We start from the raw sequence: 48,287 nt of genomic DNA, 5'->3' as shown, positions 1-48,287 counted from the left end.
CCGTGTGCTTTGTGGCCGTGTGCTTTGTGGCCGTGTGCTTTGTGGCCGTGTGCTTTGTGGCCGTGTGCTTTGTGGCCGTGTGCTTTGTGGCCGTGTGCTTTGTGGCCGTGTGCCTTGTGGCCGTGCGCCTTGTGGCCGTGCTTCTTGTGGTGCTTCTTCTTCGCGTGCTTGTGGGCGTGGTCGTGGGTGTCCACGTTGATGCACGTGGTGCCGAACGCGGGGTTGAGACCGGAGACGGCGCCGAACGTGTTGCCGCAGACGTTCAGCGGGATGTCCACCGGGATCTGGACCACATTGCCCGAGATGTCGCCCGACGAGCCGATCGCGGCGGCCTTGGCTTCCGAGTCGGCGGAAGCCGATCCGGCGGAACCGGCGAGGACCGCACCCGCCGCAATGGTGACGGCGGCGGCCTTCGTGATGCGCGACATGTAAGTCGTCTCCTTCAGCAATAAGCTCATACCGACCTGATACGGACGGCGACGCCATCGAGAACGCGTCGACTATCAGAGTGGTTACGCACCTTGTACCGAATCGGTGAACCGCCGATAGGAGTGGAATCGGGTCGCTCGCCGACGAGCCGTGCCGGGAGAGCGCGGCTAGCGTGAAGGGCATGCAACCGCCCCTGCGTACGGAACGCCTCGAGGTGCGCGACTGGGCTGTCTCCGATGCCGAGGCGGCGTTCCGGATCTACGGCGCCGAGGAAGTCGCGCACTGGCTCACCCCCGCCATGCTCCGCGTGGAGGATGTCGGCGCGATGCGCGCCGTGCTCCAGGCATGGGAGGAGGCCCAGCACAACCTGGTCGTTCCGTCCGGCCGGTGGGCCATGGAGCGTTTGGAGGACGGCAGGGTGGTGGGCGGTCTGGTGATCCGCATGCTGCCGCCGTTCGAGGAGGATCTGGAGATCGGCTTCCAGCTCAGCCCCGACGCCTGGGGGAACGGCTACGCGACCGAGGCCGGGATCGCCCTCGCCGGCTGGGCGTTCCGGCAGGGCGTGGACGAACTCTTCGCGGTCGCCCGCCCCAACAACCGCAAGGCCGCCGCGACGGCACGCCGCATGGGCATGGAGTGGGTCGGCGAGACCGCGAAGTACTACGACATGCGGCTGAACGTGTACCGCATCCGTCCCTCGGATCTGCGGGCGGCGCCACTGGCATGAGTCCGCATCCCAAGGCCGGCCCCCCACGGGCGGTCACCGGACCTCTCGGTGCGTCCGGCCTACGGCTCGACCACGATCTTGCGGCCCTGTCCCGCCCGGAACCGGTCGAGCGCTTGCGGGTACTCCTCCAGCGGCAGCCGGTCGCTGATGAACAGCCCCGGATCGAGGACCCCGTTCGCGAACAGGTCGGCAGCCCGCTCGAAGCTGTGCAGAACGGCCATGGATCCGGTGATGGTGATCTCCTGGTTGTAGATCTTGTAGGGCTCGATGGCGGCCGTCGTCGCGTAGTCCGAGACACCGAACTGCAGGAAAGTGCCCGCCTTCGCCACCCGGCCCAGGCCGTCCTGGATGGCCGCCGCATTGCCCGTGGCGTCGACGACGACGTCCCAGCCCCGCGGCCGGCCGAATTCGTCGGCCGACGAGGCGGCCGAGGACACGCCCAGCTTGCGCGCGGTGGCGAGCCGTTCGGCATTGATGTCGACGACGTCGACGCGGGCCGCGCCCGTGCGCTTGGCCAGCTCCAGCATCATCAGGCCCATCGTTCCCGAGCCGTAGATCAGCACTTCGGCGCCCAGACGTGAGCCCAGGACGTCGTAGCCGCGGACCGCGCAGGAGAGCGGTTCGATGAGTGCGGCGTCCCGTACGTCCACGTGGTCCGGGAGCCGCACGCAATTGGCCGCGGGCACGACGGCGTACTCCGCGGCGCCACCGGCCACCGTCACCCCGATCGCCGCCCATCGGTCGCAGAGGTTGTTGTGGCCCGTACGGCAGTAGCGGCACGCGTAGCAGTACAGCGACGGGTCCACCGCCACGCGGTCGCCGACGGCCGGCTCCGTGACCTCCGCGCCCACGCCCACGATCTCGCCGGCGAACTCGTGTCCGGGCACGACCGGCAGTGTCGGGGCGAACTCGCCCTGAAGGATGTGCAGATCTGTGCCGCACAGCCCGCAGGACGCCACGTCCACGACGACCTCCCGCGGCCCCGGAGCGGGGTCGGGCACGGTGGTGACGGTGACCTTGCCGGGGGCTTCGATGAGCGCGGCCCTCATTTCACGGCTCCTAGCGACAGGCCCTGGACCAGCTTGTCCTGGGCGGCGAATCCGGCGGCGAGCACCGGCAGGGAAATGACGACCGACGCCGCGCACAGCTGGGCCAGGAACAGGCCCTGGCTGGTGACGAAGCCGGTCAGGAACACCGGAGCGGTCTGCGCGGTGACGCCCGTGAGCACCCGCGCGAACAGCATCTCGTTCCAGCTGAAGATGAAGCAGATCAGTGCAGTGGCAGCGATACCGGGCCCCGCCACGGGAGCCACGACCCGGGCGAGGACGGTCGGCAGCCGGGCGCCGTCCATCTGCGCGGCCTCGATGATGGAGACGGGCACGTCCGCGAGGAACGACTGCATCATCCACACCGCGATCGGCAGATTCATCGAAGTGTAGAGGATGACGAGCAGCCAGATGTTGTCCAGCACGCCGGTGTTCTTCGCGAACAGGTAAACGGGCAGCAGGCCCGCCACCACCGGCAGCATCTTGGTGGACAGGAAGAAGAACAGCACGTCCGTCCATTTGCGGACGCGCCGGATGGACAGCGCGTACGCCGCGGGGAAGGCCAGCAGCAGCACAAGGATCGTCGAGAACACGCTCGCCGAAACCGAGTTGATCAGCGACGGCCAGGGACTCGCTCCCCCTGTCGTCCCGAAGAACTCCCGGTAGCCGTCGAGTGTGAGCGAGGCGTCGAGCGACGGCGGGTTGGTCGCGGCGTCCGCCTCCGAGTGCAGTGAGGTGAGCACCATCCACAGCACCGGCAGGCAGAACGCGATGCCCACCATCCAGGCCAGCAGGCCCAGGGCGGCCGAGCGGCGTCGTGCGCGGCGCGCGGCAGGGGGAAGTGACGGGGCCGGTACGGTCGTCGCGGTCATGCGCGGGACACCTCCTCGCGGAAGAGGGAGGAGACCACCCGGAGGGTGAAGGTCGCGATCACGATGGTGCCGATCACGACGACGACTCCGGCGGCCGAGGCCAGCCCGTACTCATGGGCCTGGTAGAAGGTCTGGTAGATGGTGTAGGGCAGGTTGGCGGTGCCCAGGCCGCCGCTGGTGATCGTGAAGACGGCGTCGAAGTTCTGCACGATGTGGATCGAGCCGAGCAGAACGCCGAGTTCGAGATACCGGCGCAGATGAGGCAGCGTCAGATAAAGGAAGATCTGCCGGCTTCCCGCCCCGTCGAGGCGGGCCGCCTCCACCGTCTCCGTGGGCCGGCTCTGCAGCCCGGCCAGCAGGATCAGCATCATGAACGGCGTCCACTGCCAGACGAGTGACGCCTCCACGGCCAGCAGTGGCATCTCCGAGATCCAGTCCGACTGTCCGAGGCCCAGCCAGTTGAGGACGCCGTTCAGCAGCCCGTACTCCGGGTTGTAGAGCGCGTGCTTCCACAGCAGGGCCGAGGCGACCGGCACCAGCAGGAAGGGTGCGATGAGGAGGGTGCGCACCACACCGCGGCCGAAGAACGCACGGTCCAGCAGCAGCGCGAGCGCAAGGCCGATCACCACGCTCGTCACCACCACGGCCGCGGTCAGCAGCATCGTCGTGAGAACGGAGTCCCGCAGCTCCGCGTCGGTCACCACGCTCGTGTAGTTCCCCAGCCCCGCGAAGTGACGATCGCCGGGGGACAGGGAGTTCCAGTCGAAGAGCGAGATCACCAGCGTGGCCGCGAAGGGCAGTTGGGTGACGACGATCAGGAACACCAGCGCGGGCAGCAGCGGGGCCCGCGTCGCCCACGCCCCCCGGCCCGGGGGCCTGCGACGCGACGGGGCGGCGGCGGAGGCCCCCGGGCCGCTCCGGGAGCGGCGTACGGGGAGGGTCGTCGTCATCGGTTCCGGTACTCCTCGGCGACCTTCTCAGCCATCGCCTGCGACTTCTTCAGGGCGCTCTCGACCGTCTGCTTGCCGGCGATCGCCGCGCTGACCTCCTGGGAGACTCTGGTGCCCAGATCCGTGAACTCCGGGATGTCGACGAACTGGATGCCGATCGTCGGCCGTGGCTGAGTGCCGGGGTGACGCGGGTCCGCGCTGGAAATGGCCTGCTGGGTGACCGACTGGAAGGCGGAAGCCGCCTTCTTGTACGCGGGGTTGGCGTATGTGGAGGCGCGCTTGCCCGCGGGGACGTTCTGCCAGCCGATCTCCCTGCCGACCAGTTCCTCGTACTTTTTGCCCGAAGCCCAGGAGATGAACTTCCAGGCGTTGTCCGGGTTCTTGGACGCCTTCTGGATGCCCCATGCCCAGGTGTAGAGCCAGCCGGAGCTCTCCGTCTTCTCCACCGGGGCCGGGACGTAACCGATCTTGCCCTTCACCGGGGAGTCGGAGGCTTCGAGGGAGCCGGCGGCGGCGGTGGCGTCGTACCACATCGCTGCCTTGCTCTGGGTGAGGTTGTTCAGGCACTCGGCGTACCCGGCCTGGGCCGCGCCGGACTCGCCGTGCTTGCGCACCAGGTCGACATAGAACTTCGTCGCCCTGAAGAACTCGGGCGCGGTGAGCTTCGCCTGCCAGTCCTTGGTGAACCAGGTGCCGCCGAAGGTGTTGACGACCGTGGTGAGCGGGGCGATCACCTCGCCCCAGCCGGGCTGTCCGCGCAGACAGATGCCCTTCATGCCAGGCTTGGCGCCGTCGGCCTTGGCGGCGAGGGAGGCCACCTGCTTCCAGGTCGGCTTCTCCGGCATCTTCAGGCCCTTCGCCGCGAAGACGTCCTTGCGGTACATGAGGAATGAGGACTCGCCGTAGAAGGGCTGGGCGTAGACTTTGCCGTCGTCGGCGGTCAGGGACTCGCGGACCGGCTTCAGAATGTCGTTCTGGTCGAAGTCCTTGTCGCCCGCGATGTGTTCGTCCAGCGGGTGCAGCCACTGGTTCCCGGCGTAGAAGGGCACCTCGAAGTTGCTGATGGTGGCAACGTCGTACTGCCCGGCCTGGTTGGAGAAGTCCTGGCTGATCTTGTCCCGGACGTCGTTCTCCGGCAGCACCGTGAAGCGGACCTTGATGCCGGTCTTCTTCGTGAAGTGCCGGGCCGTGAGCTTCTGCAACTCGACCATCTGCGGGTTGTTCACCATGAGCACCGTGAGGGTGTCACCGCCGGACGAGCCGGAGCCGCCGGCTCCGGCGCACGCCGCGAGGAGCGCCCCCGCTGCGGCGACCGCGAGGGTCGCGCGTCTGCCGTTTCGTCGGTGGATCGGCATGAGATTCTCCGTACAGTTGTATAGGGATCGGATGGCCGGGTCACGGGGTCGTGGCGCCGGGTCGGTACGAACTGCCGGGTGAGGGCGGTCCGTTGAGCCTCTGACGGTGCGGGGCGCCGGGTTTGTCGGGCGTACGGCACCATGCCACCGGTGCGTCGTGGCGGGTCGAGGGGGATGGTGGAGTTGTCAGGCGCGGGTGCTCACACCCGTAGGACCTGGGGGCCGAGGAGCGAATAGCGGCCGGCCTCGGACGAGGGGAGGCCGGTGTCGGTGACGATCGCCTCGAGGTCGCCCACTTCGCCGAACCGGCAGAAGCTGACGGCCCCGAACTTGGTGTGGACGCCCGCCAGGACCCGGCGCCGCGACACCTTCATCACCTGGGACTTCACATCGCTGACGGCCGGGTCGGGGGTGGTCAGGCCGTAGGTGCGGGAGATGCCGTTGGCGCCGACGTACGCGAGGTCGATCACGAATCCGGACAGCATCCGTACGGTCCAGTGGTCGACGGTCGCCATGGTGCCGCCGCGCACCCGCCCGCCGAGCAGCAGCACCGTGATCTTCTCGCTGGTGGCGAGCGTGGCGGCCACGGTCAGGGACGCCGTCACCACGGTCAGCGGCCGGTCCCTGGGCAGTGCCTCCGCGATGAGCTGGGGGGTGAACCCCTCGTCGACGAAGACGGTTTCGGCGTCGCCGAGCAGGTCCGCGGCGGCCGAGGCGATCCGGGACTTCTGCGGGACGTGCATGGTGGTGCGGAAGGCCAGGGTCGTCTCGAATCCGGCGCTCTCCACGGGATAGGCGCCCCCGTGCGTACGCCGGACCAGCCCGTGGTCCTCCAGCACACCGAGGTCCCGGCGGACGGTCTCCTTGGAGACGCCGAGGTCCGCGGCGAGCTTGGCGACGTCGACAGAACCCGTGCGGCGGGCCAGCTCGAGTACGGCCCTTCTGCGCTCCTCGGCGTCCACTGCGTATCTCCCTGGCTGAGGGGTCCCGCTCCGGTGAGGAGCGATGACCGTTCGGGCTTGAGTGTCGATTTAACAAGCCCGAATCTGCTGTGACCAGGTTCGTCACATCAAAGATCGTGACTGTTTGCGCCCGTTTCAGAATGGAGAACGCCGCAGATCAGTGGCGTGGGAAGCGCTTGCCGTGAGGTCGGTCGCTGACCGCACGAGGGTTGAGCGGGCCCGTTTCGTGCCCGGTCCGGACCCCGGACGCCGGGGCGATCCGGGCACGAGGGCCGTCCGACCGATCCGGTCATGGGGGCGGGTGCGGTGTGATCGGCTGCGCGCTCCCGGCGCAGCGCAGCGCTCGGCCGTCAGCCCGCCGTCAGCAGGGGTCCGTCCACGCGCCGCGGCTCCTGTGCGGTGATCACCGAGGACCGCCGGCCCGGGAGGGGCACGTCGGCGGAGGCCATGGCCGGAGCCGGGACGCGGACCACCGGTTCCGCGTCGACCACCGGTTCCGCGTCGACCACCGGTTCCGCGTCGCCCACCGGTTCCCCGTCCGCCTCAATGGGTGGGCGCGGCGCAGCGCCCACCTCCACCGGCGGGGGCGGCGCAGCATCCACCTCTACGGGTGCGGGCGGCGCAGCGTCCACCTCTACTGCCGGGCGCGCAGCGTCCACCGCGGTCCGCTCGCGCGCCGCTCCGTCTGCCGTCAGGACCACCAGGCCCCAGGCTGTGAGGGCGCCCGCCGCGAGGGTCACCGGCACCCCGGCCGCGCCGAACCGTATGCCCTCGTCCAGCAGCACGCTGCCGATGGTGGCGGCCACTACCGGATTGACGACCGTGACGGTGGCCAGCGGCGCGGTCAGCCCGGCCCCGCGGTACGAGGCCTGTGACGCTGCGAGCCCCGCCGTCGCGAGCACGGCGATCATGCCGAGGCCCGGCAGCGTGTCGGTGAACGAGGCCATCGACCAGGCCACCGCGACCGTCTTCACGAACACCGACGAGACACCGAACGACACCCCGGCGGCAGCGGCCAGCGCCAGGCCGCGCACAGCGGGCCGCCGCGCCCGCCAGCCGGCCACGACCAGGGCGGCGATCGCACACGCCGTGGCCACCGCGAGGGCCGGCTGCTCGGACCCGGACAGCGCACGCGAGCGCGAAGCGCCGGTGAGCAGGAGCAGACCGGCCAGCCCCGCCGCAACCATCAGGGATCCGCGCCGCCCCTCCGGCGTCACCTTGCGGCCGACGCACAGGGCGGCCATCGGCAGTACGAAGACGATGGTCAGCACCCCCAAGGGCTGGACGATCGCCAGCGGCCCCGCCCCCAACGCCAGTACGTGCAGACCCGCACCGGCCCCGCTCAGCGCCACCGCCGCCCACCAGGCACCCCGCCGGAGCAGTCCGAGGCGCTGCGGCGGGCCGGTGGCGGCGACGCGCTCCTGGACGATGGCGGTGGCGGCGTAGCAGACCGCCGACACCAGGGACAGCAGCACCGACAGCGTCAGGGGGCTCATCGCCCGGCCGGCCGGTGTGCGCGGGTACGGATCGTCATGGCCCAACGATCTCCAAGGGGCAGGGGAGTTGTCGTCGTCTCCCGGTGCTCACCCCGCGTACCACGTCCGGAGTACGCCCGGGCGCCATGTCAGTCCCCTGGGGGAGATCACCGTGCCACTTTTTGGCGGTGCGGGTGCGGCGGAGCGGGTCTGAAGCGACGGCCACGGGGTACTCGGCGAGCCGTGCGGGGAACCGCCGCACGCCGTTTTCACATGCCCGGGAGGTTCACCATGACCACACCCCGTCCCGATCCTGTACCCCCGGCGCCGACGCCTCCGCCGGGACCCGGGCCCGGTCCGGGACCCGGTCCTGGGCCAGGTCCCGGTCCCATGCCCGTCCCCGAGCCGGACCCGATCCCGCCGGTCCCTCCGGGACCGACCTCACCGGAACCGCCGGCCCCCGGGCCCGACCCACAGCCCGAGCCGGCTCCGCCCCCCGCAGGAAGCAGGTGACCTCCATGGAACTGTTGGACGCGTTCGACACCGGGCTGGAGGAGTTCGGCCGGCGGGTGCACCGTGTGAGGGACGACCAGTGGCAGTCCGGTACGCCGTGCACCGAGTGGTCGGTGCGCGACCTGGTGAACCACCTCGTCGGCGAACACCTCTGGGCACCGTGGCTGCTGCGCGGCGCGACGCTGGCCGAGGTCGGCGACCGGTTCAGCGGCGATGTGGTCGGCGACGACCCCGCCGCGGCGTGGGACGCCGCGGCGGTGGAGTCGAAGTCCGCGTTCCACCGGCCGGGCGCCCTGGACATCGAGGTGCACACCAGTAGCGGGCCGACCCCCGCGGCCGAGTACACCTGGCAGATGGTCACGGATCTGGCCGTGCACGCCTGGGATCTGGCACGCGGCATCGGAGACGACGCGACGCTGGACGAGGAACTCGCCGCGGAGGTCTATGCGTACATCGAGCCGCAGGCGGACACGTGGCGGGGTTACGGCGTCTTCGGCCCCGCCGTGAAGGTGCAGGACTCCGTGCCCGTACAGGACCGGCTGGTCGCGCTCCTCGGCCGCGAACCCTGAGCCCGCGCGCGGGCGGTGCCGGTCAGCACGGCGTTAGGAGATGCGACCCCGCGCCCGTCCCGGCACCGGAGCACGTCCGCGATCAGCCGCGGCACGGCGCGCGTGCGGCCAGCCCCGGGCCCTCGTCCGGCACTTGTGCCCGGCGGGGGCCCTTGGCGTGGATGCGCTCCGGCCTCCCGCCACGAGGCCCCCGGCCGGCCGCGGCTCGAAGGCCAACCGCTCCGCGGCGCAGGGCTGTTGAACGGCACGGCAGCGGCGACCGGCTCGGTCCGGTCGTGCCCGCAGGTCCCGTGAGACGGTCACGGTGCGTACCGCCGCGGAATTTTATTTGCTGCGCCTTTGAACACGCCGTGCTCTCCCGTCCGTACATAGCGCTGTCAGAGGCGCATACCCGCGCCGGACGGGAAGCCGATTGCAGGAGTGGACGATGAGGAAGTGGCAGAGCGCCTCGATCGCGGTGGCCGCGGTGGCGGTCATGCTGACGGCGGGTTGCGGCTCCCAGCAGCAGCAGACGCAGCCGACTGCGGCGCAGCCGGCGGGTCAGGCCGACGCCGCTTACGGCGGTCAGGACAAGGCCAACGGGGGCGGGTACGGCGGTAAGGATCCCCAGGGTGAGAAGTCCAAGCCGGCAGGACAGCTCATGATCGGCGACGACAAGAAGCTCGGCTCCGTCCTCACCGACAGCGAGGGCTTCACCCTCTACCGCTTCGAGAAGGACACCGCCAAGCCGCCGAAGACCAACTGCGACGGCGACTGCGCGACCGCCTGGCCTCCCGTCCCCGCCTCCGACGTCTCCTCCGCCGCCGGCATCGACCCCTCCCTGCTCGGCGAGGTCACCCGCGCCGACGGCACCCAGCAACTGACGGTCGCAGGCTGGCCGATGTACCGGTACGCCAAGGACACCAAGCCGTGGCAGATCAAGGGCGAGGGCGTGGGCGGCACGTGGTACGCCGCGGCGCCCGACGGCAAGAAGGCGTCCGCCGACGGGGCCGACCAGGGCGGCGGCGGAGGCGGGGAAGTCGGCACCGGTGTCTCGAAGGCGGCGCTGTCCACCTTCAAGGACCCCGAGCTCGGCGAGATCCTCCGGGACGGCAAGGGCCGTACGCTCTACCGCTTCAACAAGGACTCGGCCTGGCCCATGAAGTCCAACTGCACCGGCTCGTGCCTCGATACATGGAAGCCCGCCAAGCCGGTCGCCAAGGATGACGTCGAGGGCGTGAACCCCAAGCTGCTCTCGAAGTTCACCCGTCCCGACGGCGACGAGCAACTCGCGATCGACTGCTGGCTCCTGTATTGGTACACGGGCGACGAGAAGCCCGGCGACACCAACGGCCAGGGCGTGGGCGGCGCTTGGTTCGCCGTCTCCCCGGACGGCAAGAAGGTCGGCGCGGAGAAGTAGGCACCCCGTAGGGACCGGATGTCACCACCGGAGACCGGAAGCTCCGTGGGGGTCGGAAGGGCGGCGGAGGGGTCGGCAACGCAGAGTTGCCGACCCCTCCGCCGCTGCACATCGGGACCGGCCGGTTCGGGTAACCGCCCGATTCACGGACCGGCATGGTCCCTTTCCGACTGCCTGTTTCGCGCTTCGCCCGTACCTTTCGAAAAATCGCACAAAGAGTGACAGAGTTGCGCTGAGTGGCAGAGCGAAGTACGCCGGTGCACCACCCAGGGCGGTGCGCCGTACCGGGAGGGCGACATGGTTGATCGGGGAACCACCCCGGCCCCCGCCGCCCCGCTGCCCGCCGACTGGCCCGTACGCGCGGAGGTCAGCCTCGCGCTCAACCGGATGGGCAGCTTCGACTGGGACCTCGACAGCGGCCTGATGCACATGGACGCCCCGGCCCTCGAGGTCTTCGAGATGGCCCCGGACGAGTACGACGGCTCTCCCGCGACCCTGGCCGAGCGCGTGCCGCCCGCGGAGGCCGAGCGCCTCGACGCCGTCGTCAGGCACGCGATCGAGGGCGGCAGCAGCACGTACGGCGCGTACTTCCGCATCCGCTGCCGTGACGGATCCCTGCGCTGGACCCACACCCAGGGCCACATCCGGCGCGGCGACGACGGCCGCGCGGTGCGCGTGCTCGGGATCATCCGGGACGCCACGCAGGAACTGGCCCACTCCGCAGAGCGCATCGCCCTCAACGAGGAGCGAAGACGCCAGACGAGCGTGATTGACGAAACCACCGCAGCCCTGGCCCATGCGATCACCGTCCAGGACGTGATCGATGTGCTCGGCGGTGGCCAGGGCCTGGGGCGCCTCGGTGCCGTCAGCCTGGTGATGGGGCTGATGGACAACGGCCGGATCCATGTCGTGGCCGAGGGTCAGGCCGGGAGCTGGGTGCCGGAACTCGAGTACACCCGGGTCGACGAGCAGTACCCGATGAGCGAGGTGGTGCGCACGCTCACCCCGCGTTTGATCACCTCGCCCGAGGAGTTCTCCCGCCGCTATCCGCGGCTGTGGCCGTACATCGAGCCGCTGGACGTCTCCGCCGCCGCCTATCTCCCGCTGATCGCCCAGGCGCGCCCGCTCGGCGCGATCGGCCTGCTCTACCGGGGCAAGCACGACTTCACCCCGGAGGAGCGCAACCTCCTGGTCGCCCTCAGCAGCAGCATCGCCCAGGGACTCCAGCGGGCCATGCTCTTCGACCAGGAGCACGACATCGCCGAGGGCCTGCAGACGGCGATGCTGCCGCGCAGTATCGCCACCTTCCCCGGCGCCCGCATCGCCGTCCGCTACCGCTCGGCCCGCTTCGGCCGCGAGGTGGGCGGCGACTGGTACGACGTGATCCCCGTGCCGGGCGGCCGGGTCGGCGCCGTCATCGGCGACGTCCAGGGCCACGACACGCACGCCGCCGCGGTCATGGGCCAGCTCCGCATAGCCCTGCGTGCGTACGCCTCCGAGGGCCACGCCCCGGCCACCGTCATGGCCCGCGCCTCGGTCTTTCTGCACGAGCTGGACACCGACCGCTTCGCCACCTGCCTGTACGCCGAGGTGGACCCGGTGGACGGAGCGGTGCAGCTGGTCAGGGCGGGACACATCGAGCCGATGATCCGGCACCCCGTCAGCGGCTGCCGTCCCCTCACGGTGGCAGGCGGCATGCCGCTCGGCGTATCGGCGGCGTTCGGGCAGACCGACTACCCGGTGACCCGGGTGGTCCTGGACGCGGGCGAAACGTTGATGCTCTTCACCGACGGGCTCGTCGAGCAGCCGGGGAAGGACCTCGACGAGGGGCTGCGGATGCTGTCCACCGCAGCGGCAGGCGGCCCGCATCTGGTCGAGGAGCTGGCGGACCACCTGAGCGCGGCGATGGGGGAGCGGACCGGCGGCGACGACATGGCGATGCTGCTGTTCCGCAGGGAGGGCGAGCCCATCCCCGAGATCGGCCGCCGGGTCCACCAGCACGTCGGCCAGGGCGACCCGGAGGCCCTCAGCCTGGCCCGGCGCATGATCATCGAGGCCGTACGGGACTGGGGTGCCGGAGGCCGCGCCGACGAGGTGGAGCTCGTCGCCGACGAACTGATCACCAACGCCCTGATGCACACCGACGGCGGAGCCGTGGTGACCGCCCGTATGCCCGGCGGCGCGGAGCGGCGGCTCCGGGTCGAGGTGCAGGACTCCTCCAGCACTTGGCCCCGGCGCCGGGAGCCGGGCGAGACGGGCGTCTCCGGGCGCGGGCTGCTGCTGGTGGACCGGCTGGCGGATGTCTGGGGCGTGGAGTCCCGCGGGAGCGGCAAGAGCGTGTGGTGCGAATTCGTTCTCCATGACTGGCCCGTGGGGTGACGATCCCGCTCGGGCGGGCGTGAGACGGATCGGCGGGTCGGGCACGAGGGTCGGGGCGGCACTAGGCTCATCGGGAGGAAGCTTCACGGAACGAGGGGAGCCCATGCGCACGGGACTGGCCGAGCAACTGCGTCGCCTGGACGGTGCGTCCTACGGCAGGTACAAGTCGCTCGGCGGCGCCTGGCGGATGGCGGGCTTCACCCTCGAGGTGGTCCGCGGCCAGGCCGACCCGTACGCGCCACCCGCTCGCCTCGCCCTGCGCGTACCCGCTGAACACGCCGGGTTTCCCGAGGAGTTGAGGAACACCGCGGCGCGCCGCCGCGGCCTCGCCGGGTATCTGGCGCGGCAGGCCGCCGCCGTGGCCGGCTCGGGCCCGGTGCACATCGACCGCGGCGGCCAGGAGGTGCTCGACCGCTCCTCGTGCCGGATCGGCGACGGCAGCGGAGACGAAGCGGGAGCGGTGACGGTCCGTCTGGGCGTCGAACTCCCGGGCCGCGGGCGGCGGATCGACGGCCGTGCCGCCGAGGAGATCCTGTGCCGGGTGCTGCCGCGGGTCGTCGAGCGCACGCTGCGTTACGCCTCGCTGGACGCGGCCGAGGTGCGCCGCTTCGTCGACACCGTGGAGGATGCCGACGCGCTGCGGCGGTCGCTGGAGCCGCGCGGGCTGGTGGCGTTCGTCGCGGACGGCGCCGTGCTGCCGCGCCGCAGCGGTGTGGACGACCGGCCGCTGACCGGGCCGGGGGTGGTGCCGTTCCTGTCACCGGACGCGTTCCGGGTGGAGGTCGAACTGCCGAACGCGGGGCGGGTCGAGGGCATGGGCGTGCCCGAGGGAGTCACGCTGATCGTCGGCGGTGGGTTCCACGGCAAGTCCACCCTGCTGCGGGCGGTGGAGGCGGGCGTATTCGACCATGTGCCGGGCGACGGGCGGGAGTTGGTGGTCTCCCGTGACGACACCGTCAAGATCCGCGCCGAGGACGGCCGTCGTGTCGCGCGGGTCGATGTGCACGCCTTCGTCAGCCATCTGCCCAGTGGCGCCGACACCGCCGATTTCTCCACGGACAACGCCTCCGGATCCACCTCGCAGGCCGCCTCACTGGTGGAGGCGGTCGAAGCGGGCGCCGGAACGCTGCTGATCGACGAGGACACCGCCGCCACGAATCTGATGATCCGTGACGCGCGGATGCAGGCGCTGGTCGCCAAGGACCGCGAGCCGCTGACCCCGTTCGTCGACCTCGTCCGCTCCCTGCACCGCGACCACGGGGTCTCCACGGTCCTCGTCATGGGCGGTTCGGGCGACTACATGGACGTCGCCGACCAAGTGATCATGATGGACGCCTACCAAGCCTCCGATGTCACCGAAAAGGCGCGCGAGCTGGCCCGCGTCCCGACGGGCCGTCACGCCGAGGCCGACGTTTTCCCGCCCGTCACCCACCGAACCCCCGATCCCGCCTCCGTCGACTCCCGGGCCCGCGGCCGCTCGCGCGTCCGGGCCCGGGGTACCGACGCACTCGCCTTCGGAGAGGAGCACTTGGACGTCACCGCGGTGGAACAGATGCCCGACCGCGGGTACGTCACGGGCACCGGCTTCGCCATGGAGCTCCTGGTGCGCCGCGGCCACCTGGACGGCGGCCGGACGCTCGCCGAGGCGCTGGACCTGCTGGACCGTGAACTCGCGTCCGGCGCGGGCGAGTTGCTCACAGTCCATGAGGACGACTGCGCGGTACCGCGCCGCCACGAGGTCGCCGCCGCGCTCAACCGGCTGCGGAGCCTGCGGATCAAGCGCTGACATCCGGCGCCCGGGGTTCGCGCACTGCCGTCGCGCACGCCATCGCGCGCGGACCGCCGACCGGACCCGTCCCCGATGGTTGACGGGTGGTCAGGAGCCCTGTGGGTCCTCAGAGTTTGCGGTAGGTGCGGGCGTCGTCGGTGGCGGCCAGGACGGCATCGAGGTCCGCTCCGGTCGAAGCGGTGACGAGTGCCGCGACCGCGCCCTCGACGAACGGGGCGTCCGCGATCCGTACTTCCTTGGGAAGCGCGCCCTCCCCGGTCTCCGCGAGCAACGCCTTCATCGTCAGCACCGCACTGCCCATGTCGCACAGAACGACGACGCCGCGCCCGCCGTCCACCCCCTTGACCGCATCCCGGACCAGCGTCGCACTGGTGCCGATGCCGCCGCCCTCGACTCCGCCCGCGGCGGCGATCGGCGCCGGATCGCCCGAACCCACCAGAGCCTTGGCCAGATCGGCGGCGGCGACGGCCAGTTCTCGGCTGTGCGAGACGAGGACGACGCCCACGCGTGGGCCGGGCCCGCCTCCACCGATTGCGTTCTTCCGCTCGGCCTCCTCGTCCTGCTCCTCGTCGCCCTCCGGATCGGACGCCTCGGCACGCCCGCCGGCCGCCTGGTCGGACGCGTCGGAGGCCGTTTCGGCAGCCGCCTCCGTCCCTGCGGCATGCCCGGTGGCCGCCTCGTACAGTGCCGTGATCAGCAGGGCGGACGACGTGGCGCCCGGGTCCTGGTGACCGATGCTCCGCGCGCCGAGGTAGCTGGCCCTGCCCCGGCGGGCCTGCATCGGGATCGTCGCCTCGGCGCCTTCCCGGGCCGCCTGTGCCGCCGCCGCAAGGGCGTCCCGGAGCTGCCCGCCGCTCCCCAGCGCGGTCGAGTAGGCCTCGGCGGCCGGGGCCAGCGCGTCCACCATCGTCTTGTCCCCGGGCCCCGAGTCGCCCAGGCGCTGCACCCCGGCGACGGCCTGGGCGAGGGCTTCACCGAGGGCCTCCGGGCTCACCGCCGGATGGTCGCCCAGCGCGCGCCCGGCCCGCCGCAGCACGGTCCCGTACAGCGGCCCCGAGGCGCCGCCGACCGTACGGGTGAGGTGGGTCCCGAAGGCCTTGAGCAGTGCGCCCGGTGTGTCCGGGGGCGCCGCGATCACGGCCGCCGAGGCCGAGGTGAAGCCGCGCCGCAGATTGATGCCGTGGTCCGCGTCCCCGATGGCGGAGTCGAGCTCGGTGAGACGCTTGGCTTCCTGAGTGATCACCTGCGTGGCCCCCTCGAGCCAGCGCATGAAGAATGCGGTGTCGAGGGCGGCGGGAGATCCCGGAGACACGGTCATGGGCGGGTGACACTCCTCGGCTCGTATCGGATGCGTGCGCGCGGCCGGAAGGCCGTGACGCGTGCTGTACGTCAGGGTGTACGTCACCAGTCTCCTCCCACCAGTGCCGAGCGGCCCAGGCGCAACCGTACGGATCGCGGAGTCTCGCCATCCGGGGGAAGCGATGATCACGGGCCCATGCGAACATGCCCGTGGGTGCCGGCGAGCGTCTTCTCCAAGAGTGGCGGGACAGGGCCGGTGGGCGGCTATGACCGACGTGTCCGCCGTGGTGAACCGGCACGTCGAGGCCCTCGGCGTGGACGGCGCCGGCGTCCGTCCGGTCGATCTCACAGCTCTTTCCGCTGGACGGCGAGAAGTCCGTGGGCGCCGACTCCGGCCTCGCCGGATGACGAAATCGGCGACGACGTCACGATTCTGATGGTCGAGTGGCGCCCGACCGCAGGCCGAGACCGGAGTGCGGGCCGCTGCCCAGCATGCGGCCCCGCGTACCGGGAAGGCACGCGGGGCCGGGCGGGCTGGGCGGGGCGGTGCCCCCGCCGGGCTCAGTCGATCGCCTTGATCAGCTCGCCGTCGGCGGTGTCACCGCTCAGTTCCCAGAAGAAGGTGCCGCCGAGGCTCCGCCGGTTCTTGTAGTCCATCTTCCCGGCGATGGTGGCGGGGGTGTCGTAGCTCCACCACTGGTTGCCGCAGTGGGCGTAAGCGGTGCCCGCGACCGTACCGTTGGCCGGGCACGTGGACTTCAGCTCCTTGTAGTCGCTGATGCCCTGCTCGTACTTGCCGGGTGCCGGGCCCGTCGCGGTGCCGCCCGGCTCCTTCTGCGTGACGCCGGTCCAGCCGCGGCCGTAGAAGCCGATGCCCAGCAGGAGCTTCTCGGAGGGGATGCCCAGGGACGTGAGCTTCCGGATGGCGTCGTCGGTGGTGAAGCCCTGCTGCGGGATGCCGTCGTAGGAGGTGAGGGGGGAGTGCGGGGCGGTGGGGCCCTGTGTGGCCCATGCCCCGAAGAAGTCGTACGTCATCGGGTTGTACCAGTCGACGTGCTGGGCAGCTCCGGCGTAGTCGGTGGCGTCGATCTTGCCGCCGGACGAGGCGTCGGCGGTGATGGCGGCTGTGACGAGGTTGTCGTCGCCGAATTCGGCCCGCAGCGCCCGCATGAGCTTCCCGAACGCGTCCCGGCCGCTGCTGTCACAGCCGTTGCCGCAGGCGTTGGGGTACTCCCAGTCGATATCGATGCCGTCGAAGACATCGGCCCAGCGCGGGTCCTCGACGAGGTCGTGGCAGGACCGGGCAAAGGCGTCGGGGTTCTGGGCGGCCTGACCGAAGCCTCCGGACCAGGTCCAGCCGCCGAAGGACCACAGCACCTTGAGACCGGGGTGGAGCTTCTTGAGCTTGCGGAGCTGGTTGAAGTTGCCGCGCAGCGGCTGGTCCCAGGTGTCGGCGACGCCGTCGACGCTCTGGTCCGCCGTGTAGGCCTTCTCGTACGCGGGGAAGGCCTCGCCGACCGTGCACTTCCCGCCCTGGACGTTGCCGAACGCGTAGTTGATGTGTGTCAGCTTGTCGGCCGAGCCCGAGGTCTCGACGTTCTTGACGTGGTAGTTGCGGTCGTAGACGCCCCACTCGGTGAAGTAGCCGAGCACCTTGTCACCGGCTGCCGCGGGGCTGCCGGTCCTGCTGCCGGGGTTCGGCTTCCGGGCCGGTTCGCCGGCCGAGGCGGGGCCGGCGGGCAGAGTGGTGGCGAGCGCGGTCACGCACACGGCGCCGAGCACGACGATGAGTGCTCGTATGCGAGCGGGGGGACGGTCCGGTCCGGGCATGGGGTCTCCTCGGTGGGGGAGCGAATGGGAACCACTTGGCATGCACGCGATGAACGGGTTGCCCGGAACCGTAGAAGGACTAGACCACCGCGGTCAATGGTTCGGACCAATTGACCTGCTCCCGTCTTCCCGCCGTACGGTCACCGAGTCCGCCGAACGGGCATACTCGCTGCGCCACAGCCACTGGTCGGACCCTTCCGCGCCCCGGAACGGCAGCATCGGCTCAGCAGTCCGGCGACGCCGCCCGCCCCGGGCGCGCATGCCGCAGGTCCCCGACCGGGAGGAGAGCGCCGCGATGCCCGAACGTGCCCCGCATCCGGTGGAACGCCAGGCACCGACCGAGGAGGCCGGAGACCTGTTCGCGCTCGTCCGCGAGCTGGCCGAGCGCGAGATCGCCCCACCCGCCGCCGAGCAGGAGGCGGAGGGCCGCTTCCCCCGCGATGTCTTCGCGCTGTTGGCCCGGTCGGGGCTGCTCGCCCTCCCCTACGCGGAGGAGTACGGCGGCGGCGACCAGCCGTACGAGGTCTACCTCCAGGTCCTCGAAGAGCTCGCCATGGCCCGCCTCACCGTCGGCCTCGGCGTCAGCGTCCACACGCTCGCCTGCCACGCCCTCGCAGCGTCCGGCACCAAGGAGCAGCGGGCCGAACACCTGCCGGGCATGCTCGGCGGCGGGCTCCTCGGCGCGTACTGCCTCTCCGAGTCCACATCGGGCTCCGACGCAGCATCGCTGCGTGCCCGCGCGGTCCGCGACGGGGGTGACTGGGTCCTCGACGGCTCGAAGGCATGGACGACCCATGGTGGCGTCGCCGACTTCTACACCGTGTTCGCGCGTACGGGCGGACAAGGGGCGCGCGGTATCACCGCATTCCTCGTGCCGGGGGATACGGCGGGCCTCTCCGCCGCGGCGCCGGAGCGCAAGATGGGGCTCAAGGGGTCGCCCACCGCGCAGATCCACCTCGACGGGGTACGCGTCCCGGATGCGCGGCGGATCGGCGAGGAGGGGCAGGGATTCGCGATCGCGCTCGCCGCGCTCGACTCCGGCCGTCTGGGCATCGCCGCCTGCGCGATCGGTGTGGCGCAGGCGGCGCTCGACGAGGCGCTGGCCTTCACCGCGGAGCGGCGGCAGTTCGGGCGGCCGATCGCGGACTTCCAGGGACTGCGGTTCATGATCGCCGACATGGCGACCCGGATCGAAGCAGGGAGAGCCCTGTATCTCGCGGCAGCCCGGCTGCGGGACGCGGGGAGGCCGTACTCCAAGCAGGCGGCCATGGCCAAGCTCTTCTGTACGGACGCCGCGATGCAGGTGACGACCGACGCGGTGCAGCTACTCGGCGGATACGGCTACACGGCGGACTTTCCCGTGGAACGGTACATGCGCGAGGCGAAGGCGCTTCAGATCGTCGAGGGCACGAACCAGGTGCAGCGAATGGTCGTCGCCCGTCATGTCGCGGGGCCGGAGAGCGGCTAGTCAGCGCGGCTAGCTCGGCACGTCTCCCCGCGAGGGTCTCCCGGCATACGGCCGGTGGCCGGGTCCCCCGCGGGGGACCCGGCCACCGGTGACGGGCGAAAGTCGGTGATGATGGGCGCGAATCGCCGAGCGCCCGGACGCCGTCGCGGTTCCGGACGCCGCAGGCGACTCAGAAATCGTGGTCGAAGGAGTCGTGGTCGAAGGAGTCGTGGTCGAAGAAGTCGAGCGCGAAGAGCTCCAGCAGCTCGTCGATGAAGTCGCCGTGCTTCTTCTCGTGCTCCTCCTTGCCGTACGACTTCTTGTCGTGCTTCCACTCCCAGGCGTGGTCCTCGTGCTTCCAGCCCTTGTCCTGGTGCTTCTTCCACTCGGCCTCCCATGAGTCCTCGTGGCCCTTCTTCCACTCGGGCTCCCATGACCCCTTGTGGTCCTTCTTCCACTCGGGCTCCCATGACCCCTTGTGGTCCTTCTTCCACTCGGGCTCCCATGACCCCTTGTGGTCCTTCTTCCACTCGGCCTTGTGGTGCTTCTTGGGCTCGGCCTTATGGTCCTTCTTCCACTCGCTCTTGTGGTCCTTCTTGGAAGCCTCCGGCTTCCCGTGGTCCTTGTGGTCGTGCTTCCACGTGGACTCCTGGTGCTTCTTCCAGGCCTCCTCGTGCTGCTTCTTCCACTCGGCCTTCGGGTCGTCCTTCTTCTTGCCCTCGTGCTTCGTGCCCTCGTACTTGCCCGTGTCCTTGTGGCCCTTGGGCTTGTCCTTGCTCTCCTCGTGCTTCTTGTGTTCCTTGGCGTGCTTGCAGTCCTTGTGGGCGCTGTCCTTCTTCGCCTTGGCGTCGTGTTCGGTGCCGGCGGTGTGGGACGGGGCGGCGTAGGAGGTTCCGGCCAGGGGTGCAACTGCTGTGGCGGCGGCGAGGCCGGCGACGGCAAGCAAACGCCGAACGGACAAGGGCATGAGCTTTCCTTTCATCGAGCGCAGAAGATGACTGCCCCCCTCTAATCGGACAGTAGGGGTAGTTGTCCCTCCGCGCTCTCCATGCCACTCATGCAGCGGCGACCGGACGGGTGAGAGGCGGGCGGATCCCGCCGTGACCGACCCTGACGGTCACCCGGCCGACGGTTTCTGACCACGCCTCAGGTTCCGGTCCTCCCGGTGCAGTTCGGTCCGCAGCGGGACTGCGCGTGGGTCCCGCTCCGCCCCCCGTTTCCGCACCCGTTACGCCCAGGCTCCGCACTCGTTGCGCCCACGCTCCGTCCCGCTCTCTCCGACGCGGCGTCAGGTCGCCCGGCCCCTGGCAGGCGTCATCCGCCGGTCGGAGCCCGCACCAGAGCCGCCGCGATCGCCCGCCGGCTCCGGGACGTCCGTCGCGTTCACGGCCTTCGGACCGCACCGGATGCGGTATCCGGGGCTTCGACGCGACCGCTCGGGAGGTGGTTGAAGAGCAGATTCAGGGCGATCGCGGTGAGGCAGCCCGCGCTGATGCCGCTGTCCATCACCGTCTGGAACCAGTCAGGGAACTTGGCGTAGATGTCCGGTACACCCACCGGCAGCAGGCCGACCGCGACCGATACCGCCACCACCGTCAGGTTGTGGTTGCCCCGGAAGTCCACGCCGGTGAGGGTGCGGACGCCGCTGGCCGCCACGGTGCCGAACATGACCAGGCCCGCGCCGCCGAGCACCGGCGCGGGGATCGCCGCGACCACGGCGCCCAGCTTCGGCAGCAGCCCAAGCAGCACCAGCATGGCGCCCGCGGTCGCGACCACCCACCGGCTCCGCACGCGCGTCATCCCGACGAGGCCGACGTTCTGCGCGTACGCCGTGTAGGGGAAGGTGTTGAAGACGCCGCCCAGCACGGTCGAGAAGCCGTCGGCCCGCAGCCCGTCCGCGAGCCGTACCGGCTCGACCCGACGGGCCGTCATCTCGCCGACCGCGATGAAGTCTCCCGTGGTCTCGGTCATGGTCACCAGCGCGACAACCAGCATCGACACGATCGCCGCGCCCTCGAACGTCGGGGCCCCGAAGTGGAACGGGGTGCTCACACCCAGCCAGTCCGCGTCGCCGACCGCGTCGAAATCGGTGTACCCCAGCGGTATCGCGACGGCGGTGCCCGCGATGATGCCGACCAGGACCGCGACCCGGCCGAGGAAGCCCGGCGCGAAGCGCTGCACGGCGAGGACGGCGAGGAGGACGCCGGCCGCCAGCGCGAGGTTCTTCGGTGCGCCGAAGCCGGGGGATCCGACGCCACCCGCGGCCCAGTTGCCGGCCACGGGAAGCAGTGAGAGCCCGATGATGAGGATCACCGTGCCGGTCACCAGGGGCGGGAAGAAGCGCAGCAGGCGGCCGAAGACGGGGGCGAGCAGGATCATCGCCAGCCCGGCGACGATCACCGACCCGTAGATCGCGGTCAGGCCGCCGCCTCCGGTGCCGATCAGCACCATGGGCGACACCGCCGCGAAGGTGCAGCCCTGCATGATCGGCAGCCGTACGCCGAACCGCCACCAGCCAACGCACTGCAGGATCGTGGCCAGCCCGCACACCAGCAGGTCCGCGTTGATCAGATACGCGAGATCGGCAGGCGGCAGCTTCATCGCGCCGCCGACGATCAGGGGGACGGCCACGGCGCCCGCGTACATCGCCAGCACATGCTGCAGGCCGAACGCGCCGAGCCGGCCGGCGGACGGGACCTCGTCCACGGGATGCGTGGAACCGTGTGGCAGGAATCGCTGGGTGGCAGTCGGCATCGGGACTCCTCGGCACGCGTGGCTGAAACGTGGGCCCGATTGTGGGACACCGATGGGCTGCTTGAACAGATTGTTGAAGCAAAGTGTTGCGGCGGATGTCCCGGGGTGTTGCCGCCGGATACCGGGAAGCGGGCGCCGTACGGTGGGGACCGCGGGGCCCCTCCGCGTCACCAGGCGTTTCAACTCTCGCCCCGTGCCGCCCACTTCCCCCGTTCGTGGGCGTCTGAGACTCTCCTGAGACCGATCCTGGCCGAGACCGGCCCACCCCTGGAGACGCCATGACCGCCACCCCCTTCACGCGCCGTAACGGCATGAGAGCCGCCGCTGCGGCGGCCCTCTCGCTCCCCGTGGCCGCCCACGCGACCCACGACGCGCGCGCCGCCGGGCCCGCCCGCTCCGCGGTCGGGACGTCGTGGGCGGCCGCCCCGTCCGAGTACACCGAGCCGGCGGAGGCGACCCGCCCGGTGTTCGACGACGGCGGCCCCGAGCTGCGGACCATGACGTTCAACCTCCGCTACGCCGGTGACACGCGGCCGAACTCCTGGGCCGAGCGCCGCCCCGTGACGCATGAGCTGCTGCGCCGGGAGAGGCCCCATCTGCTCGGCACCCAGGAGGGGCTGTACGCACAGCTCCAGGACATCGAGTCCGACCTCGGACCGCGCTACGACTGGATCGGCACCGGGCGCGAAGGCGGAAGCCGCAGCGAGTTCGGGGCGGTCTTCTACGACACGTCCCGCCTGACCCCGCTCGAATACGACCACTTCTGGCTCTCGGATACTCCCTACGTGATCGGCTCCAACACCTGGGGCGGCCAGATCACCCGCATGGTCACCTGGGTCCGCTTCCAGGACCGGCGCACGGGCGGCCGGTTCTACGCCCTCAACACGCACTTCGACCACGTCGGCCAGTACGCGCGGGAGCGGTCCGCCGCCCTGATCTCCGAGCGGCTGGGGCAACTCGACCCCGCCCTGCCCCGTATCGTCACCGGGGACTTCAATGTCGCCGCCCACGGCAACCCCGTCTACGACGCCCTGCTGAGCGGTGGCAAGCTGGTCGACACCTGGGAGACGGCGGCGGAGCGCAGCCCGCAGTTCGCCACCTTCCATGGCTACCGCCCCCTCGTCCCCGATGGCGACCGGATCGACTGGATCCTCACCTCCCGCGGCGTCCGCGCCCCCTACGCAGCCATCAACACCTTCGCCCGCGACGGCCAGTTCCCCAGCGATCACCTGCCCGTTCAGGCGGTCCTCGACCTCTGAGCAGTCACCGTGCGGCACGCGCCGTCATGGGGCGAAGTCCGGATCGGGCTCCATCGCCACCCCCAGCGGATACGGCTCGTCGGCCTCCAGCAGATGCGGCTCGCGTACCCGGTCGGTTCGGTGGTCACGACGGCTTCCGTGCCGGTGGTAGCGGCTGGTGGCCGTACGGATGGCCGAGCAGCCAGGTCCACAGCTTGATCGGGTCCGACCCCTCGCGCGTCGCGCCGCAGTGACAGGTACCGAGCAGCCGGTTTGTGCCCGGGAGCCAGCGCACCCGGTAGACGGTCCTCCCGGTCCTCGTCATGGCGTGGTCGCTCCCGCGGGACGGATTCCGGCCGCGGCGCCGCCGTCGGCACCGTCGGACCGGCGGTGGGCGTGCGAGGGATGCGGTTCGCTCCCGGCGGCGTTCGGGGCCGTGCCGGTGCAGGACCGGGCTCCGGCCCGTGACCGCGGCCCGTCCGTGGCCGCGCCACCCTTCTTCCCGGCGCCGGGACTGCCGCCGTCACCGAGGCTGTCACCGGAGCCGGAAGAGAGCCGTTCGAGGATGTGCCGCGCGGCGAGACCGCCGGTGTCGATGTTGATGCTCAACTCCTGGTATCCCTCGGGCTCGGACGCGAGGACCTGTTCGAGGACGGTGAGCGCATCGACGTCCTGCATGACCACAGTCCGGTTCAAGTCGTGGAGAAAAGAGCCGACTTCCTCGTCGTCCTGGGCGAAGTCGCGTGCCACGGCGCAGAAGTCGTACGTCGTGGTCTCGGTCGACGGGGTGATCGCGTAGAGCACCTCCACACGGAACGCGTCGCCGTCCTCGCCGTGCGGACCCCGCGGGACCCCGACCGGTGCGGTACGGCTGTGCAGCACGTACATGCATGGTGCGAAGTACTCGATGTCCTGCAGGCGCGTGATCCGGCCGGTGATGCCGGTGGATTCCGCGTAGAAGGGCGGACATGCGGCCTCGCCCCTGTGCCGGCTCACCCGGACGATCCCGGCCGCCTCGTCGACCTCCGTGGTTGGTTCGCCCTCCTCGGTGCGGTCCAGCACCAATGACTCTTCCAGGGAAGTCATGGAGGCTCCTGTCCGTCTGCAGCGGTGTCCCGCCCCGCGGCGACTCCGGGAAACCCCAACCTTTCGAGGGTCCCCGGACTGCGGCAACAGCGCTTTCATCTGATGGAAGAGCGGCTGACCCGCTTGCCGGACCGACGGGTGGCAGGGCCGCGCATACAGCGGTGTCACAGGGCGTGCCGAAACCTTGTTGCCTCTCCGGTCACGCGGTCACGCCCGTGGGTGCTGCACGGCGTGCAAGCCGCTCACCCGTTGCCGCCACCGGGGCGGTGCAGTGAGCGGGAGATGCCTCGCGCAGCCACCTGGACGGCGGGGACGAGCGTGCTCGTCCGTGCGTCGTCGACGGGAACGACGACGCCCACCGCAGCCATGACGTCCCCCTGAGGGCCGCGAACGGGAGCGGCGACAGCGACGGCGTCGTCGGTGATCTGCCGTTCGCAGATCGCGCATCCGCGGCGCCGGACCTCGGCGAGCGTACGGCGCAGCAGTGCAGGGTCGGTGATCGTGTGCCGGGTGAAGGCGCGGAGCGGTCCAGCGCACACGCGCTCCTGCAGCTCCGGTGCGCTGTGGGCGAGCAGGACAAGGCCGACGCTGGTGGCGTGCAGGGGCCAGCGGGCGCCGACCCGGCTGAGTACGCCGACTGCCGAACGGCCGGAGAGACGCTCGATGTAGACGGTGTCCGTACCGTCGAGCACCGCTAGATGCACATTCTCGTGGGTGGCTTCATAGAGGTCCTCGAGGAAGGGAAGCGCCGCGTCCCGCAGGCCGATCCCGCGCGGAGCCAGCGCTCCGACTTCCCAGAGCCGGAGCCCGATGTGGTAGTCGCCCTCGTCGTCGCGCTCCAGGGCGCCCCAGCTCACCAGCTTGGCGACCATGCGGTGCGCCGTGGCGAGCGGGAGGCCCGACCTGCGACTGATGTCGGTGAGCGACAGCGCGGGCCGCTCCAGATCGAAGGCGTCGAGGACGCTCAGGAGGCGGTCGGCCACGGAGCGATCGCCCTGCCGGTGCGGGGTGATGGTGTCCATTGCGGCCTCATGCATGGAGCGACTCCGTCCTTGCTTCATTGCATGGTGCCCCGCCCGCGGGCAGCGGACAATGCCCCGGTGCGTCAGCATGCGTGATGAGTGGAGAGTGTCTGCGCGGGGTGTGGTGAACGGGGCCGTAGCGCACGATGTTGCGCGGGAAGCGCTCCCGAGGCGCGCGCTCGCGCCGGGTCGATGACCGCTCGCGGCGGGATCGAGAACCGGCGGACGGGGAGTCGGCCGGCGCAGGCCCGATGGGGCCGACCCCAGGTCAATACCTGCCCCTGGCAAGGGGTCGCGGCAAGAGGGTTGGCGTCAAGGGGGATCGGCGCAGGACAGTGACGGAGGCACGTACGGCGCCCACGTCGGTGACCGTGCCCGACTCGGCCTACGACCATGAGGGGCGGGCGGGTGACCACGGCGACCGGTGACCATGACGCCCGAGCCGGTGAATGACGTCAGGAGCCGGTGACCATGACGCCCGAGCCGGTGACCATGACGCCCGGGGCCAGTGACTTCGCGTCGGCCGGTGACGGCCGAGCGGCGGGCGTGGGGCGGTCCTGTCAGGCGGCCCGGCGTCCCACCGGCGGAAGACCGCGGATCGGCTGCGAGCCCGGCCCGCCGACATGGGAGAACGGCTGCATGCGCCAGTCCAGGCCCTCCGGCAGGGTGAGCAGCATTCCGGCGTCCTGCTCGTGCGCGTCGAGCGACGAGTCGGCGGGCGTGGCCTCGACGACGGAGCGCCCCGTGCCCGGGCAGACCGTGAGACCGAAGGGGTTCCACGGCGTGCGGACCAGCGCGTGCTCCGGCAGGGCGGTTTCCTCGGCCAGCAACGCGATCGGGCGGGCGCAGTCGGGGCACACCACCCGGAACATCTCGAAGGTTTCGTCGAGACTGTCCTCGTCGCGCTCCTCCGCCGCGCCGATCTCCGCGGGATCGGGAGCCGTGCCCGCCGGCACGGACCGGGTGCGGTCGCTACGACCGGAATGCTTCAAGCTGCGCATGTAACTCCCCCTCGGTTGGGCCGACAAGGCGCTGCGGCCTCGACCACAGCAAGCATTTCCCTGACCGCGCTCCGGGTAATCGCGGCGCTCCGGTGGACAGTTGGCGGAATGTGTGGCGTTCGTCACATGCCGTTCGTGTGTGCCCGGACGCCTCGGCACGTCCCCGTCAGGCCCTTCACGACCGCTCCTCCCCGTTCGCGCCCGGCCGCCCGTGCCTTTGCCCGCCACGCCGCCCGTGGCCTTCGCCCGGTACGTCGCCGTGGCCTTCGCCTGCCACGCCGCCCGTGGCCTTCGCCCGGCACGCCGCCCGCGGCTCCCGCTCATGCCTCGGCGACGACGGCCCAGCGCACATGCCGGCCGCCCGCCTGCCGAACACCCGTCTCGTCGCAGATCGCCTCCACGATCCGCAGTCCCCTGCCCCGCTCGGGCAGGTCTTCGTCAGGGAGGACGACGGGGCACTCCAGCGGGCCACCGTCCACGACCGTGATCCGTACGGCCGCGCCGGCCGCCGACCACTCGCACCCGACCCGTACCGTCACCTGGGGCTTGGCGTGGCACACGGCATTGGCCACGAGCTCGGAGACCACGAGGACCGCGTGGTGCGCCGTCTCGCCGTTCACGCCCCACTGCGCGAGGGCGGCACGCGTACGGGTACGGGCGAGCGCGGAGGCCTCGGGGTGGTGAGGGACCTCGAAATCTCGGGGGCCGGGTATGTCCACAGTGATGGCCTCCCCTGCGAGGGGATTCGACTCGACCTTGCCCCTCCACCGAATCACCGCGCCCGGCGTCCGTCGTGAGCAAGAAATACCCATATCTCGCACGGTGGCGTACTCACCGTCCGTGTCCGCATACCACGGACTGTTGTCCGGAGTTCACCCACGGGCCACACGGACCCCAACTCTCCCGCCAGCACCGCGGATCCGGAGGCCGGACATCCGCGCCGATGACGGCACATGGCGTCGTTCCGCAGGGTTCACCGCCGCGGGTGCCGGACCTATGCTGATGGGCGTCGTGAGCGTCGCAAGATCCCCCTACGCGTCCGCCGCTGCACGCTGGCCGCTGGTCGCCAGAAGCGGTGAGCTCGACACCGTCGCGGCCGGCCTGGCCGACCGCCGGTGCCGGGCGGTCATCCTTCATGGTCAGGCCGGAGTCGGTAAGACACGGCTGGCGGAGGAATGCCTCGACCGGGCCCTGGGTGCCGGGCACCCCGGTGGCCGGGCGGTCGCGAGCGCCGCCGCGGCGGCCATCCCTCTGGGAGCGGTCGCCCACCTGCTGCCGGGCAAGCCGGTCGCCGACGATCCGGTCGCCGCGTTCGAGCGGGCGGCCGTCAATCTGCGCACAGGCAGGGAAACGCGCCGCTACGTCCTGCTCGTCGACGATCTCCATCTCCTCGACACCACCTCGGCCACCCTGATCAGCCAGCTCCTGCAGACCGAGCACCTCTTCCTGATCGCCACCGTGCGCGAGGGCGAGCCGCGTACGGCCGCCGTCAGCGCCCTCGACACCGGCGACCGGGTCCGCCGCCTCTCCCTCGGCCACCTCGGGCCCGCGGACATCGAGGCTCTGCTGGAACAGGTCCTCGGCGGCCCCGTCGAGGGACAGACGCTGCACATGCTGTGCGAAGCGAGCGGCGGAAACCTGCTCTACCTGCGGGAACTCGTGCTCGGCGCGATGTCCGCGGGCACACTGAACGCCTACAACGGGGTGTCCCGCCTCAAGGAGCTCCCGGTCGGGACGGGAGCGCTCGCCGACCTCATCGACGTACGGCTGTGCTCGGCAGGGCCCGACGAGCGGGACGCGCTGGAGATCCTCGCCCTGACCGGCCCACTCGAACTGCGCCTCGCCGAGGCACAGATCCGCTCCGCCACGCTGGAGCTGCTGGAGACTCGCGGCCTGGTGCAGGTGCGCACCGACGGCGGACGGCACTCCGTCGACCTGGCCCATCCACTCCACGGCCAGGTCCTGCGGCGCCGCATCCCCGCTCTGCGGCGCCGCCGTCTGCTGCTCGCCCAGTCCGAGCTCCTGGAGGCGTTCGGCTGCCGGCGCCGCGGCGACCCGCTCCGCGTGGCCACCTGGCGCCTGGAAGCCACGGGTGCCGCCGACCCCGCGCTGCTCCTCCGGGCCGCGTCGCTGGCCCGCTACGCCTTCGACTACCAGCACGCCGCACGTCTGGCCCGCGCCGCCCTGGCCCAGGAAGAGAGCTTCCAGGCGTGTCTGCTGCTCGGCGAAACCCTCTACGAACTAGGCGAGTTCGAGGAGTCCGACGGGGTGCTCCAGCGTGCGGGCACCCTGGCGAAGACCGACAAGGAGCGCCTGCTCGGCGTACTGCAGCGCGTCAAGAACCTCTTCTGGGGGACCCTCCGGATCCCCGAGGCCCTGGACGTGAACAACCGCGCCCGGGAGTCGCTGACCTCCCCGGGCGCCCGTGACGCGCTGAACGTCTCCGAGGCCACCGTCAAGGCGTTCGGCGGCGATCCCCACCGGGCCCTGGAGCTCCTGGAGGGTCTGGACCGCATGGACCCCCGCAGCAGCGTGATGGGGGCGCTCGCCCGGACCGCGGCGCTCGCCGAGGTCGGCCGCACCGCCGAGGCCCTCGAACTCTCCGAGAGCGCCTACCGCGCCCATGCGAAGGTCACCGACCTGGTGGCGGTCTCCCATCCCTCGTCGCAGCTCATCTCACGCGTCTACGCCCTGTGCGAGGCGGGGCGCCTGGACGACGCCGTGGCCGTGGCGGAGCGGGGCTACCGCGACGCCGTCGCCGACCGCGCCCCCATCCCGCAGGCCTGGCTCGCCCTCAACCTCGGCCGCAGCCATCACCTCGCGGGGCGGGCGGCCAGCGCCCGCCGTTGGTACGCCGAGGCCGCGCAGATCAGCGCCGTCCACCACCTCACCGCGCAACGCAGACTCTCCGTGGCCGGTCTCGCCCTCGCCGAGTCCCTGCTCGGCGACATCGATGCGGCCGACTGCGCGCTGTCGGAGCTGAGCGACCTGACCACCGCGGGATGGGTGCGCCCGGACGCCCGCGTGGCGCCCGCCTGGCGCATGGCGGCCGGGGGCGATCTGACCTCGGCGCGCGAGGTGCTGCGGGACGCGGCGGCCGACGCACGGCGGCAGGGCCTGTGGACCATGGAGGCCCAACTGCTGTCCGAGATCGCGCGGTTGGGTGACCCGGGGGGCACCGTGGACCGGCTGGCGGAACTGGCCGAGCTGTGCGACGGGGCGTTCGTCCGCGCCCGCGCCGAGCACGCCGCGGCCCTGGCCGACCGCGACCCGCAGAGGCTGGCGCAGGCGACCTGTCACCTGGAGGCCATGGGGGCGTACCTCACCGCGGCCGAGGCCGCGGCCGCGTCCGCAGCGGCACACCGACGCATGGGGGACTTCCGGTCGGCCAACGCCATGTCGGTCCGGGCCAGAAAGCTCACTGCCCAGTGCGAGGGAGCGCGGACACCGGGACTGGCCTGGCTGGACTCGGCGATGCCGCTGACCGGGCGTCAGCAGGAGATCGCCCTGCTCGCCGCCCGGGGCCTCACGAGCAAGGAGATCGCGGCGCGCCTGGTTCTCTCCATCCGCACCGTGGACAACCACCTGCAGCGGACCTACGCCAAGCTCGGGGTCACCTCGCGTGCGGAGCTGGCCGGGGCGCTGGAGATGCCGTCCCCCGACGCTTTGTGAACCCGGCCGTCGGGCGTGGCCCGCGACCGCGCCGCCCGCGGAGGGTCGCGGCCGGTGCCTGCGGCAGCGGCGGTTCGCCCCGTCCCGCCCGTGAGGCCGCCGGCCGGACGGCGACAGACCGTGACACAGGGCGTGCCCGGCCGCACCGGGCGGGGCGCGTGCGTGCGTACTCTGGGCACCTCACCGTTCCACCTGTTACTACCTCTTACTACCTCGTACACAGCCCTCGTGGGATGACGCCCGAGCGCGATCGGAGTCCCTGATGACCGGCGCCGAGCCCGGACAGGTAAGCGTGGAGCTCTACGACGGGAGCCAGGACGCCGCCGAGACCGTCCTGCGCGCCATCGGGCAGGCCTTCCCCCCACCGCAGGAGGCGGCGGTGCAGGGCATGATGCGGGACGCCGCCGGGACGCCCCAGCGGTGGTGGTGCACCGTCGATGCGCGGCGGTCCTCCGTCACCGTCTCCGCCGATCTGGCGCCCCCGGACGCCGGAGACATCACCACGGTCCTCCGCGCCACCAGGGCTCGCGATGCCCAGCAGGTCGCGAAGGAGCTGAAGAGCCAGTTCGCGGTGGACGAGGTGGGCGCCAGCACGCACCCCGACAGGACCGTCGTCCTGCTGTGCGTCAGTCCGGCCTCCCGTCCGACCGGCCCCGAGGACGACACAGAGGGCTGACAGGGCGCCCTCCGGACCCGTTGCCCATCGGGCGGGGCGCGGACGGCCCCGCACACGACCCCGTGCGGAGTCCGTGCGTAGACGGAGTACGCAGGTGATGTACGCGCCCGCCCGCTGCTCCCGTAGCCCAGGTATGCCGAGGCAACCAGCTCACTGTAGGTTTTTGCGCTGTGGAGGAACTGGACCGGCAAATTGTGGAACTGCTCGTCAAAGACGGACGTATGAGCTACACCGATCTGGGCAAGGCAACCGGCCTGTCCACGTCGGCTGTGCATCAGCGCGTCCGCCGACTGGAGCAGCGCGGCATCATCCGCGGCTATGCGGCCGTGGTGGACCCCGAGGCCGTCGGCCTCCCGCTCACGGCCTTCATCTCGGTCAAGCCCTTCGACCCCAGCGCGCCCGACGACATCGCGGACCGGCTCGCCGACGTGCCCGAGATCGAGGCGTGCCACAGCGTCGCGGGCGACGAGAACTACATCCTCAAGGTGCGGGTGGCCACGCCGCTGGAGCTGGAGAATCTGCTGACCCGGATCCGCTCCCGGTCGGGTGTCTCCACGCGGACGACGGTCGTGCTGTCCACCCCGTACGAGTCCCGGCCGCCGCGGATCTGACCATTCCCGCCGGCGCCCTTCTCCGGGACCCCCGCGCCGCCCGCCGCCGCGGACGGGAGAAACTGGCCGTCATGAGCGAGAGCCCCGTGACCACGGACGTCCCCCGCACGGTGCTGCTGCGCGGCGGCACCGTCCACAGCCCCGCCGACCCCTTCGCGACCGCCATGGTCGTCGAGCGCGGCCAGGTCGCCTGGGTGGGCTCCGAGGGGGCCGCGGACGCCTTCGCCGACGGCGTCGACGAGGTCGTACGGCTCGACGGCGCGCTCGTCACCCCGGCGTTCACCGACGCCCACGTCCACACCACCGCGACCGGGCTCGCCCTCACCGGCCTCGACCTCACCCGGGCCCGTACGCTCGCCGAGGCCCTGGACCTCGTACGCGCCCACGCCGCCGCCCACCCCGGCGACCCGGTGCTGCTCGGCCATGGCTGGGACGCCACGCGCTGGCCCGAGCAGCGGCCGCCGTCACGCGCCGAACTGGACGAGGCCGCGGGCGGTCGGCCGCTCTACCTCACCCGCGTGGATGTGCACTCGGCCGTGGTGACCACGGCACTGCTCGGGCTCGTCCCCGGCCTGGCGGGCCGCCCCGACGCGCCGCTCACCGGCGACGATCACCACGCCGCCCGCCGCACCGCTCACGCGGCGCTCACCCCGCAGCAGCGCACCGAGGCCCAGCGTGCCGCCCGACGTCGCGCGGCCTCCCTCGGCATCGGGTCCGTGCACGAGTGCGCCGGGCCCGACATCTCCGGTGAGGACGACCTCACCGGGCTGCTCGCGCTGGCCGCCGCGGAGCCCGGCCCGCGCGTCTTCGGCTACTGGGCCGAGCAGGTCGCGGGTGCGAAGGACGCGATGCGCATCCGGGAGCTGGGGGCGATCGGCGCCGCCGGGGACCTCTTCGTGGACGGTGCCCTCGGTTCGCACACGGCCTGCCTCCACGCCCCGTACGCCGACGCCGGTCACAGCGGCACCGCATACCTCGACGCCAGTGCGGTCGCGGCCCACGTCGCGGCCTGCACCGAGGCCGGGCTCCAGGCGGGCTTCCACGCCATCGGGGACGCCGCCGTGACCACGGTCGTCGAAGGCGTACGGGCAGCGGCCCGGAGGCTCGGCCTCGCCCGCATCCGCGCCGGCCGCCACCGCGTCGAGCATGCGGAGATGCTCACGCCCGACACCATCGAGGCCTTCGCCGAACTGGGGCTCACGGCGTCCGTCCAGCCCGCGTTCGACGCGGTGTGGGGCGGCGAGGACGGGATGTACGCGCGGCGGCTCGGCGCCGAGCGGGCCCGCACCCTCAACCCGTTCGCCGCCCTGCTGCGCGCCGGTGTCCCGCTCGCGCTCGGCTCCGACAGCCCGGTCACCCCGCTCGACCCGTGGGGGACGGTGCGGGCCGCGGCGTTCCACCGCACGCTCGACCACCGCGTGTCGGTGCGGGCCGCCTTCACCGCGCACACGCGCGGTGGCTGGCGGGCCGTCGGACGGGACGACGCGGGCACGCTCGTGCCCGGCGCGCCGGCCGACTACGCGGTGTGGCGCACCGGTGAACTCGTCGTCCAGGCACCGGACGAGCGGGTCGCCCGCTGGTCGACCGATCCGCGTTCCGGAACCCCAGGTCTGCCCGATCTCACCCCGGGCGCCGACCTGCCGGAAGCCGTGCGCACCGTGGTGGGCGGACACACGGTCTTCGCACGGCCGAACGAGTGACGTACCGGGGTGGCGCGACGCGGAACCCTGTCTGCGCAGCCCGTCGCGCTACCTGCGGATCTTTCCCACTGACCTGGCGAATCCTTGAATTTGCCCAGGTCAAACGGCTGTTGACAGAAAGCGGTCGACGGCCGGTAGGTTCGGCCGAGTCCACCACAGGACGTCCGACCGGGGAATTTTCCACGCAGTCGCCGAACGCCGCTGGGCCATGGGGTGGTGCGCCGCACGGTGCGCCACCACTGGGAGCCAGGTCCAGCGCCCGCGCCACGGGGGCGAAGGAAGGTTCCGGCCGGCCGGCAGGTGTGACCCGGGTGGGGCCCGGGCGTCCAGTAGACAACGGCTTTCGGTTGACCCGCAGCCAGCGGGTCCCAGGTCGGCCCGAAGGGCGCCGGGCCCCCATCCGCAGCGAACTCCCGGGCGAACCCGCCCTTCGGCGCTGGCGGGCCGGAATCGTGGACGTACGTTTCCACGGTCCGCTCCCCGCGGTGCGCACCTCGTCCTCACGCCGCCGATCCTCTTGGGTGCTCCTCACGCCGCCGATCCTCTTCGGTGCTCCCCCCGGGCCGCCGCGGCGGAACCGTGCCCGCTCGGTGAGCCACCCGGCTGTCAGGCCTGCTCAGGCTGCCCGGAGCCGACCCTTTCCGTACGCTCACGGCCGTAGCCCTGGTGTGCCGGGGGCGAAGCGGAGTACGTGACTCCGGTGACGGTCGCCGGCCCGGGGTCCAGAACCCCGGCACGGCGATGTACGGTCGCTTCACAGCACCGCTCGACCTGCAGGAAGGCCGCGACCTTGCCACCGGGCCCCCACACCACCGCCGCGAACTCCTCCGGAGGTGCGTCGCGCGCCGACCGCGCGGACGACACCCAGGGAGCGACGCAGGCCCGTGCGGGCCGGTCCGCCGACGACGACGGGGCGCGGACCGGGCAGTCCGCACAGCCCGGCGCCGACGGTTCCCCGGAGCCGGGCACGGCGAGGCCCGAGCAACCGGAGCCCGGCTCTCCTCAGCCCGGGCCCGAGCGTGCGCGCGCCCAGGAGCCGATCTCAGTGGACTCCGGCGCCGCGCCCGCCGATGTCTCCCGGCCCGCATCGGGCGACGCCCCTCGTACGCCGCCCCCGGGCGACGCCCCTCGTACGCCGCCCCCGGGCGACGCCCCTCGTACGCCGCCCCCGGGCGACGCCCCTCGTACGACCCCGGGCGACGCGACCCCGCCCGCCTCCGTCGCCGCGCCCGCGGGAGCGAGCATCGGCGCGCGGCCGGGCCGCGCCGTCCGCCTGCTCCGGCTCGCCCGCCGCGAAGCACCCCGCACCTCGCTCGCCGCACTGGCCGGTGCCGCCCTCGCCGTGGCCTTCCCGCCGTACGGTCTGTGGCCGCTGTCCCTGCTCGCCGTCGCGGCTCTCAGTCTGCTGACCCGTCGGCGTACCGTGCGCCAAGGAGCCTGGACCGGGCTCGCGTTCGGGCTGCCGTTCTTCTTCGCCCTGCTGCACTGGCTCCATGTGGTCGGCTACGACGCGGTGTTCGGCCTCGCCCTGATCGAGGCGCTGTTCCTCGCCGCCCTCGGTGCCGGTCTCGCCCTCACCTCCCGGCTGCCGTTGTGGCCCCTGTGGGCCGCCTGCCTGTGGGTTGCGGAGGAGTGGGCGCGCGACCGCGTGCCGTTCGGCGGATTCCCGTGGGGACGACTGGCGTTCGCCAACACCGGCTCGCCCTTCACCCCGCTCGCCGCGCTCGGCGGCGCCCCCCTGGTCACCTTCGCCGTGGCGCTGAGCGGGGCTCTGCTCGCCGCAGCTGCGGTGGTCGCCTGGCGGCTGCGCCGCGCCCCGCGGACCGTGGGGGCGATCCTGCCGGCCGGAGGTGCCCTGGTGCTCGCGGTCGCGGTCGGTGCGGCCGGGTTCGCCGTGCCGGTCCCGAGCACCGCCGACGATCACGTGAACATCGCGGTCGTCCAGGGCAACGTCCAGCAGGCCGGGATGGACTTCCTCGGCCGGCCCATGAAGATCCTCAACAACCACGTCGAGGCCACCCTGGACCTCGCGGCGGATGTGAAAGCGGGCCGAACGCGGAAGCCCGACCTCGTGATCTGGCCCGAGAACGCCTCCGACCTCGACCCGTACCAGTACCCCGAGGCCCGCGGGCGGATCGACGAGGCGGTGAAGGCGGTCGGCGTGCCCGTCCTCGTCGGTGCCCTCGTCGACCATCCGACCGAGAAGGGTTACGTGGAGAACCAGGGCATCGTCTGGGACCCGAAGACCGGCCCCGGCGCCTCGTACACCAAGCAGCACCCGGTGCCCTTCGGCGAGTACGTGCCCTTCCGCGACCAGCTCAGCAAGGTCATCTCGCGGCTGCAGCGGGTGCCGCGCGACTTCTATCCGGGCGACCACAACGGCGTACTCCGGACCGGGCCCGCCCGGCTCGGCGATGTCATCTGCTTCGAGATCGCCTACGACGAGATCGTGCGCGACACCGTCAACGACGGCGCCCGTGCGATCGTCGTGCAGACCAACAACGCCACTTACGGCCGTACCGGGCAGCCCGAGCAGCAGCTCGCCATGTCCAAGCTGCGCGCCATCGAGCACGGCCGCGCCGTCGTCACCGCGGCCACGAGCGGGATCAGCGCGATCGTGGCTCCCGACGGCACGATCGACCAGCGGACCGAGGAGTTCACCCGCGACGTCCTCACCGCACGCCTCCCATTGCGTGATCACTCGACCGTCGCCGACCGCGTCGGCGCGGGCCCGGAGTGGGCGCTCGCTATGGTGGGGCTCCTGTCCTGCGCAGGAGCGATCGCGCTCGGGCGCCACCGGACACGGGGACGCACGGCAACGAAGGGGCAGCAGTGAACGAGGGCGTGCAGAGGCAGTACGGGCCGCTCGGAACGGTCTTGGTGATCATCCCGACGTACAACGAGGCGGAGAACATCAAGCCCATCGTCGGCCGGGTGCGGTCCGCGGTGCCCGATGCGCACATCCTCGTCGCCGACGACAACAGCCCCGACGGCACGGGCAAGCTCGCCGACGAGCTGGTGGCCGAGGACAACCACGTGCACGTGCTGCACCGCAAGGGCAAGGAGGGCCTCGGCGCCGCCTATCTCGCGGGCTTCCGGTGGGGGATCGACAACGGCTACGGCGTGCTCGTCGAGATGGACGCCGACGGCTCGCACCAGCCCGAGGAACTGCCCCGGCTGCTGACCGCGCTGAAGGGCGCCGACCTCGTCCTCGGATCCCGCTGGGTCCCCGGCGGTCGCGTGGTCAACTGGCCCAGGATGCGCCAGTTCATCTCCCGCGGCGGCAGCACGTACTCGCGTCTGCTGCTCGACCTGCCGCTGCGGGACATCACCGGCGGCTACCGGGCCTTCCGCAAGGAGACCCTGGAGCGGCTCGGCATGGACGAGGTCGTCTCCCAGGGCTACTGCTTCCAGGTCGACATGGCCTGGCGCGCGGTGAAGGCGGGATTCCGTGTCGTGGAGGTGCCGATCACCTTCATCGAGCGTGAGCGCGGCGACAGCAAGATGAGCCGCGACATCGTCGTCGAGGCGCTCTGGCGGGTCACGGCGTGGGGCGTCGGCGCGCGGGCCGACCGCCTGCTGGGCCGCAAGCGCTCCTGACGCTCGCCTCGGCGAGATCGTTTCCCGCTGCGCCGCCCGGTCCAACGGGCCGGGCCGCCGGGCGCCCGCGGGACGGGCCGGCGGGCCGCAGGACTCCTTGCGGCCCGTTCACGATGTTTTGCACGGGGCAGCCGGGGGGTTCGGGGCCTTAACGCGTTCGCGCAGCACGGAGATGCGGGGAAGCCCCGCATCGGCCAACTGCCCGTCTGCTTCGACGCCGACCGGGACGCCGCGGTGGCCCGCGCGCACGACCAGTTCCGGTGGTGCGGCGGTGGCTGGAAGGTCAACTCGGAACTGCCCGGGCCCACTTCCTTCGACTCCGCCACACACAGTTCGTGAGGCCGGAATACGTGGCCGAATCGATTCCGTGCGGTGCCGAGCCCAAGGCGTTCGTCGAGGCCGTACGGCCCTTCGTGGACGCCGGGTTAACCGAGGTCGCCCCTGGTCCAAGTGGGCGGGGAGAGCCAGCCAGCCCGCCTTTCTGGACTGGGCGCGTACGACGTTGCTGCCCGAGCTGCGCGCCGTGTGGTGAGGGGGCGGGACGGGTCCGGTCCGTCGTCAGTCGGCGGCCGGTCAGTCGTTCGTCAGTCGGTCGGCTCGCCCGGCGCATTCTCCTCGCCGCCGTCGTCGGTCGTCCCCTCGGCGCCGCGGCGGCCCGTACCCGCCACGTCGGTGTCGGGCAGCTCCTCCTCGTTCTCCAAGAGCTCCGCCTCGGCCTCCTCCTTGCGGTCCAGGTCGTCCGCGTACCACTGATCGGGCGTCTTGGCGCCACCCTCCTGCTGGTCCGGCATGTCGCGCGGGACCTGTCCTGAGTCGGCGGTGCCTTCCGGTGAACGTTCGCTCATGCCTCCATCCTTACTCGCACGCGGGCATCGTGCCGAACGGCGCGGGCGGTGCCCGGCCATCCACCGGGTACCCGCCGCGCCTCAGGACATGACCCCCGGAGCGGCCAGGGCCGCGAGCAGTGCCATGCCCACGACCACCCAGGCCACGTAGTCGCCGATGTGCCCCGACTGCAGTCTCCGTACGGGCGCCATGATGCCGGCCATGCGGCCCGGGCGGGGGCGGCGGACGCCCAGCAGGGCGAGCGCACAGGCGAGTCCGGCCGACAGCAGCCCGAGGAGTACGCCCGCGACCGTCCAGTGCGGCGCGGCGAAGACCTCCGAGGGCGCCGTCAGTCCGTCCAGGACCGCGCGCTCGTACGGCCCGTGCGTGGCGAAGAGGTCCCCCGCGCGCCCCGCGCCCGCCGCGATCCCCGGGACCAGCCCCACGGCCAGCGCTCCCGCGAGCAGCAGCAGCGGGACCGCGAGCATCGTGTCGGGGATCCGCCGCAACGGCCCCGACGTCTCAGGCTCCTCGTCGCCGGTGGTCTCCTCACCGCGCTGCGCCGATGTCCCCTCGGGCCGCGGCCCGGCACCCGCGAAGACACGCAACCCGGCCCGCAGCACCGCACCGCCCGTCACCGCGGACACGAGGACGAACACGGCGACAAGCCACTGCGCGGTGTGTCCGGCGGCTTCCTCCGCCACCGCCTTGCCCAACGCCGTGCCGAAAGGCGGCAGTCCGGCCAGGGCGAGACCGCCGGCGAGGAACAGACCGGCGGTCAGGGGAAGTTCGCGTGCCCTGCCGTACAACTCGTACTCGTCCACGGACGCGTAGCGGTCCAGCAGCACACCGGTGCAGGCGAACAGGGCGGCCTTCACGCCCGCGTGACCCAGCACGTACAGCGCGGTGCCCGCCGCCCCCTCGGGACTCAGCACGCCGACGCCGATCAGGAACAGACCGGTGTGGGCCACGGTGGAGAAGGCCAGCAGGCGCTTGAGATGGCGCTGTTGCCAGCACATCGCGGTGCCGAGCAGCGCCGTCAGGACTCCGGCGGCCAGCAGCGTACGGGTCACGGGCTCCGCCGGCATGCCGCCCGGGCCGGCGAAGACGGTCCAGTAGAAGCGCGCCGCCCCGTACACGCCCAGCTCCACCATCACACCGGACAGCAGCAGACAGACCGGCGTGGGTGCGACCGCGTGCGCGTCGGGAAGCCAGAAGTGGAACGGTACGGCCGCGGCCTTCACCAGCATGCCGGCCGTCAGCAGTACGAAGGCCGCGAGGACCAGGGCGTCCGGCTCGCCGTTGCCCAGCCGCCGCCCGATCTGCGCGAGCCCCAGCTCCCCGGTCCGCGCGTAGAGCATGGCGACGCCGAGCAGCATCGCGTACCCGCCGAGCGAGCCGGTCACGCCGAAGGCCAGCGCTCCCTGGAGCGGCCGTCGTTCCTCGACGCGGAAGCCGGTGAGGGCGTAGGCCACGACCCCCATCAACTCGAAGAAGACGAAGGCGTTGAACAGATCGCCGGTGACACAGAAGCCGCACATCGCCGCCTGGAAGACCAGGACCAGTGCGGGGAAGGAGCCCGTGTGGCCCCGGGGCGGCTCTTCGAAGTACCGCCAGGAATAGGCGAGTACGGCCACGACGAGCAGGGAGGTGAGCACCGCCAGACCCAGCGACATCGGGTCACCGACCAGCACGATGCCCACACCCGCGCCCCTGCTGTCCGGACGCCAGCCGCCCACCCACTCCACGGCGTACGGGTCACCGGAGGCGATCCCGGCAAGGGCGGCGACGGCCACGGCGGCCGTCCCGGCGGCGAACACGCACCCCACGGCGTCGGAGGCGATACGGGGCAGAAATCTGCCGATCGCCGCGAGTACGGCCGCGCCCAGCAGGGGCATGGCCACGACCAGCGCCAGCAGGCTCGCGGGATCCAACCGGTCACCCCTTCAGATCGGACAACTCGTCCGGGTCCACGGTGCCGTGCCGCTTGCGGACCTGGATGATGAGGGCCAGCAGCAGTGCGGTGACCGTCGCCCCGACCACGACGTCGGTGAGCGTGAGCGCCTGGACGACGGGGTCCACGACGCGGGCGTCGGCGGGGGCGTCGGAGAACACCGGCGCCGTACCGCCGCGGCGGTAGCCGACCGCGAGCAGCAGGACGTACGTGGAGGACTGGGTGACGGCCAGGCAGCCGACCGCGTGGATCAGATTGCGGCTGGTGACCATGCCGTAGACACCGACCAGGAGGATCCAGCATGCGACCAGGTAGGGGAAGACGCTCAAGCGGACTCCTCTCGGCGGCCGGCCGTTCCCGCCTCCGGAGCCCCGCCGGCCGGAGGGCCGGGCCGCACCTCCGGCCCGGGACGCTCCTCGGGGCCCTCGATCTCCACCGCTTGGTCGAGGAAGCGCGCCAGCAGTACCACCACACCGCAGGCCACCTCCATGCCGACGGCGGCGTTCAGCAGGACCACCGTGCCGCCGGACGCAAGGGTGTTGAACGTACCCAGCGGCAGCACATTGGCCAGGAACGCCGACCCCGCCAGGATGGCCGCGAAACCCGTGATCACATAGGCCGCCTCGGCGGCCGCGTCGCCGACCTCGTACAGGCCGACCGGTCGGATCCGCTCCAGCGCGCGGTAGTCCACGGCCACATAGAGCAGGTGCAGTGCCGTGGCGACGACGACCCCGCCCTGGAAGCCGCCTCCCGGGCTCAACTGGCCGTGGGCAACGACGTAGAGCCCCACCAGGAACGTCACCGGCAGCATGACCAGTCCGAAGCGGTGGACATGGGCGGCCACGCGCGCGGGCTGCGGAGCCCTGCGCTCCTCGCTCGCCGTCTGCCGCAGCAGCACCACGGTGCCCAGCACGGCGGCGAAGAGGATGGTCTGCTCGCCGAGGGTGTCCAGGGCCCGCTGGTCGAAGTTGACCGACGCGACCGCATTGGCCGTGTGCCGGGAGACGGCGGCGCGCACCGAGCGGACACCGTAAGGGTGTTCGTCGCCGCCGAAGGACGGCAGGTCCAGGCACGCCGCCACGAACAGGGCCGCGACCACCGACGCCGCCACGAGGAACAGGCGGATACGGACCAGGCGGCTCACCGGCCCCCGCCCTCCTCCCCGTCCCTGTGCCGCGGTCCGCGTCTCACCTTCCGCACGGTCAGCAGGATCATGAGCGGCGTCACGGCGGAGCCGACGGCAAGCTGCGAGAGCGCGACATCGGGCGCCTGGACGAAGGTGAACAGCAGCGCAAGGGACAGGCCGAGGAAGGAGAGCACCAGCGCCTGGCGGAGCGGATCGCGGTTGAGGACGGCGGCGGTCGACGCGGCGGCCACCAGTAGCAGCACTGCCACGATCAGCACGTCGGTCATGGCCCCTTCCCCTCCTCAAGTCCCGGACGGGAGGCGGCCTCCGGGCTCGTTCCCGTGCCGGTGCCGGCGTCCTGCCTCGCGGCACCGGCGCTCGTGACCAGATTGCCCGCCATCAGCAGGGCGCCGATCACCAGCAGCTTCACCGTCTCCCTGCCCGGTCCCGTCGCCACGCACAGCGGCAGGACCGTGGCAGGCACCGCGACCACCGCCGTACGGCGGAGCAGCGTCGAACTCGGCATGCCGCCGAGGAAGCGCGCGTAGACGAGGGTGCCGGCGGGGCCGAGCACCGCCAGCACCAACGCCAGGTCCAGATATGAGGAACGGCCGAAGCCACGGGCGGCGAGCAGCATCACCAGTGCGCCCAGCAGCGATCCGAGGTTCTGTGCGACGAGCCGGTCGCGCGGATCGCCGTGGGCGATGCGCCACAGGACGGGCACGAGCGCCGCGAGGGGGAGGAGTGCGGCGACGAGCCAGCCGTCCGAGACCGTCACCGCCGCTCCGCCGCCTTGCGGGCGGCGCGTGCAGCGACGGAGGCCGGGAGAGCCGCGGCGGTGCCCACCACGGCTTCGAGCGTGTCGACCGTGGAGACGAGCACCAGCCAGAGCGCGGTGAGCCCGAGCCACCACGCGAAGATCTCCGGCAACCCCCTCATGGGCGCAGACCTCTCATGGGCAATGGAGCGTAGGGTCTGCGCCCGCCCCGCGGTCAGCGGCGCGCCCGTGCGGCGCGGCGGGCCGTACGGCGGCGCAGGGCACGCCGCTCCATCTCGTCCATTCCGCCCCAGACTCCGGAGTCCTGGTTGTTCTCCAGGGCCCATTCCAGACATTCCTGCTGTACCGGGCAGTGGTTGCAGACCCCCTTCGCCAGTTCCGCCTGACGAGTGGCGGCGGGTCCTGTGGTGCCGATGGGGAAGAAGAGTTCGGGGTCCTCGTCACGGCAAGCGGCGCTCTGGCGCCAGTTCATGAGATCCACTCCTTTCGCGCCCGTTGCGGGCGCACCGTGTTGCCGTACGGGTTCCGGGCGTGATCCGCAGGCCCGCGTACCCGTGAGAAGTGGGTCAATGCACACTGGAAGACATGACGACCGGCTCGCCTCCCCAGCAACCGCCCACCCGTCCCCGGCGTTCACGCGCTCGCACACTCGTCCCGCTGGCCGTCGCCGCCTGGCTGGTTCTGGAGATCTGGCTGCTGACCGTGGTGGCGGACGCCATCGGCGGTGTCACCGTTCTGCTGATGCTCCTGGGCGGTGCGGTGCTCGGCGGCTACGTGATCAAGCGCGCCGGCCGCAGGGCCTGGCGCCGGCTCGCGGACAACGTCCAGGCGGCGCAGGCCGCCGCGGCGGAGGGGCGGCCGATCGACGAGGCCGCGGGGGAGAGCGGGGACAACGCGGGCCACACCCTGCCCATGCTGGGCGGGCTGCTGCTGATGATGCCGGGGTTCGTCTCCGACGCGGTCGGACTGCTGTGCCTCTTCCCGCCGACGCGAGCGGTGCTGCGGCGTTCGCTGGAGCGGTCGCTGAGCCGCCGTGTCGCGGTGCCGCGGCCGGGTACGTTCGGCCACGCGTACCGGCAGGCGCGCATGCACCGGCCGGACGGAAAGGTCGTCCCGGGGGAAGTCGTTCGCGAGGACCGTCCGGGAAGCAGGCCCCCGAACGACGACGAGCCCCGCCCGCCGCTGACGCGCTAGGACGCCTCCGGATCGGCTCGCCTCGGCTACGTCGCTTCCGATGCCGAGGGCGCCTCAGCGACGGCTGGGCGCGGTGCCCCCGGCGATGGCCGGGGGAGTGCCGGGCCTCGCGGACACGGGTGCTCCGGCATGGCCGACCGCATTGGGGAGATCCGAAGGCGCGGTTTCGACGGGCTTCGCGGCTCACGCCCGGTCACGTGGTGCGCCGGTGGCATCGGCCCAGTCCGGGCACGGATCGGGTGCGGCTCACTGCGCGGGCCCAGTCGGGGCACGGATCGGGTGCGGCTCACTGCGCGGGCCCAGTCGGGGCACGGATGGGGTGCGGCTCACTGCGCGGGCCCAGTCGGGGCACGGATGGGGTGCGGCTCACTGCGCGGGCCCAGTCGGGGCACGGATCGGGTGCTGCTCACTGCGCGCGTCGGTGACCGGCCGTACGGGGCGCTCACTCTCTGCGCACCCGTGCTGGCGACGGACATGGACGGTTCGCGGCCGCCGCCGGCCGGGACGCCGCCACCGCACCGGGAGGGAGTTCGCCCACACGGACACATCCGCGTCCCACGCCTGCCGGACAGGGCGTGCGCACCTGCGTGTGCGGACGACGAGGCCGCGGGCTGCGGCGACACCCCTGTGTCGCCGCAGCCCGCGGCCTCGCTGTGCTGTTGTGCGGCCCGTGCCGCAGGTGCGGTACGCGTTACGCGGACTTGCGGTTGTCGCGCGGATGCACGGCGATGTTCATCGCGCCGGAGCGCAGGACGGCCAACCGCTCGGCCAGCACCTCCTCGAGCTCCTCACGTGTCCGCCGCTCCATGAGCATGTCCCAATGCGTACGCGCGGGCTTGCCCTTCTTTTCCTCAGGGCCCTCGCCATCAACCAGGAGCGCCTGGGCCCCGCAGGCCCTGCACTCCCACTCCGGCGGGATTTCCGCCTCTACCGAGAACGGCATCTCGAATCGATGGCCGTTCGGGCATGCGTACTCCACCGCCTGGCGCGGGGCCAGATCGATGCCACGGTCGGTCTCGTAGCTGGTAACCACGAGGCGCGTGCCGCGGAGAGCTCGCTCACTCATGAATCGTGCCTCCCGGGCTTGTCGCCCACAGGACAGGTGTCGCTGTCGTCGTCATCCGGTCAACGTCCGGTCGGCGGTGAAGATTCCCGTTCCGGGACATGCGTCGCCCGTCGTGCCGCCCCTTGTTGTACCCACCAGCGCCCGGTTTGTCACATCTGGCAGCAGATGTCACCCAACGTTTCCGCTTCTTCAGCGTGCAGTAACGGTCCATCCGGTGAGCCAAGGGCGTACACTACCGTCCTTCTGCCCCGGACCCTAAATCGTGCCTAGATCCGGTCCGGTACGGGGTTACCCGCGGCGGCCACCGCACGCCGCACCGGGACCCGTGCGAGCAGGGCGAATCCCACCGCGAAGAACAGTACGAGCGAGATGATCGCGTCACGATAGCTGCCCGTGACCTGGTAGGTCAGCCCGAAGAGCAGCGGTCCGAGCCAGCTCGTCCCGCGATCGCTCAGCTCGTAGGCCGAGAAGTACTCCGCCTCCTTGCCACGCGGCACGAAATGCGAGAAGAGCGAGCGCGACAACGCCTGGCTGCCGCCCAGAACCAGGCCGATCGCCGCGGCCAGGACGAAGAACCACGCCGGTTCGCCCGCCGGCAGGAACCAGCCCGTGCCGATCGTCAGCGTCCAGGCCACCAGGGAGCCGAGGATCGTCCGCTTCGCGCCATAGCGGCCGGCCAGCCGGCCCGTGCCGAGCGCGCCCGTCACCGCGAGCACCTGCACCAGCAGAATCGCGGTGATCAGCGTTGTCTGGCCGAGGCGCAGCTCCTCCGATCCGTACACCGACGCCTGCGAAATCACCGTCTGCACACCGTCGTTGTAGACGAGGTACGCGAGTAGGAACATCAGCGTCAGCGGATAGCGGCGCATGTCCCGCAAGGTGGCCACGAGTTGCCGCCAGCCTCCGCCCAGCGAGGCGCCCTCGCCGCCGGTGCGCGCCACGGACCGGTCCCGCAGTCGCCGCAGCGGGACGATCGCGAACGCCCCCCACCACAGCCCCGCCGACGCCAGGCAGATCCGTACCGCCGTCCCCTCGGACACCCCGAAGCTCTCATGCCCGGAGTACAGGACGAGATCGGCGATGAGCACCAGCGCGCCCGCCGCATAGCCCAGCGCCCAGCCCCGCGAGGAGACCGCGTCCCGTTCGTCCGGCTCGGCGATCTGCGGCAGATACGCGTTGTAGAGGACCATCGAGACCGAGAGCGAGGCGTTCGCCACGATCAGCAGCACCCCGCCCAGCAGATAGCGCTCCCCGCCGAGGAAGAACATCCCCGCCGTGGCCCCCGCGCCCAGATACGCGAAGACCGCCAGCAGCGGCTTCTTGCGCCCCGTACGGTCCGCGACCGCGCCCACCAGGGGCATGGCCAGGACGGCCAGCAGGATCGACGCCGACACCGTGTACGCGAAGAACGAGCCCGCGCGCACCGGCAGTCCGAGCGGGTGCACAAAACCGTCGGCGTCCGCCGCGGCCCGCGCGACCGCCGTCAGGTAGGGACCGATGAAGACCGTGACGACGGTGGTCGAGTAGACCGAGACCGCCCAGTCGTAGACGTACCAGCCGCGCTGCTCGCGCCGGCGCTCGGCGGCCGGTCTGTCCGCCTCCTCGCCGCTGATGGTGTCGGTCCCCATGCCGGTCCCTCGCCCTCCCCGTGGCCGCACAGGTTCGGCCCGGGAGCGGGGGAGGAGGGTCAGGTCCATAGCCCGCGGTCGGTCAGTACGGTGCGCAGCGTGTCGATGTGGTCGGTCATGATGCCATCCACGCCGAGGTCGAGCAGCGCCTCCATCCGCGCGCGCTCGTTCACCGTCCAGACGTGCACCTGGAGGCCGCGCGCATGCGCGGACCGCAGGAAGGCACGGTCCACCACGCGGACGCGCCCCTGCCACTCGGGCACCTGCATCGCGATCCCGGTCCGTCGCAGCGGGACCGGAACGCCGTACGAGCGCAGCCGCAGAGCGCGCACGCCCTGGCTGCCGTACGAAGTGGCCAGCCGCGGGCCCGCCAGCCGCTGGGCGCGGACCACGCGGGCCTCCGAGAACGAGCCGACGCACACCCGGTCCCACACGCCCCTGCGCCGCACCAGCTCCGCCAGTGGAGCGACCGCGGCCTCGGCCTTGACGTCCACGTTCCAGCGCGCCGTCGGGAACGTCTCCAGCAGCTCCTCGAAGAGCGGCAGCCGTTCGGTCCCGGCCACGCGCGCCTGCCGCACCTCGGACCACGGCAGGACCCCGATCCGTCCCGTCGCGTCGGTGACCCGGTCCAGGGTGGCGTCGTGAAAGGCCACCAGCGTGCCGTCCGCGGTGGCGTGCACATCGGTTTCCAGATAGCGGTAGCCGGTCTCGATCGCGCGCCGGAACGCCGCCGCCGTGTTCTCCAGGCCGTCCGCCGCGCCGCCGCGGTGGGCGAAGGGGATCGGGAGCGGGTGGTCGAGGAAGGGGTGCAGTGCGGTCACCGCGGCAGTATGGCGCCCCGCGTGCTGCCGCCGTGAGCCACCACCGGTGACGGAGGGCCCTCGGGCAGCGGAATCGCGAACAGCCGTAGGAAGATCTGCGCGAGCGGGCCGATGCACAGCGCGTACGCCACCGTGCCCACGCCCACCGAGCCGCCGAGCAGGAAGCCGGAGGCGAGGACGGTGATCTCGATACCCGTGCGCACCAGGCGGATCGAACGGCGGGTGCGCCGGTGCAGTCCGGTCATCAGGCCGTCGCGCGGGCCGGGCCCGAACCGTGCCGAGATGTAGAGCCCGGTGGCGATGCTGTTGAGCACGATGGCGGCGACGAGCAGCGGGATACGGAATGCCAGTGCGTGCGGGTCGGGGACGAGCGCCAACGTGGCGTCCATCGCGACGCCGACGACGATGACGTTGGACACCGTGCCGAGGCCCGGACGCTGGCGCAGCGGAACCCACAGCAGCAGGACGAGAGCCCCGACGATGATCGACACCACCCCGATCGACAGACCGGTGCGCTCCGAGATCCCCTGATGGAGCACGTCCCACGGGCCGAGCCCCAGGGCGGCCTCCACCTGCAGCGCCGCGCTCGCGCCGTACAGCGCGAGACCGGCGTAGAGCTGGACGAGGCGCCGGGGCAGACGCCGCTCCCGCCACCCCCCGCGCGACCTCACCACTCCTCGACTCTCGCCGCCCGTGGGCGGCGGGTTGTGTGCCGGCAACGGTCCCTCCCCTGGGGTGTCCCACCGTGCCCGGCGGCAGTCGGTGGTGAAAGTGGCCTGTTCCGTGCCACTCTGTGTCAAGGGAGTGGACTGCTTCCATGGCCAATTCCGGGAAGGTGGACCGAAGCGATGGGTGACTGGACCTCGGCGGTGGGTGCCGCGCAGCTCGCCCGGCTGCTCCGCTCCCAGACCCTCCCGGCGCGCGAGACGGCCGCGGGCCGCAGACCGCCCGCCTACCGCGCGCTCGCCGACGGCGTGCGTCTGCTCGTCCTCGAAGGCCGGGTTCCGGTGGCGGCCCGGCTGCCCGCTGAGCGCGAGCTCGCCGCCGCGCTCAGCCTGAGCCGTACGACGGTGGCATCCGCGTACGAGGCGCTGCGCGGCGAGGGGTTCCTCGAATCCCGTCGGGGAGCGGGCAGTTGGACCGCCGTCCCGGCCGGCAGTCCGCTGCCGACCCGCGGCCTCGACCCGCTCCCGCCCGAGACGGCGGAGTCCATGATCGACCTCGGGTGCGCGGCCCTGCCCGCGCCCGAGCCGTGGCTCGGCCGTGCGTTCCAGGGAGCCCTCGACGCCCTCCCGCCGTACGCCCGCACCCACGGCGACTACCCAGCGGGCCTACCCGACCTGCGCCGGGCCCTGGCCGACCGCTACACCGCGCGCGGCATCCCGACGATGCCCGAGCAGATCATGGTCACCACCGGCGCCATGGGCGCCGTCGCCGCGATCTGCCATCTCTTCGCGGCCCGCGGCGAGAGGGTGGCCGTCGAGGCGCCCTCGTACGCCAATGTGCTGCAGCTCATGCGTGACGCCGGGGCCCGTCTCGTGCCCGTCGCCATGGCCGGTGGCCTCACGGGCTGGGACATCCCGGCCTGGCGGCAGGTCCTGCGGGACGCCGCGCCGCGCATGGCCTATCTGATGCCGGACTTCCACAATCCCACCGGGGCGCTGGCGGGCGAGGACCAGCGGCGGGAGATGGTCGTCGCGGCCCGCGCGGCCGGGACGGTCCTGGTCGCCGACGAGACCATGTCCGAACTGCGCCTGGACCCCGGGACCGAACTGCCCCGCCCCGTCTCGGCGTTCGACCCCGCGGGGAGCACGGTCGTGACCGTCGGCTCCGCGAGCAAGGCCATCTGGGCGGGGCTGCGGATCGGCTGGGTCCGTGCCGCGCCCGATGTCATCCGCAGCCTCGTCGCCGCCCGAGCCTACGCCGACCTCGGCTCGCCGGTCCTCGAACAGCTCGCCGTGACTTGGCTGTTGGGGGACGGCGGCTGGGACGCGGCCGGCGACATCCGCCGCGACCAGGCGCGAGGCAACCGCGACGACCTCGTGGCCGCTCTCCGCCGCCATGTGCCCGGCTGGGTGTTCACGGTCCCCAGCGGCGGCCTCACGCTCTGGGTCCGGACCGGGGGGCTGTCCGGCTCACGGATCGCGGAGGCGGGGGAGCGGCTCGGCGTACGCGTGCCGTCGGGACCGCGGTTCGGTGTCGACGGGGCGTTCGAGGGGTACGTACGGCTGCCGTTCACCGTCGGCGGCGCACTGGCGGAGACGGCGGCCACCCGGCTGGCCGCCGCGGCGCACCTGGTGGAGACCGGCGCTCCCGTTGCCGCGGACACGCCCCGCAGCCTGGTGGCCTGACGCGCGGTGTACGCCGCACCGAGGCCCGCCCTCCGCGTGCCACACGGTCCAAGCCGCATACCGCAGGATCCACGAGGCACCGCGCACGCGCACCTAGCCCGGCGCACAGCGCAAGATCCACGACCCGCGCAAGATCCACGACC

42 protein-coding genes and 3 pseudogenes are annotated in these 48,287 nt (G+C 71.8%); 16 read left to right on the top strand and 29 right to left on the bottom strand.

The features are described 5' to 3' along the window. A partial coding sequence (locus AB0M26_RS11300; protein ID WP_365258145.1) for a chaplin occupies positions 1 to 428 on the bottom strand: 428 nt, incomplete at its 3' end. A 182-nt stretch (positions 429 to 610) separates the two neighbouring features. Between AB0M26_RS11300 and AB0M26_RS11295 the strand changes: the two genes are divergently transcribed. Then, positions 611 to 1,156, top strand: coding sequence for a GNAT family N-acetyltransferase (locus AB0M26_RS11295; protein WP_365258142.1), 546 nt, complete (start codon positions 611 to 613; stop codon positions 1,154 to 1,156). A 59-nt stretch (positions 1,157 to 1,215) separates the two neighbouring features. Here AB0M26_RS11295 and AB0M26_RS11290 read toward each other — a convergent pair whose 3' ends face one another. The 6 genes from AB0M26_RS11290 to AB0M26_RS11265 form a co-directional block, all read right to left on the bottom strand. Further along, on the bottom strand, positions 1,216 to 2,205 hold the full coding sequence (locus tag AB0M26_RS11290; RefSeq protein WP_365258139.1) for a zinc-dependent alcohol dehydrogenase family protein: 990 nt from the start codon (positions 2,203 to 2,205) through the stop codon (positions 1,216 to 1,218). After that, on the bottom strand, positions 2,202 to 3,074 hold the full coding sequence (locus tag AB0M26_RS11285) for a carbohydrate ABC transporter permease (protein WP_365258136.1): 873 nt from the start codon (positions 3,072 to 3,074) through the stop codon (positions 2,202 to 2,204). The genes AB0M26_RS11290 and AB0M26_RS11285 overlap by 4 nt, the downstream gene beginning before the upstream one ends. Further along, the gene (locus AB0M26_RS11280; protein ID WP_365258133.1) at positions 3,071 to 4,024 is read right to left on the bottom strand and encodes a sugar ABC transporter permease; all 954 of its coding nucleotides are present in this window, start codon (positions 4,022 to 4,024) and stop codon (positions 3,071 to 3,073) included. The genes AB0M26_RS11285 and AB0M26_RS11280 overlap by 4 nt, the downstream gene beginning before the upstream one ends. Next, positions 4,021 to 5,379 carry a sugar ABC transporter substrate-binding protein gene (locus AB0M26_RS11275; protein ID WP_365258130.1) on the bottom strand — a complete coding sequence of 453 codons (1,359 nt, stop codon included), beginning with the start codon at positions 5,377 to 5,379 and terminating at the stop codon, positions 4,021 to 4,023. The genes AB0M26_RS11280 and AB0M26_RS11275 overlap by 4 nt, the downstream gene beginning before the upstream one ends. Before the next feature lie 200 nt (positions 5,380 to 5,579). After that, the gene (locus tag AB0M26_RS11270) at positions 5,580 to 6,341 is read right to left on the bottom strand and encodes a DeoR/GlpR family DNA-binding transcription regulator (protein ID WP_365258127.1); all 762 of its coding nucleotides are present in this window, start codon (positions 6,339 to 6,341) and stop codon (positions 5,580 to 5,582) included. Positions 6,342 to 6,691: 350 nt separating this feature from the next. Next, complete coding sequence (locus tag AB0M26_RS11265) at positions 6,692 to 7,837, bottom strand: DMT family transporter (RefSeq protein WP_365258124.1); 1,146 nt, start codon at positions 7,835 to 7,837, stop codon at positions 6,692 to 6,694. A gap of 497 nt (positions 7,838 to 8,334) precedes the next feature. Here AB0M26_RS11265 and AB0M26_RS11260 point away from each other — a divergent pair, with 497 nt between their 5' ends. From AB0M26_RS11260 to AB0M26_RS11245, 4 genes are all read left to right on the top strand, one after another. Further along, positions 8,335 to 8,898 carry a TIGR03086 family metal-binding protein gene (locus tag AB0M26_RS11260; RefSeq protein ID WP_365258121.1) on the top strand — a complete coding sequence of 188 codons (564 nt, stop codon included), beginning with the start codon at positions 8,335 to 8,337 and terminating at the stop codon, positions 8,896 to 8,898. A gap of 427 nt (positions 8,899 to 9,325) precedes the next feature. Next, positions 9,326 to 10,297 carry an SCO0930 family lipoprotein gene (locus AB0M26_RS11255; RefSeq protein WP_365258118.1) on the top strand — a complete coding sequence of 324 codons (972 nt, stop codon included), beginning with the start codon at positions 9,326 to 9,328 and terminating at the stop codon, positions 10,295 to 10,297. A gap of 297 nt (positions 10,298 to 10,594) precedes the next feature. Further along, positions 10,595 to 12,676 (top strand): SpoIIE family protein phosphatase, encoded by a 2,082-nt coding sequence (locus AB0M26_RS11250; RefSeq protein ID WP_365258115.1) that lies wholly within the window; start codon positions 10,595 to 10,597, stop codon positions 12,674 to 12,676. Between the two features lie 103 nt (positions 12,677 to 12,779). Further along, positions 12,780 to 14,462, top strand: coding sequence for an ABC-ATPase domain-containing protein (locus tag AB0M26_RS11245; protein ID WP_365258112.1), 1,683 nt, complete (start codon positions 12,780 to 12,782; stop codon positions 14,460 to 14,462). 109 nt (positions 14,463 to 14,571) lie between these two features. Here AB0M26_RS11245 and AB0M26_RS11240 read toward each other — a convergent pair whose 3' ends face one another. From AB0M26_RS11240 to AB0M26_RS11230, 3 genes and pseudogenes are all read right to left on the bottom strand, one after another. Then, complete coding sequence (locus AB0M26_RS11240) at positions 14,572 to 14,970, bottom strand: PTS fructose transporter subunit IIA (RefSeq protein ID WP_365258238.1); 399 nt, start codon at positions 14,968 to 14,970, stop codon at positions 14,572 to 14,574. A 165-nt stretch (positions 14,971 to 15,135) separates the two neighbouring features. Further along, positions 15,136 to 15,783 (bottom strand): annotated as a pseudogene (gene dhaL / locus AB0M26_RS11235) (dihydroxyacetone kinase subunit DhaL); the annotation flags it as partial. A gap of 542 nt (positions 15,784 to 16,325) precedes the next feature. Continuing rightward, a complete protein-coding gene (locus AB0M26_RS11230; protein WP_365258109.1) occupies positions 16,326 to 17,594 on the bottom strand; it encodes a glycoside hydrolase family 18 protein in 1,269 nt (422 codons plus the stop codon). A 295-nt stretch (positions 17,595 to 17,889) separates the two neighbouring features. Between AB0M26_RS11230 and AB0M26_RS11225 the strand changes: the two genes are divergently transcribed. After that, complete coding sequence (locus tag AB0M26_RS11225) at positions 17,890 to 19,062, top strand: acyl-CoA dehydrogenase family protein (RefSeq protein ID WP_365258106.1); 1,173 nt, start codon at positions 17,890 to 17,892, stop codon at positions 19,060 to 19,062. A 169-nt stretch (positions 19,063 to 19,231) separates the two neighbouring features. On the opposite strand, the gene AB0M26_RS11220 is transcribed toward AB0M26_RS11225, so the two are convergent. Beyond that, positions 19,232 to 20,008, bottom strand: a complete 777-nt coding sequence (locus tag AB0M26_RS11220) for a hypothetical protein (protein WP_365258103.1) — start codon at positions 20,006 to 20,008, stop codon at positions 19,232 to 19,234. Between the two features lie 416 nt (positions 20,009 to 20,424). After that, complete coding sequence (locus AB0M26_RS11215) at positions 20,425 to 21,795, bottom strand: nucleobase:cation symporter-2 family protein (protein WP_365258100.1); 1,371 nt, start codon at positions 21,793 to 21,795, stop codon at positions 20,425 to 20,427. Positions 21,796 to 22,073: 278 nt separating this feature from the next. Between AB0M26_RS11215 and AB0M26_RS11210 the strand changes: the two genes are divergently transcribed. Continuing rightward, positions 22,074 to 23,054 carry an endonuclease/exonuclease/phosphatase family protein gene (locus tag AB0M26_RS11210; RefSeq protein WP_365258097.1) on the top strand — a complete coding sequence of 327 codons (981 nt, stop codon included), beginning with the start codon at positions 22,074 to 22,076 and terminating at the stop codon, positions 23,052 to 23,054. Between the two features lie 124 nt (positions 23,055 to 23,178). Here AB0M26_RS11210 and AB0M26_RS11205 read toward each other — a convergent pair whose 3' ends face one another. The 5 genes and pseudogenes from AB0M26_RS11205 to AB0M26_RS11185 all read right to left on the bottom strand — a co-directional run bounded on the left by AB0M26_RS11205 (position 23,179) and on the right by AB0M26_RS11185 (position 26,861). Next, positions 23,179 to 23,358 (bottom strand): hypothetical protein, encoded by a 180-nt coding sequence (locus tag AB0M26_RS11205; RefSeq protein WP_365258094.1) that lies wholly within the window; start codon positions 23,356 to 23,358, stop codon positions 23,179 to 23,181. A 227-nt stretch (positions 23,359 to 23,585) separates the two neighbouring features. After that, positions 23,586 to 24,065: pseudogene (locus tag AB0M26_RS11200) on the bottom strand (aromatic ring-hydroxylating dioxygenase subunit alpha); the annotation flags it as partial. A gap of 296 nt (positions 24,066 to 24,361) precedes the next feature. After that, positions 24,362 to 25,156 carry an IclR family transcriptional regulator gene (locus AB0M26_RS11195; protein ID WP_365258091.1) on the bottom strand — a complete coding sequence of 265 codons (795 nt, stop codon included), beginning with the start codon at positions 25,154 to 25,156 and terminating at the stop codon, positions 24,362 to 24,364. 545 nt (positions 25,157 to 25,701) lie between these two features. Then, positions 25,702 to 26,013, bottom strand: coding sequence for a hypothetical protein (locus tag AB0M26_RS11190; RefSeq protein ID WP_365258235.1), 312 nt, complete (start codon positions 26,011 to 26,013; stop codon positions 25,702 to 25,704). Between the two features lie 449 nt (positions 26,014 to 26,462). Continuing rightward, entirely contained in the window at positions 26,463 to 26,861 is a 399-nt protein-coding gene (locus AB0M26_RS11185) for an ATP-binding protein (RefSeq protein ID WP_365258088.1), read from the bottom strand. 292 nt (positions 26,862 to 27,153) lie between these two features. On the opposite strand from AB0M26_RS11185, the gene AB0M26_RS11180 reads away from it, so the two are divergent. The 7 genes and pseudogenes from AB0M26_RS11180 to AB0M26_RS11150 all read left to right on the top strand — a co-directional run. Further along, positions 27,154 to 29,814, top strand: a complete 2,661-nt coding sequence (locus AB0M26_RS11180) for a LuxR C-terminal-related transcriptional regulator (RefSeq protein WP_365258085.1) — start codon at positions 27,154 to 27,156, stop codon at positions 29,812 to 29,814. 262 nt (positions 29,815 to 30,076) lie between these two features. Continuing rightward, positions 30,077 to 30,490, top strand: coding sequence for a hypothetical protein (locus AB0M26_RS11175; RefSeq protein ID WP_365258082.1), 414 nt, complete (start codon positions 30,077 to 30,079; stop codon positions 30,488 to 30,490). Between the two features lie 170 nt (positions 30,491 to 30,660). Then, on the top strand, positions 30,661 to 31,101 hold the full coding sequence (locus AB0M26_RS11170; protein WP_365258079.1) for an Lrp/AsnC family transcriptional regulator: 441 nt from the start codon (positions 30,661 to 30,663) through the stop codon (positions 31,099 to 31,101). A 71-nt stretch (positions 31,102 to 31,172) separates the two neighbouring features. Further along, on the top strand, positions 31,173 to 32,801 hold the full coding sequence (locus AB0M26_RS11165; RefSeq protein WP_365258076.1) for an amidohydrolase: 1,629 nt from the start codon (positions 31,173 to 31,175) through the stop codon (positions 32,799 to 32,801). A gap of 1,243 nt (positions 32,802 to 34,044) precedes the next feature. Then, positions 34,045 to 35,637, top strand: coding sequence for an apolipoprotein N-acyltransferase (gene lnt, locus AB0M26_RS11160; RefSeq protein WP_365258232.1), 1,593 nt, complete (start codon positions 34,045 to 34,047; stop codon positions 35,635 to 35,637). After that, positions 35,634 to 36,401 (top strand): polyprenol monophosphomannose synthase, encoded by a 768-nt coding sequence (locus AB0M26_RS11155; protein WP_365258073.1) that lies wholly within the window; start codon positions 35,634 to 35,636, stop codon positions 36,399 to 36,401. Before lnt ends, AB0M26_RS11155 begins: the two co-directional genes overlap by 4 nt. A 147-nt stretch (positions 36,402 to 36,548) precedes the next feature. Continuing rightward, positions 36,549 to 36,933, top strand: a pseudogene (locus tag AB0M26_RS11150) (LLM class F420-dependent oxidoreductase); the annotation flags it as partial. Positions 36,934 to 36,985: 52 nt separating this feature from the next. On the opposite strand, the gene AB0M26_RS11145 reads toward AB0M26_RS11150, so the two are convergent. The 8 genes from AB0M26_RS11145 to AB0M26_RS11110 form a co-directional block, all read right to left on the bottom strand. Further along, on the bottom strand, positions 36,986 to 37,246 hold the full coding sequence (locus AB0M26_RS11145) for a hypothetical protein (RefSeq protein ID WP_365258071.1): 261 nt from the start codon (positions 37,244 to 37,246) through the stop codon (positions 36,986 to 36,988). Between the two features lie 81 nt (positions 37,247 to 37,327). Next, on the bottom strand, positions 37,328 to 39,124 hold the full coding sequence (locus AB0M26_RS11140; protein ID WP_365258229.1) for a complex I subunit 5 family protein: 1,797 nt from the start codon (positions 39,122 to 39,124) through the stop codon (positions 37,328 to 37,330). Positions 39,125 to 39,164: 40 nt separating this feature from the next. Next, positions 39,165 to 39,509, bottom strand: coding sequence for a cation:proton antiporter subunit C (locus AB0M26_RS11135; protein ID WP_365258068.1), 345 nt, complete (start codon positions 39,507 to 39,509; stop codon positions 39,165 to 39,167). Beyond that, positions 39,506 to 40,324 carry an MnhB domain-containing protein gene (locus AB0M26_RS11130; protein ID WP_365258065.1) on the bottom strand — a complete coding sequence of 273 codons (819 nt, stop codon included), beginning with the start codon at positions 40,322 to 40,324 and terminating at the stop codon, positions 39,506 to 39,508. Before AB0M26_RS11130 ends, AB0M26_RS11135 begins: the two co-directional genes overlap by 4 nt. Then, positions 40,321 to 40,593 carry a DUF4040 domain-containing protein gene (locus tag AB0M26_RS11125; RefSeq protein WP_365258062.1) on the bottom strand — a complete coding sequence of 91 codons (273 nt, stop codon included), beginning with the start codon at positions 40,591 to 40,593 and terminating at the stop codon, positions 40,321 to 40,323. The genes AB0M26_RS11130 and AB0M26_RS11125 overlap by 4 nt, the downstream gene beginning before the upstream one ends. After that, positions 40,590 to 41,084, bottom strand: a complete 495-nt coding sequence (locus AB0M26_RS11120) for a monovalent cation/H+ antiporter complex subunit F (protein ID WP_365258059.1) — start codon at positions 41,082 to 41,084, stop codon at positions 40,590 to 40,592. Before AB0M26_RS11120 ends, AB0M26_RS11125 begins: the two co-directional genes overlap by 4 nt. Beyond that, positions 41,081 to 41,245 (bottom strand): hypothetical protein, encoded by a 165-nt coding sequence (locus tag AB0M26_RS11115; protein ID WP_365258056.1) that lies wholly within the window; start codon positions 41,243 to 41,245, stop codon positions 41,081 to 41,083. The genes AB0M26_RS11120 and AB0M26_RS11115 overlap by 4 nt, the downstream gene beginning before the upstream one ends. Positions 41,246 to 41,298: 53 nt before the next feature. After that, entirely contained in the window at positions 41,299 to 41,556 is a 258-nt protein-coding gene (locus tag AB0M26_RS11110; RefSeq protein ID WP_365258053.1) for a WhiB family transcriptional regulator, read from the bottom strand. Positions 41,557 to 41,669: 113 nt separating this feature from the next. Between AB0M26_RS11110 and fxsA the strand changes: the two genes are divergently transcribed. Then, the gene (gene fxsA / locus AB0M26_RS11105) at positions 41,670 to 42,278 is read left to right on the top strand and encodes an FxsA family membrane protein (RefSeq protein WP_365258050.1); all 609 of its coding nucleotides are present in this window, start codon (positions 41,670 to 41,672) and stop codon (positions 42,276 to 42,278) included. Positions 42,279 to 42,969: 691 nt separating this feature from the next. On the opposite strand, the gene AB0M26_RS11100 is transcribed toward fxsA, so the two are convergent. The 4 genes from AB0M26_RS11100 to AB0M26_RS11085 all read right to left on the bottom strand — a co-directional run bounded on the left by AB0M26_RS11100 (position 42,970) and on the right by AB0M26_RS11085 (position 46,464). Beyond that, complete coding sequence (locus tag AB0M26_RS11100; protein WP_055472566.1) at positions 42,970 to 43,344, bottom strand: RNA polymerase-binding protein RbpA; 375 nt, start codon at positions 43,342 to 43,344, stop codon at positions 42,970 to 42,972. Between the two features lie 266 nt (positions 43,345 to 43,610). Next, the gene (locus AB0M26_RS11095; RefSeq protein WP_365258048.1) at positions 43,611 to 44,972 is read right to left on the bottom strand and encodes an MFS transporter; all 1,362 of its coding nucleotides are present in this window, start codon (positions 44,970 to 44,972) and stop codon (positions 43,611 to 43,613) included. A gap of 59 nt (positions 44,973 to 45,031) precedes the next feature. Then, the gene (locus tag AB0M26_RS11090) at positions 45,032 to 45,793 is read right to left on the bottom strand and encodes a glycerophosphodiester phosphodiesterase (protein ID WP_365258045.1); all 762 of its coding nucleotides are present in this window, start codon (positions 45,791 to 45,793) and stop codon (positions 45,032 to 45,034) included. Next, entirely contained in the window at positions 45,790 to 46,464 is a 675-nt protein-coding gene (locus AB0M26_RS11085) for a hypothetical protein (protein ID WP_365258042.1), read from the bottom strand. The genes AB0M26_RS11090 and AB0M26_RS11085 overlap by 4 nt, the downstream gene beginning before the upstream one ends. Before the next feature lie 177 nt (positions 46,465 to 46,641). Between AB0M26_RS11085 and AB0M26_RS11080 the strand changes: the two genes are divergently transcribed. Further along, the gene (locus AB0M26_RS11080; protein ID WP_365258039.1) at positions 46,642 to 48,144 is read left to right on the top strand and encodes a PLP-dependent aminotransferase family protein; all 1,503 of its coding nucleotides are present in this window, start codon (positions 46,642 to 46,644) and stop codon (positions 48,142 to 48,144) included. The last annotated feature ends 143 nt before the right edge of the window (positions 48,145 to 48,287 follow it).

This window comes from Streptomyces sp. NPDC051776 (assembly GCF_040681345.1).
Classification (GTDB): Bacteria; Actinomycetota; Actinomycetes; order Streptomycetales; family Streptomycetaceae; genus Streptomyces.
The sequence above is the reverse complement of the archived record's forward strand: the minus strand, read 5'-3'. Positions and strand labels throughout refer to the sequence as shown.

Coding starts and splice junctions, on each gene's coding strand:
- AB0M26_RS11195 (WP_365258091.1), bottom strand. CDS start 25,156: ATGCATGAGGCCGCAATGGACACCATCACCCCGCACCGGCAGGGCGAT.
- AB0M26_RS11225 (WP_365258106.1), top strand. CDS start 17,890: ATGCCCGAACGTGCCCCGCATCCGGTGGAACGCCAGGCACCGACCGAG.
- AB0M26_RS11100 (WP_055472566.1), bottom strand. CDS start 43,344: ATGAGTGAGCGAGCTCTCCGCGGCACGCGCCTCGTGGTTACCAGCTAC.
- AB0M26_RS11285 (WP_365258136.1), bottom strand. CDS start 3,074: ATGACCGCGACGACCGTACCGGCCCCGTCACTTCCCCCTGCCGCGCGC.
- AB0M26_RS11230 (WP_365258109.1), bottom strand. CDS start 17,594: ATGCCCGGACCGGACCGTCCCCCCGCTCGCATACGAGCACTCATCGTC.
- AB0M26_RS11110 (WP_365258053.1), bottom strand. CDS start 41,556: ATGAACTGGCGCCAGAGCGCCGCTTGCCGTGACGAGGACCCCGAACTC.
- AB0M26_RS11205 (WP_365258094.1), bottom strand. CDS start 23,358: ATGACGAGGACCGGGAGGACCGTCTACCGGGTGCGCTGGCTCCCGGGC.
- AB0M26_RS11255 (WP_365258118.1), top strand. CDS start 9,326: ATGAGGAAGTGGCAGAGCGCCTCGATCGCGGTGGCCGCGGTGGCGGTC.
- AB0M26_RS11145 (WP_365258071.1), bottom strand. CDS start 37,246: ATGAGCGAACGTTCACCGGAAGGCACCGCCGACTCAGGACAGGTCCCG.
- AB0M26_RS11165 (WP_365258076.1), top strand. CDS start 31,173: ATGAGCGAGAGCCCCGTGACCACGGACGTCCCCCGCACGGTGCTGCTG.
- AB0M26_RS11125 (WP_365258062.1), bottom strand. CDS start 40,593: ATGACCGACGTGCTGATCGTGGCAGTGCTGCTACTGGTGGCCGCCGCG.
- AB0M26_RS11280 (WP_365258133.1), bottom strand. CDS start 4,024: ATGACGACGACCCTCCCCGTACGCCGCTCCCGGAGCGGCCCGGGGGCC.
- AB0M26_RS11080 (WP_365258039.1), top strand. CDS start 46,642: ATGGGTGACTGGACCTCGGCGGTGGGTGCCGCGCAGCTCGCCCGGCTG.
- AB0M26_RS11220 (WP_365258103.1), bottom strand. CDS start 20,008: ATGCCCTTGTCCGTTCGGCGTTTGCTTGCCGTCGCCGGCCTCGCCGCC.
- AB0M26_RS11175 (WP_365258082.1), top strand. CDS start 30,077: ATGACCGGCGCCGAGCCCGGACAGGTAAGCGTGGAGCTCTACGACGGG.
- AB0M26_RS11215 (WP_365258100.1), bottom strand. CDS start 21,795: ATGCCGACTGCCACCCAGCGATTCCTGCCACACGGTTCCACGCATCCC.
- AB0M26_RS11290 (WP_365258139.1), bottom strand. CDS start 2,205: ATGAGGGCCGCGCTCATCGAAGCCCCCGGCAAGGTCACCGTCACCACC.
- AB0M26_RS11260 (WP_365258121.1), top strand. CDS start 8,335: ATGGAACTGTTGGACGCGTTCGACACCGGGCTGGAGGAGTTCGGCCGG.
- AB0M26_RS11190 (WP_365258235.1), bottom strand. CDS start 26,013: ATGTTCCGGGTGGTGTGCCCCGACTGCGCCCGCCCGATCGCGTTGCTG.
- AB0M26_RS11140 (WP_365258229.1), bottom strand. CDS start 39,124: ATGCCCCTGCTGGGCGCGGCCGTACTCGCGGCGATCGGCAGATTTCTG.
- AB0M26_RS11245 (WP_365258112.1), top strand. CDS start 12,780: ATGCGCACGGGACTGGCCGAGCAACTGCGTCGCCTGGACGGTGCGTCC.
- AB0M26_RS11250 (WP_365258115.1), top strand. CDS start 10,595: ATGGTTGATCGGGGAACCACCCCGGCCCCCGCCGCCCCGCTGCCCGCC.
- AB0M26_RS11265 (WP_365258124.1), bottom strand. CDS start 7,837: ATGAGCCCCCTGACGCTGTCGGTGCTGCTGTCCCTGGTGTCGGCGGTC.
- AB0M26_RS11295 (WP_365258142.1), top strand. CDS start 611: ATGCAACCGCCCCTGCGTACGGAACGCCTCGAGGTGCGCGACTGGGCT.
- AB0M26_RS11275 (WP_365258130.1), bottom strand. CDS start 5,379: ATGCCGATCCACCGACGAAACGGCAGACGCGCGACCCTCGCGGTCGCC.
- AB0M26_RS11210 (WP_365258097.1), top strand. CDS start 22,074: ATGACCGCCACCCCCTTCACGCGCCGTAACGGCATGAGAGCCGCCGCT.
- AB0M26_RS11115 (WP_365258056.1), bottom strand. CDS start 41,245: ATGAGGGGGTTGCCGGAGATCTTCGCGTGGTGGCTCGGGCTCACCGCG.
- fxsA (WP_365258050.1), top strand. CDS start 41,670: ATGACGACCGGCTCGCCTCCCCAGCAACCGCCCACCCGTCCCCGGCGT.
- AB0M26_RS11095 (WP_365258048.1), bottom strand. CDS start 44,972: ATGGGGACCGACACCATCAGCGGCGAGGAGGCGGACAGACCGGCCGCC.